We start from the raw sequence: 57,671 nt of genomic DNA, 5'->3' as shown, positions 1-57,671 counted from the left end.
ATGAACAGGAATACGAATTGTTCTTGCTTGGTCAGCAATAGCTCTTGTAATAGCTTGTCTAATCCACCATGTAGCATAAGTTGAAAACTTATAACCTCTACGGTATTCAAACTTATCAACCGCTTTCATAAGACCTATATTACCTTCTTGAACAACATCCAAGAATTGAAGCCCTCTATTTGTATATTTCTTAGCAATTGAGATAACCAATCTTAAGTTAGCCTCAACCATTTCTTCTTTTGCTAGCTTAGCTTCTTTATCACCTTTTTTAATTATAGAAACAATTCTTTTAAGCTCTGCGATTGGCAAGCCAGTTTCATCAACAATCTCATCCATTTGAGTAACGATGTTTTTGAATACAACTTTTTTCTCATTAGAGAATTTCTCCCAACCCTTTTCAGGAAGTTCTCCAACTTCTTTTAACCATTTCTTTGAAATGTATTTTTGTTTTTCGTACTCTTTTATAAAGTTTTGTCTTTTGATACCACTATCAATAGCTGCTCTTAAAAGTTTACCCTCTAGAGAAACTAACTTAGAGTTAATATCATATATTTGCTTAACTAAACTATCAATACAATCAGGATTAAGTTTAATTCTGTTCATTAACTCGACAAGTTCAGCTTTTGTTTCAGAATAACTCTGCCTTGCTTTTTTAGTAAATGCACATTTTCCTCTAATAAACCCTAATCTTTTTGTTTGCAATTCTTTTAAACTTTGATAAAGAGATATAATTGTTTCAAAAGTTTCCAGAACAACAGGATATAAAGCAGTTTCCATTGAAGAAACAGAAACTGTATTATCGCTAGATGATGATGCTAAATCCTCTTCATCCAAACCAGATCTCTCTAACATTTCTTCTTCTTCTGCCGATTTGATTTGTTTTTCGATATCAGCTCCAAATATATTTGCATAAGCTGTTTCCAAATCAATGATATCTCTTAAATATATATTATTTTCTTTTATGTCTTTATGCCAATGTTCAAGAGCCTCTAGAACTAAAAGATTTTCACAAAGACCATCCATAAGAGCTGTTTTAGCAGCTTCTATTCTTTTTGCAATTGCGATTTCTCCATCACGAGAAAGAAGAGGAACTTCTCCCATTTCTCTTAGATAGATTTTTATAGGGTCATCCACTCCTGCGGCATCATCTTTTACATTACCCTTACTTTCTTGAATCTTTTTCTTTTTGAAGAAGCTACTTTCACTTTCTTCTTCGCCTTCATCATCAGCTACAATTGCTATACCCATCTCAGATATTGCATTCATTACAAATTCCATCTTATCTGATGAGAACTCGTCTTCTGGTAAAATTTCATCTATTTTTTTTAGAGATATAGAGCCTTTTTCTTTTGCCTCTTTCAAAAGCAAGTTGATTTGCGCCTTTACTATATCTTTGTTACTATCGTTAGAGCTCATTAACGCACCTTCTTTTTTATAAAAACAACTGAGATCTTAATAGCATAATTTTAAATAAAAAAAAAGTTTTTTTTATTTTTTCTTCAACTTTTCTTTTTTAATTAATAACAGCTTATGCAACTCATCATCAGACAAGCCTTCATCTTTTAGAAGCATTTTCTCTTTTCTTACTATTTGCTGTTTAACAATTTCTTCTATAATAAATTTAACATTCTTTAATAAATCATCTTTATTTAAGTTTGGCCTACACCATTGGAAATACAAATAAACTTCATTGTTTAACACTTTATTTAAAGAGTCGCCAAACCCCTCTTCTCTTAAGTAAGAAATCAAGTCTTCTGAAGACACACTTTCATCTTCAAGTTTTAAATAAGTTTTTTCGTAAAGCTTACTTTTTGATAAATTATCAATATTTAATAAATCGTTAGCAATATCATCGAATATTTCTGGATAATTTAGAATACTTGCCATGATTGCTTTAAGATTTAAATCTCTCTGTAACTTAACCCCCTTTGGTTTAGGAGCTAACCCTGCTTTTTTATATTTTCCAGAATTTTTAAAGTTTCTACTTTGGAAAAGCTTATCTTTTACTGCAGATAAATAATAGCCTCTAACAGCCTCATCTTTTATTTCAAATATTTTTTCTTTTATGCTTTTTTCAAAACCAGCCTTGCCTTCTGGAGTATTCATATTAGCTTTTTCAACTTCAAAATCCCATAAACAATCAAACAAGCTTTTTGACTTACTTAATACATCTCTCATATGAGAAACACCCTTAGTTTTAATCAAAGTATCAGGATCTTCTCCCGTTGGCATAAATACTAAGTTTAAAGAATAATCAGGTTTTAATATTGGTAAAGCTCTATGAATAGCTCTTTCGCCAGCTTTGTAACCAGCTGAATCTCCGTCAAAACACAAAACAGGATTGTTTGATATTTTCCATATTTCTGAAATTTGATTTTCCGTAAGAGCTGTTCCCAATGGAGCAACAGTTCCTTTAAATCCAGCAATATTCATAGATACCACATCAACATTACCTTCTACAACAAATATTTCTTTTTCTTTTCTAATTAAGTTAGCACCGTATAGCAAAGAGCCTTTATTATATATAGGAGTTTCTGATGAGTTAATATACTTAGGACCGTCTCCATCTAAGATTCTAGCAGAGAATGCTACTACTCTTCCCCTCTTATCTATCACAGGAAACATCAATCTATTTCTAAAGAAGCAATATGCTCTACCATTATTTTCTCTAACCAGACCTGCTTCTATCATTTGTTTTTTTGTAAAGTTTTTACTTTCCAAAAAGCCAATTAAGTTATTACCATGAGGAGCATATCCTAGTCTAAAATCTGACACAGCTTGTTTTGTTATACCTCTTTTCATTATATAGCCTTGAGCACTAACACCATCGCTAGACATAAGAGCTCTTTGATAGTACTGACAAGCTTGCTCCATCAATTCAAACAACCCAGTTCTTTGTTTATATCGCTCAGGATTTGTTGGTTGAGTCTTAGGAATAGATATACCCGCTTGCCTAGCCAGATTCTCTATTGCTGAGGGAAAGTCAACACCATCATACTGCATAACGAAAGAGAATATATCTCCATGAGCACCACAGCCAAAACAATGATAATTTCCTCTTTTATTATCTACAACAAAAGATGGTGTTTTTTCATTATGAAAAGGACAACAAGCTTTATAGGTATTACCATGTTTTTTTAACTGAATCCTAGAACTAACTATGTCAGATATATTCAATCTCGACTTTAATTCTTCTAAAAATTCTGGTGGAACAAAACTCACTTCTAACTCCATTAATTAATAATTTGTAATATATACAATATAGCAAAAACCTTTTATTTGCAACTGTTAATTATAGGCAATAAAACCTTTATATTAACCCTAAAATTAGCAAGCCTATTTACAGGATTATAAAAGTTTATATATTACAGGTTACCAGACCAAGTTGGATCTGATGCTCCTTTAGGAGTTTTAATAACTCTTTCATTATAACCTGTTAAATCAATAGAGTGAATAGAGGCTTTTCTTTCTCTACCCTTTACAACTTCTTTAAAGAATATGACAACTCTACCATTTGGAGACCATGAAGGACCTTCAACATGGAAGTCATTAACAATCATTCTTTCTCCAGAACCATCAGGCTTGATAACTCCAATATAGAATTTTTTACCCATCATTCTAGTAAAAGCTATTAAATCCCCTCTTGGAGACCAAACAGGATTACCATAAACTCCTCTACCATATGTTAGTCTCTTAACATTCTTACCATTTTTGTCCATTATATAAAGCTGCTGAGAACCACCTCTATCAGATTCAAAAACTATAGATTTCCCATCAGGAGAAAAACAAGGAGATGTATCAATTGCTAAATCGTAAGTAAGCCTTTTCTTATCACCTGTTTTTAAGTTAACTTTATATATCTCTGAGTTACCTTTATTTTCATAACTCATTACAACTTCTTTCCCATCAGGAGAGAATCTTGGAGAGAAAGTCATGCCTGGAAAATCACCCAGAACTCTTTTTTCTCCTGTATCAATATTTTGAATATAAACTCTAGGAGTTTTTCCAATATAAGCCATATAAACAATCTCAGATGCAGCAGGGTTAAACCTTGGAGTTAAAACAAGATTTCTACCATCTGTTATATATCTGTGATTTTCTCCATCAGCATCCATAATAGCTAATCTTTTTATTCTCTTTTTGAAAGATCCGTCTTCAGATACATAAACAATTCTTGTATCAAAATAACCTTCTTCTCCAGTTAGCTTTTCATATATCTTATCTGCAATGATATGAGCAATTCTTCTCCAATTCTCATTTGAAGTTTTATAACTCATACCTATTAACTGCTCTTCTGATAAAACATCCCAAAGCCTAAAGCTAATCTTTACAGAATCGCCCTCTTTCTCAGACTTAACATTACCTGTAATTAAACCAGAAGCATTAATAAGTTTCCAATCTTCAAACCTTGGCTTTTTTGTTTGCATTTCACTAGGAGACTGCAAAAATGCTCTTTTATTTATTAATTTAAATAAACCACATCTTTCTAAATCATCATAGATAACTTTGAAAACTTTCTTCCCTATTTCTTTTTCAAAAGGAGTGTTAACATCAAATTCTGTCAATGCAATTGGTAAAGGGTCTGTTTTCCCTTTTGTTATATCTATATATAGTTCTGCTTTTGCTATCGCAGAAAAGCTAATCATTAAAGCTATTGTATAAAGAAGTTTTCTCATATTCTCTCCTTAATCTTTTTATTTGGTTTAATATGTAAATACCTACTTATAGTAAGTATAGCAATAGCCCAAAATTGTCAATCTAAAAAAGCTCCCGTTTTACCGAGAGCTTTTTATTATTTACCAAAAAGTTTTGAGAACAATCCTTTTTTAGGCTGAGGTTTTTTAGTATACCTTTTCTTACCTTTATAATTCTTTTTACCTTTATAGTTTTTGTAATTTTTCTTAGAATTATTATTACGGTTGTTCTTTCTATTTGATCCACCTCTTCTTCCACGGTTGTGTCTTTTATTAGAAGTGAAGTTTTTATAGTCTTCTTTTCTTTCTTTATTGTAATCCTGCATTTCTTCAGGAGTTACTTCTAAATTAACATACTTTGAATTATCTTTCTTCATAAAATCTGATCCAGTAATAGCATCACTTGCTACTTTGAATGACTTTTGCTTTTTAGAATAATTGTTTAGTATTTCAATTTCATAGTTTGATAGAATCAAGCTATCGCTAGCACTAATATTAACTTTTACATCATGTATTTTTTCTATATCTGATAGTTTATCTCTATGAGAGTTCAAAATACAGATTAAAATTTCTGAAGATACTTTAACATTCATCTCTTTAATTCTATGTCTTAAAACATCTTCTTTGATATTTCTAAGTATCATAACAGATGCAGATTCTGTTGTCATTTCTCTACCTGTTCCTGAACAATGAGGACAAATTTGATAGTTTAACTCCATCAGAGAGGATGCAAGTCTTTGTCTTGACATTTCTAAAAGACCAAATGGAGATATTCTTCCGATTTGAACTCTTGCTCTATCATCAAGAACAGCATCTTTCATTTTTCTTTCAACAGCAATATTATGCTTTGGATCATCCATATCAATGAAGTCAATAACTAGAAGACCACCTAAATCTCTAAGCTTCATTTGTCTTGCGATTTCATCTGCCGCTTCCAAATTAGTTTTTAGAGCTGTTTCTTCAATATTTGTTTCTTTTACAGATTTACCAGAGTTAACATCAACAGAAATTAAAGCTTCTGTTGGGTGTATAACAATTGACCCCCCTGATGGAAGTTTTACGAAAGGCTCATTCATGTTATCAATTTGTTTTTCAACTTGATAATACATAAATAGAGGAACTTTATCATCTGTGTATTCATATATATTCTTTACTTGAGTTGGAGCAAGCAATTCCATAAATTTCTTAGCAGATTTAAAAGCATGTTCTCCTTCAATCAGAACTTCTGTAACACCTTTATTAAATAAGTCTCTTAAAGATCTTTTAATTAAGTTTGCTTCCTCATAGATAAACTGAGGAGGCTCTGATTTTAGAGTTAGCTCTCTTATACCATTCCATAATCTTATTAGATATTCTTGATCTCTCTTAATTTCTTCATCACTCTTACCAACACCAGCGGTTCTGATAATAATTGACATCTCTTTTGGTAATTTCATTGCAGAAATAAGAGATTTCATTCTATTTCTTTCTGAGTATTCTGTGATTTTTCTACTTACTCCACCATTACCAGGAGAATTTGGCATTAAAACACAAAATCTACCAGCTAAAGATAAATATGTAGTTACCGCAGCACCTTTATTACCTCTTTCTTCTCGAATAACTTGAACCAGAACAACTTGCCCCGCTTTAATTACATCTTGAATTTGGTACTTAGATGTTAGCTCTTTATGTTTATCTTTTAATGATGAAACAATATTTCTAACAGAATCTTCTTCGTCTTGAGCTAAGTTACCCTCAACTACTTTTTCTTCTTCTGTATGATTTTCTTCTTCTTGAGAAACACTTTCTTCAATTACTTTTGTTTTAAGAGATTGAACTTCTTCTTTATCTTCTGCAGGTATTTGATAATAATCTGGATGAATTTCATTGAAAGGTAAGAACCCGTGTCTATTTCCTCCATATTCAATAAAAGCTGCTTGTAAAGACGGCTCTACTCTTGTAATTTTTGCTAAATAGATATTTCCCTTAAGAGGTTTTTTCTCTGCTAGCTCAAATTCAAAGTCGGTTAAAGTTTTCCCCTCGACTACAGCAACTCGAGTTTCTTGCTCGTAAGTTGCATCAATTAACATTTTCTTTGTCATATAAAAATTCCTTATCTTGTCATATAATAAAAAGTTTACTATTTACTCGTGGCGCTTTTGACTCAGCTGCTCATAACATTAAAATAGTTAAACCTTGTTTTTTTGTTTGTAAATTTGTCTTCTATAAAACAGCTAAACTATACAATCTTTTTTTCTTAAATACAAGCTAAATTTATTTTTAGCTAGAAATTTATCTTGAATTAAGTTTAAAAATCTGCTAAAAGCTTGAGTATGGGACAAGATAAAAGTAAACATATTATGAATCGTAGAGAGTTCTTATTTTCAAGCTCTTGTTTTTTATGCTTTTTGGCAATGCCATTCAAAAAAGCAGTCGCTGGCATACCCTCTGTTACAGGTAGCCGAGTTGGCATAAATGGAGACAAAACAAGATTTGTAATTGACCTGTCTAAAGAAATTGATTCAAATATATTTATATTAAAGAATCCTGATAGAATAGTTGTAGATTTTCCTCAAATTGAGTGGAGATTAAAAGAGGCTCAAGGAAAAGGCTTAATAAAAAAATATCGTTTTGCTAGATTTAACAAAGACACTTATAGACTAGTTTTAGATTTAACAAAGCCTGCGATGGTTTATGACAAATTCATTTTACCTGCAAGTGCAACAAAGGGCCCTAGACTTGTTTTAGACTTAAAAGAAACAAAAGGAGCTGCATCAAGTTCTAATTTTTCTAAAAAAACAACAATTAAAAAACCAATAAAAGCAATTAAAGAGACCGCTGATACAAAAGTTTTTAAAAAGAAAGTAATCACTATTGATCCTGGACACGGAGGTGTAGATCCAGGAGCCATTGGAGTTGGTGGTGTTTATGAAAAAACACTAACTCTTGCTGCGGGGAAAGAAGTAAAAAAACAATTAGAAGCAACAGGTAGATATAAAGTTCATCTAACAAGAAGTAGCGATAAATATCTAAAACTTTGGAAAAGAGTTGTAATAGCAAGAAAGCATAAGTCTGATTTATTTATTTCTATTCATGCGGACTCGTTGAAAGACAGAAGAGTTAAAGGAGCATCAATCTATACTCTTGCGGAAAAAGCTTCTGATGCTAGAGCAGCAAAGCTAGCAGCAAAAGAAAATAAAGCAGATTTAATTTTTGATGAAAAACTTGAAGAACAACCTAAAGAAGTTGCAAACATTCTTTTAGATTTAAAAAGAAGAGAGACTCTTAATTCATCAAAGATATTTGCAAATGGCTTAATAAGCAAAATGAAAAAAAACAAAATAAGTCTCCTTGGCAAAAATCATAGATATGCAGCTTTTGCGGTGTTAAAAGCTCCAGATGTACCATCTATTTTAGTGGAGATGGGATTCTTATCTAACAGAGAAGAAGTTAAGCTTTTAAAATCCTCATCATATAGAACAAAGATTGCGAAAACAATAGTTGAAGGAGTAGATAAGCACTTCTCATGAGAACTTCAATGCGCAAAAATCTAAAGAAATTTTTCAAAGCCTGTATCTTTTTAGGAGTACTTGGCTTAATTTGTCTAATTGGAATAATTATATATTTTTCTAAAGACCTACCTGATTATAAGGTGTTAAAAAACTATCAACCTAAAATCGTAACAAGATTATATGCTGGAGATGGTCAACTTGTATCTGAATATGCAAGTGAAAAAAGAGTTTTTATACCTATAGAGATTGTACCTGATAAAGTTAAAAATGCTTTTATATCTGCAGAGGATAAAAGCTTTTATATTCATTATGGAATATCTCCAACTGGAATATTAAGAGCAGTAGTAGATAATATTAGAAGCTATAAAACAGGTCGTCGCCCAGCTGGTGGATCAACAATAACTCAACAAGTAGCAAAGAATTTTCTGCTTAGCAATGAGCTATCAATAACCAGAAAAATAAAAGAAGCAATAATTGCTGTTAAAATGGAGAATGCTTTAACAAAAGATGAAATATTAGAACTATATTTAAATGAAATCTTCTTAGGAATGCGAGCTTATGGTGTGGTTGCAGCTTCTCTAAACTACTTCAATAAATCTCTAGATGATTTAACCATAGCAGAATGTGCATATTTAGCCGCTCTTCCAAAGGCTCCTAACAATTATCACCCTGTAAGAAACAAACAGAGAGCTATAAATCGTAGAGACTGGGTTTTAGACAATATGTATAAGAACGGATACATAAATAAAGAACAACTAATATCATCAAAACAAGAAGACATTATTGTGCAAATAAGAGACTCTGAAAAGTTCGTTGAAAACTCTGCTTATTTCTCTGAAGAAGTTCGTAAAGAGCTACTTAAAATATACGGCGAAGAAGAGCTTTATGATGGAGGATTAAGTGTAAGAACGACTCTAGATCCAGAGCTTCAAGAAATGGCTCACTTAGCATTACAAGAAGGCTTAATTGAATATGATAAAAGACATGGGTGGAGAGGACCAATAGTGAACAAAGCAGATGAGCTAACATCTGAGAATTGGTTAGAGATACTAAAAGCAGATACAACTCCTAAAGTATTTCACTTGTGGAAAAAAGGGATAGTAACAAAAGTTGACAACGAGCAGGCAACTGTTGGACTTGAAGATGGAAGTCATGGAATCATCCCTTTAGATTATTTAACTTGGGCAAGAAAAAATCTTCGCAACCAAAAAACTGGTAAAAACATCTCCTCAGTACATGAGGTTCTTAGTTTCGGAGACATAATCTTTATACAAAAATTTGGAGAAACTAAGGATAACATTGCTAAATATGGGATAAGACAGATTCCTGATATAAATGGAGCTATAATGGTAATGGATCCTCACACTGGTCGAGTTTTAGCAATGGATGGAGGATTTAACTATTTAACAAGCAAATATAACAGAGCAACTCAAGCAGAGAGACAACCAGGCTCCGCATTTAAACCTATAGTATATTCTGCAGCATTAGAAAGTGGCTTTACTCCTGCAACACTAATTTATGATGCTCCCTTTGTATTAAATCAAGGTTATGGTAAAGCAAAATGGAGGCCAACAAATTACTCAAATAAATTCTATGGGCCAACTCCTTTAAGAGTAGGTATTGAAAAATCTCGAAACCTAATGACTATTAGATTAGCAAAATATTTAGGCATGAAGAAAATATCTAAATATGCCACTAAAAAATTCAAAGTTGTTGATAAAATGCCAAGAGAACTTGCTATGGCTTTGGGAGCTGGAGACACAACTCTATTCAAGATGGTTAGAGCATATGCCTCAATAGTAAACGGTGGGAAAGAAGTTAAACCAAGCTTCATTGATAGAGTTCAAGACAAAACAGGAAAGACTTTATATAAACGAGATAAAAGAGCCTGCACATTATGTAATTCAAATAAATTTATTAAAGGATTAAAAGCTCCAATAATTAAAGACACCAAAGAGCAAATACTTGATGAAAAAGTAGCTTATCAAATGGTATCTATAATGGAAGGAGTTGTACAGAGAGGAACTGCCAGAAGAAACAAAGCATTGAACCTACCATTAGCAGGGAAAACAGGAACAACTAATGAGAATAAAGATGCTTGGTTTATAGGTTTCTCTCCTGACTTAGTTATAGGAGTATTCACAGGTTTTGATGACCCTAGAACACTAGGAGAAGGTGAAACAGGTTCAAGTGTTGCATCTCCTATATTTAAAAAGTTTGTAGAGAAAGCCAAGAAGTCAGGAAGAATGAAGGCAATCCCATTCAGAGTACCGGAGGGAATGAAAATGGTTAAGATTAACCTTAAGAACGGACAAAAAACATCTATAAACGATAAAGACGGTATTTGGGAATCATTCATTGCAGGAACAGAACCAAAAAGAGATGGTGAAGTAAAAGTATTAAATAGTAGTGGCTTTGAAACTATAAAAAAACCTACAAAGAAAAAAAATGTAATAAATGGCACAGGTGGTCTTTATTAATTAATTATTAAATCTTAATTTAAATAATTTTGAAAAATATAAGCTAGTATAAAAACTTCATTAAAAAAAATACAGCTTTACATTCCGATTTTTCCCATAGCTAACTTCTTAAATTTCTTTGAAGCTGGATCAAATTTTTTCTTTGTTGGAGGATTCTTATCTTTAAGAGAGAATAAAACAATAGCCTCTCCAAAAGCACTAACAGGCTGAACTAAATCAATTTTAAAGCCCATTTTAGAAAGCTCTTCTAATAACCAATCTAAGCTAACAGGATAATCTTGACCTCTAGACAAAAATGAAGATGCTAAATTTTGTTCATACTTTAATACATTCGAAGCTCTATCCTCAGCCTCCTGTATTTCAACCTCTGTCAAACCCGTTAAAGAGTTCCAAAAAGTATCAGAAAACCCCTGCAAAGCTCTTTTTTCATGCCTTGCTTTAAACTCTGTTACTTTTGAAGCGAAATGTTTTGTATCAGGCTCAAATATATCCGCAATTAAAATCTTAGTTTCACTAAACATTCTATTTCTACATAAAGATAAAAACTCTAATTTATTTTCCACAGGGTCTTTTATCTTACTAAAAGAGTAAAACATAACATTTAAATCCGCTATATTTTCAGAGAATTTTACAAAATCAGACATATCTTCTTTATAGTATTGCAGATTACTAACATCCTTATTATTTTTTACTATCTCTTGTCCTAAATCATTTGCAGAATCTCTACCATCAACACCTAAAACCTGAACATTTGGAAATTCTTTTGCCATTCTATATGTAAGAATACCACTACCAAAATTCATATCTAATATTGATATTGGCTTTAGAAATTTAGCTAATTTAATAATAGCATTTTGCATATTATTAGTATATGTAGTTTTCTCTAAGAATTGTAAGTAACTTTTTGACATGAATTTATTATATGCTAATTTAAAAGTAATAGCAAATATTTTTTATGCTCTTCTAACCGAGAAGTTTTTAAAACTCTTTTTTAGATATTCCATTAAGTCTTCATCCATAAAAAACGAACTGCTTTTTATAAAGTGATGAGCCTCAGATTCTTTATCTCCACAAATTTGCCTATGCTCTTGCAAAACAAAGTTTTCAACACCTAATATCTTTAGATCATCTGCTATTTTATATATATCTTTTATTGATAAATCATCCGGAGAAGCTGTTGTTCTTACCTCATATTCTATCCCCGAGCTTAAAAGATTTTTTAAAGATTTTTTAGCATATTCTCCAGAATGAGTCGCTTTTGTAACCTTTTCGTAATCATCAAAAGGAGCTTTCATATCAAACCCTACCCAATCTAAATGAGCAAGGCATTTTTCAAAATTATCATGTAAATGCCCCCCTGTATGCATACCAGTATCAAAGCCTAAATCTTTAGTCCACTTTAATAATTCTGGCATTTTTTTATAAACTAAAGGATCTCCACCCGAATAAACTATTCCATCAAGCAAACCAATTCTTTTATTTAAAAAAGTTTCTAATTCTTCAAAAGGAACTTCTCCCTGACACATTTTTTGCATTTCAGGATTATGACAATAAGGACATCTCCAAGGGCATCCTTGTATAAACACAACAGCTGATAATCTACTAGGAAAATCAACCGTTGTCATTTTTGTTATTCCTGCTATTGGCAAATCTTGAAACATATGCTTCCTCCCTCAATATATTAGTTGTTTTTAATTATATATATATAGTTAGTTTTTCTCAAGTTTTTATTATTTTTTTTTGCTTATAAATTAATGTCACCAGATTATTGATTCTTCTTTGTGAACACTAGATTACTTTAATTTTTACTATTATAAATCCTAATCCGTCATTCTGAACGGACACAGTTATGTGGAAGTGAAGAATCTTCTTGTGCTACTGGATGTAAATTAATATTCCACAGGCATGAAAAGATTCTTCGTTACACTCAGAATGACAAGAGAAAAATCAGAATTGATTAAAAGATTCTTCTTCGCTCCGCTCATAAGAATGACAACAAAAAATAAAAAATAGATTTTAAATTAATTTTAGATGAATTATTTTTGAGCGAAAAATATTAGCAAAAATTGGAATACAGCAAACAAATAGATTTTAAATTAATTTAGATGAAAGTTAAAACCCCTTGCTATACATTTAAGTATAATAAACAAATAGATTTTAAGTTCCATTTTAGGTGAATTATTTTTGAGTGAAATGTACATAAAAGTACATTAGCGAAAACCCCAGCTAACAGCTGGGGCTCGAATAATCATATAAAATGAATTTAAAATCTATTTGTCACATTCACAAAAGAAAGTTCTTTCGTTATACTCAGACTTCTTACCAGCATTATAGCGGCTAACAGGTCTGTAATAACCCATAACTCTAGTCCAAACTTCACACTCTTGTCTTTCTTCGTCTTTTAAAACTACTTCACTCATAGTACCTCTCCTTTCTTAATACTATTTGTGTTAATACTAACAGCTACTTAGAGCAACTGCAACTCTTTCTCGCAATTAATTCTTCATCACACTTAGGACAGAACTTATGTTCTCCTTTTAGATAACCATGTTTAGGGCAAATTGAGAATCTTGGAGTAACTGTAAAGTATGGCATTTTATATCTAGCTGTAACTTTTTTAAGTAAGCTCTTACAAGCATCTCCATCTGAAATTCTTTCTCCCATATACATATGGAAAACTGTTCCACCTGTGTATTTTCTTTGTAAGTCTTCTTGTAGATCCATTGCTTCGAACATATCATCCGAAAAGCCTACAGGAAGTTGTGATGAGTTTGTATAGTAAGGAGCATCTTCTGTTCCCGCTTGAATAATATCATCACCAAATCTTTTCTTATCTTCTCTAGCTAATTTATATGTAGTTCCCTCTGCAGGAGTTGCCTCTAAGTTATAAAGGTTACCTGTTTCTTCTTGGAAGTGAACCATTTTATCTCTCATATTATCTAAGAATCTAAGAGCAAAATCTTGTCCAAACTTAGTTGTAATATCTTCTTTATCATTTGTGAAGTTTCTAATCATTTCATTGATACCATTCACACCAATTGTAGAGAAATGACTTCTTAACGAACCAAGATATCTTTTTGAGAAAGGATATAATCCTCCGTCCATATATCTTTGAACTGTTTTTCTCTTCATTTCTAGAGATTGTTTTGCTAGTTCCATTAACTCATTAGCTCTTTCGAATAAAGCCTCTTCATTTCCTTTATGAACATAACCAAGTCTTGCACAGTTTATAGTAACAACACCTATTGATCCTGTTTGTTCACCAGATCCAAATAGACCTCCTCCTCTTTTTAGAAGCTCTCTTAAATCTAACTGTAATCTACAACACATAGATCTAACATCAGTTGGGTTCAAATCAGAATTAACAAAGTTTTGGAAATAAGGGATACCATATTTAGCTGTCATATCAAACAACAAGTCAGTATTTGGATCATCCCATGGGAAATCTTTTGTTATATTGTAAGTCGGAATTGGGAAAGTAAATAATCTTCCTTTCGCATCACCCTCTGTCATACATTCAATGAAAGCACGATTTATCATGTTCATTTCTTCTTGTAAATCACCGTATGTAAAATCTGTTACTTCTTTACCTCCAATAATTGGATTCTTTCCTCTTAGATCTTCCGGGCAAACCCAGTCAAAAGTAAAGTTAATAAATGGAGTTTGAGTACCCCACCTTGAAGGAGTCCCTATAAAATGCAGCATTTGTTGCATTTCTTGTTTTACTCTTTCATAGCTTAAGTTATCAAGTCTAATGAAAGGAGCAAGGTAAGTATCTACTGATGAGAATGCTTGAGCACCGGCCCATTCATTTTGCAATGTTCCCAAGAAGTTAACAATTTGCCCCATAGCTGATGACATATGCTTAGGAGGTTTTGCTTCAATATGTCCTGGAACACCATTTAAGCCTTCTTCTAATAGCATTCTTAGCGACCAACCGGCACAATATCCTGACAACATATCCAAATCATGAATATAGAAATCACCGTTTCTATGACATTCTCCAATTTTTTCTGGATAAACATGAGACAACCAATAGTTAGCTGTAATTTTACCAGAAGTATTTAAAATCATACCACCTAAAGAGTAACCAACATTAGCATTAGCTTTAACTCTCCAATCAAGCTGATCTAAGTATTCATTCATTGATTTTTCAACATCAACTAGAGTTTGTTTATCTTTTCTCAAAGTTGCTCTTTTTTGACGATAAATCATAAATGCTTTTGCTGTTGCGAAATGATTAGATGAAATTAATGTTTGTTCGATAATATCTTGAATTTGCTCTAGATTTACAGACTTGCCTTCGAATCTATATCTTAAAACTTTCAATACTTGAGTTGTTAAAGTTAAAGCTTCGTTGTCTCCAAACTCTTCTGTTTCATTTGCTGATGCTAAGATAGCATGATATATTTTTTCAATTTCAAACTCACTAGATGAGCCATCTCTTTTTATTACAAATTTTGGATTTCTATCTTCGGAGATTAGTCCTTTTAGTAAAGGCATTTCAAAGTTATTGTTATCGTTCATTATTTTTTCCTTTTTCGCATAGCATTTTCTTTACTCTTTCAACCTAGTAAAAAACAACTTTTTTTTCAAGCTCTTTTTTTTAACAAAGCCAGAACACTTACCTAACCCCTTAATAAATAAAGAAAAAAAATATTTAGCATAAAAAACAATAATTTTTAGGGATAAAGTCCTACATTTTTTTCTCTTGCAATGTCAGACTTTATTTGCTAGTATGAGTGCTCAAATAATGAGCAAAAAAATTCAGTAAAAAAGAAAGATAAAAAAATGGAAAAAAACAAAATTTACAAGCCAAAATCTATTAGTGGTTTTCCAGAGTTATTACCTGAGGAAAGAATAATAGAAAGAGAATGGATTAATAAAATTGAATCTGTTTTTGAAAGCTATGGTTTTGCTAACATCGACACTCCTGTTGTAGAAGAGCTTGATGTTATCCTAGCTAAAGGAGAAACAGATAAAGAAATTTATACTTTAAACAGATTGCAAGCAGATGAGAATGATAAATCTGATGCAAGACTTGGATTAAGATTCGACTTAACAGTCCCTTTTGCTAGATATACTGCTCAACATTTTAACGAATTAAACTTTCCTTTTAAAAGATACCAAGTTCAAAAAGTATGGAGAGGTGAAAGACCTCAAGAAGGTAGATATAGAGAATTTACTCAATGCGATATAGATGTAATTAATGTGGACTCTATTCCAATTAGTTTTGATGCTGAAATGCCAGCGATTATGTACAAAGTATTTGAATCTTTAAATCTTGCAGATAAAATTGAAATACAAATATCTAACAGGAAAATTTTACAAGGATATTTAGAAGGACTTGGCATAGAAGATATCACAACTGCAACTAGAATAGTTGACAAAGGAGATAAACTTCCAGTTGAAGACATAATTGAAATGCTTGGAGAAATAAATGTAGATAAAGACACCGCTAAAAAAGCGATTAAAATAACAAAAATTAGAACTGAAGACTCTTCTTTTGTGGAAGAAATTAAATCTTTGGGTGTAACTTCAGAATTACTAGAAGAAGGACTTGAAGAATTAAAGTTTGTTATGGATTATCTATCATTCCTACCGAAAGGAACTATTTATGCTGATTTAGCCGTTATAAGAGGATTTGATTATTATACAGGCACAGTATATGAAATGAGATTCAAAGATGGGAAACTTGCTATTGGTGGAGGAGGAAGATATAACAACCTTTCAGGCAATTACATAAATAAGAAGCTACCAGGAGTTGGATTAAGTTTAGGTTTATCTAGAGTTCTATTAGGAATGTTAAAAGATATGGATAAAGGGAGAAAATGTCCAACAGATATTTTAGTAGCATATCCAAAAACAGATTCTGTAAAATATCAAGATGTAGTTGCTGTTGCTAATACTTTAAGAGAAAGAGGCTTTAATGTTGAGGCTTATCATACAGCTCAAAACATGAAAAAACAAATTGCTTATGCAGAGAAAAAAGGAATTGAACATATCTGGTTCCCTCCTTTTGATGCAGACAGTGTGCACGAAGTTAAAAACCTAAAAACAAGAGAACAAGAAAGTAATGTAGATCCTAAAACTTGGGAGATTAAATAATCTAGTTTTCTTAACAAATAAAAAGCTCTGTAAAAACAGAGCTTTTTTTTATTCCTCTAAAGTTTTCTTAATTAAAACTGGATTCAACCCAGCATCAAAATTCCATTTACTTTTATCCCATGTCCCAATAGTATTGCTTCTATTTGGCATGTTTTTAAGAGTTGGTTTTGTACTATCTAAATTCCATATATTACTATCCCAGCCAGCATTTTGAATAACAGACACATTATCATCTGAGCAACTAGTTAGAGGAGTCTCAGCGACATATTCACACAAATCATTTTCATTACTTAATGTTATATAATTATTTATATCATGTATTTCAGCTATGAACCCCCCGTTATCTGTTGGTGAGTAAGGAGCTGTGTCCCAGTTTGAATAACTATTTGATATGGTAATCGGATATGATGACCTTACAGTAGCATAACCTATAAAGCCACCAGCATTATTAATAACAGATTCAACCTCACCACTAGAGTAGGAGTTTTCGATAATTGTTCCTGCCATCCTAGGATTAACCCCACCTAAAAATCCCCCAACAACAGATCTACCATAAGTATAACTATTTGAATAACAGTTCTTTATTATAGCCTTATAAGGAACATAACCAATAAAGCCACCTATATAACCAGAGCTAGGAGCTCTTACATCTCCTTTAGAATAACATTTAGATATAGTTACTGTTTGATTGGAAAAACCAGCATGCCCCGCAAATCCTCCTGTGTATGAAGTCCCTATGGCACTCCCTAAAGAGTAACTATTATTTATACTTCCCGAAGAAGCGGCTCCAACAAACCCTCCAGTATATGCACCACCTTTAACAGTTCCGACGGAAAAACTATCATATACATTTGTTCTATATAAATTACCCAGAAAACCTCCAACTTCTGTTGATGAGGCATAAACATTGGATGTGCTATAACTATCTCTAATATTTGCAACATGAGTTCTTCCAATCAAGCCTCCAACAAGTTTTGTTCCTTTTACATAACCTGTAGAATAAGAGTTATTAATAGTACCATTGTGATAAGTACATCCAATTAGCCCTCCAACTTGAGATCCAGAAGATCTAACATCTCCAGTTGCATATGCATTCTCTATAGTTGTCTTTCTAGAGTTATAACCAATCAAACCACCAGTATTTCCATAACTATTATAATTTCCTCCATAGATATTACCTGTTGCATAAACATCTCTAGCTATAAAAGTATCACTTGAGGCAGATCCAACTCTCCCTATTAATCCTGCTATTTGAGATTGTTCAGCTGATATATCACCCTTTGCATAAACTCTTTCAATTATAGAATTACCATAAGCAATACCTGAAAAGCCTCCAGCACTAAATGTCCCCCCATCAACATCCACATTTGCTCCAGAGTCATAAGCTCTAAAGGCTCCTTTAAATCCACCAATCAAGCCCCCTGTATAATATGAAGAACTAACTGAATTACCATTAGCAAAACAATTTTCAACAATATTTGTCCCTTCATATGCTCCACCAATTAATGTCCCTACAACACCAGCTCCTGAAGAATAAATATCATTCAAACTTAAATTTTTAACTGTAGCTCCTTTAGTTTTTCCAAACAGCCCAATATAATATTGTGAAGACCTATTTGAATACAGATTATTAATACTGAATCCATCACCATCAAACACTCCTTTAAATTCTGAGCTACCATTGCCTAAAGGCTCCCATCCACTATTATCATTATCTGAAACAAATCCATCGCCATCCCAGTCTTCTCCATTATGAGTTATTATAGCAGATATTTCTTTTAAAAACTTATAAGTTCCAGTCTTCGAGTTACCTCCAACATTCCCGTTAATATCTTGATATGTTTTCGTTACATCAAAACTTATATTAAAATTAATATCATTAGTTAACTTATAATTACCATTTAATATATTATCTCCAAGATTCTCATCACCTTGATATTTGGATAAATGTATTAAATCTTTATTACTTGATATTAAATAGTTATCATCTTCATCACACATAATTTTATGATCTTCAGAGTCTATAGACTTAGAGCATACACTTGCAACTGTTACATTTAATGGTTTTTTATCTTCCTGAACTTTTCCAACAACTGCTAACAAAGAGACTTCAACATCACCTCTTTCTCCACCTAGCTGTCTCTGTATTAAAAGATTTCTATTAACCCCAGCCCCTGACACTATAACATCTTTTGATATAATATTTTGCTCAACTGTAGATGCTTTAATTATAACATCTTCAGGAGAAACTCCATTTCTTGTAGTTAAAGAAAAAGAAACTATTTTAGAATTATCATCTGTTGACAGAACGATTCCATCTTCAATATTTATTGAAACATTTCCATCTTCTGAAGCACCGCAAAATAAATCTTGACAATCAGAGCCTATTAGTCCAGGCATCTCAGCAAAATAATAGAAAGTTCTAGCTTGAGCAGCTCCAATATAAGAGAAGATAAATGATACAAAAATCATTAACACTAATATTTCTTTTTTTATAAATTTCATAATAACCTCTCTTATTTATTTTAGTCTAAAGCAACATATTTTATGTCTTCGTCATCTTCATTTTTTTCTTCTGACTTAAGTTTTTCAAGATCTTCTTCAACCTCTTCTTTAATCTTTTCCGAAATTTTAGCATGGTCTTCAGCTTCTTCATCACTAGATAAAGTCTTTTTGTATTCCACTACCTCTCTTAATGTAGGTCTTAAATCTTCAGAGACATCGCTTTCATCACCTTCATCGATTTCTGATTGGAAAACCCTATATATTTCATCTGCTGTTGTTTGCCCTTCTTTAAATTTTAACAATCCATCCTCTAACATAGAAGGCCAGAATACATCTCCATTAAGAGCTCTTTCAACATCGTTTTCAGATCTAAACAAAGCATTCTCAGACACAACTGTTCTATCTCCATAACCAGTAAACATACAAGATTCACAACCTTTACCGCTACAGTTTGGACATAAAGTTCTAAGAAGTCTTTGCACAAGCACACCTCTTAGCAGAGGTTTTAATTCAATATTTGCGACACCAAGAGATTTAAGCCTTGCAATCGCACCTCTAACAGAACCTGTATGAAGTGTAGCGAAAACCATATGCCCTGTTTCAGCAGCTTTCAACACAAGCTCTGCAGTTTCTCCATCACGAACCTCACCAAGAACAATAACATCAGGATCGGCCCTCATAAATGCTTTCAAAGCTGTAGCAAAATCAAGCCCAACAATTTTATTAACATTAACTTGACCAACATAAGGTATTCTATATTCAACAGGATCTTCAACTGTTCTAATTGATTTACCAAATCTATCCATTTCACGAACAGTAGAATTAAGAGTTGTTGTTTTACCAGAACCAGTAGCACCACAAATCAGACATAATCCAAAAGGATAACTTGTAGCAACTTTCCATGATTTAATATTTGTAATACCCAAATCTTTAACAGATTTAAGAGATTTATCTGGATCAAGCAAACGAATAACAATCATTTCGCCATTAACCCCAGGAACTGTAGCCACACGAAAATCAATCATTCTTCCATGGAATTCTGCACCAAAACCACCATCCTGAGGAATTCTAGTTTCCACTTGGTCCATTCTAGCTCTATCTTTAACCTGAGAAGCAACAATAGCATATTGCTCTAGAGACCCTTCATGTACAATTCTTCTAATACCAAGATGTCGATAGAAAACTGTATAACTTTGGAATCTTGGCTCGATATGAATATCAGATGCACCAATTAACATAGCTTTTTTAAGCAGGTAATCAAGTATCATTGAGTCATCATCTGTTTCTTCTTCATCTTCATCATCTGTTTGAGCTCCTAAGTTTTCCATAAATGAGTTTAAATCATTAAGAGACAGAGATACAAATTCTATATCTTTATATGGGAAGTAGCTTTTAACAATTTTTCTAACTATTTCTTCTTTTGTTAAAGATGAAATATATATCTTTTTATCTGTTTGAGCAACAATAACAATAGAGTACTCCTCTAAAATTTCTCTAGGGATTTTTATATCATAAGATTTCTCAAAAGCGATATCTTCTGGATTTATTTCCAAAATAACTTTAACTAAATCATTATATTTAAGAAACCCATTTCTAACAAGAACAGTACCTAGTCTATCTCCAGTTATTTCACATTCGTGAAAAGCCGCTTCTACAATCTCTCTTGAAACCAACCCTCTATCAACTAGAACATCACCAATTCTTTGATGATCAGTCCTGTTTCTTATTAAAATATTTTTATTATCTAAATCCATTCGATCTCCGTATTTCGCTATATTGTTAATAATTCTAAACTTTTTTAAAGTTTTTGCAAGTGTTTTTTAAGGTGAACATCCCCACTCAGACTCATTAACATATTTAATAGCACTATATTCTAAATAATTATTAACTGTTGAATTAGCTGGATTACTATCCCAATCTGGCATAGTAGGCACTTGAGGGACTGAAGTTGAGTTATTACTAAACTCAAACAAACTATTTGCAGATACATTCCAACAACTATCTCCTTTTACAATAGTATTAGAATTACCAGATGCTCCTCTTGCCCAACCATTATCAAAAATAGATGTAGAAGGTTTTTGCAAAGACTTAGCTAATCCTGTATCATCCATATTCAAATAAGATCCGTGACTCATGAAAACACCATATGTAGGAGCATTTGTAAAATCTATATCTGTATAAACAAAATTTGCATTACCTTTAAGATAAATTCCTGATGTAGGACTGCCTGTAAAATGTATATAATTTTTTGATCCATTATTTCTTGCTAAAGAAACTAACATAGAACCATATGAAGCATATATACCTGCATTAATAGAGTTTTCCCCTGTAATATTTAACACTGTATTTTCATCATCTAAATATAACTTACCTCCGTATAAAGATATAGATTCTACTCCAACAGTTCCATCAACAAACATTGATTTGCCAGCTGAGACAAATACATCTGAAGAAATAGATACATCTTTAACATGTAAATTAAATGGTAAACTTAGGCTACCTGTTGATGTTGTTATGTTTATATTTGAACTATTACCTCCATTGTCGCCAATTAATATAACTTTAGATTCCCCTAAAGATTCAGCCTCATCTATAAAAGAGTTTACTGTTATATTATAATTACCAGGAGCGACTCTCACTTCCATAACTCTTGGAGCATGCAAAGCCATAAAAGACATTGCCTCATCAATTGTAGCAGCATTATTTGAATCTCTACCACTAGCATCTCCTGTAGCAACATCATCAACATAGAAAACAGCTTTTGCAGATGCTTGTAAATTTCTATGAGCGAACACTGTACCGAGCTGAACAACTTCAACTATACCATTAGGTACAACAAAGTTTCCATTAGCATTATAATTAACATCTGAACAATTTGGTAGATTGGAGTTTCCTTCTAAAGGAGATATAACAAAAGCAAGCACTCCCTTGTTTCTTACAGAGGCATCCATAAATGTATCATCAAATCCATAAACATAATCTCTGCTTCCTGTTTGTGAATTATTCTTTATAGCAACAGTATAAGTAGAAGAGTCTCCATCTGTTACAGTTCCAGAAGTAGCAGAGGGATTATTAGCAGTAGCAAATGGACAATATAAGTATTTATCGCCCGATGTTGATGTATCATGAGCTCCCATCCATGTTGGAAGTATTGTATAATCTGCTCCAGCACTTCCCATTGGAACAAGAGCTTCTCCATCAACATATCTTACATTTGCCTTAACTAAACTTACAGCCATATTCATTCTCGATAAGTTTTCTGATGCTCTTGACATTGTTCTTGATGCATCAAAAAATGAAATAATTGAATATCCCGCTACAGCTGCTAAAGCAATTGCAATGATACCATATATAACTACTGCTATCATGATTATTTTCTCCCTTTAATAAAAGATCCCATTACTTTGTTCTCAATTTTCTCTGTTGGATTTGTTATAACCATAACTAAAGAAATAACAGCAAAAACAAACCAGAACCAGAACCAGAAATAAAAACCTTTTAAGTTATATAAATAAGCAGCCCATGCAAAAGACACTATTGTTATCAAAACATCCGCAATTCTTAAGCCTTTTTGAGCTTTCTTTTTCATTTCCATTAAATTTCTTACCATTTTATTTAATTTCCTTTCTTTTTATTTATAATTGTTAAACAGTTTTAAGAGCACTGTCAATCTTTTCTAGCAAATTAGGAGATATTTTTTCAATATCTTTAATTCTTCTTAGCTCTGTCACCATCTTATCCTGTCTATTTTTATCATATTTTTTAAATGCACAAAGAGAGTCAATAATTCTTGCAGCAACATGAGGGTTAATAGAATTTAACTCTATTAAACAATCTGCGATAAACTTATAACCACTGCCATCTTTTTTATGGAAATTAGTTGGATTCATAGAAGCAAACACACCTATTAAACTTCTAACCTTGTTTGGATTATTCATATCAAAATTAGGATGTTTTTTCAGCTCTTTTACTTTTTCCAAAGCATTATCTTTAGATGAAGTTGCTTGTGCTAAGAACCACTTATTAACAACAAGAAAATCGTCTTTATATGTTTCAAAGAAGTTATTTAAAACTAAATCAACTTTTTCATCTTTATTTATAATATTAGTCATAGCAGAAAACTGCTCTGTCATATTGTTTGAATGAAAATATTGATTTTCAGCTAACATTAGAGCTCCTTTATTAGAGTTAGCACATAGATAACTCAAACAAACATTATGTAAAGCTCTCCTTCCTATACTCTCATGAGAAATATCATACTCTCCTGAGAAAGTAGTCTTACCATATATATCTATAAACTCATGGTTTAATTTTATAGAAAGCTCTGATATTATTTTTTCTCTTACAGCATGAATAACATCAGGATCTATAACACTACACCACCCTGAGATTTCTTTCTCACTTGGGAGTCTAAGCATTAGAGCTTTAAAATCATCATCCATATTATCATTTAGCATTATTTTTCTAAAAGATTTAATCATATACTCTGGAACTTCAAAGTTATCAAAATCTTTTATTCCGTTCATAATAACATGCTTAGCTAACTTCTGAGAGCTATCCCAACGATTAAAGCCATCCTCATCATTCTCCATCAAGAATCTATAATCAGCAATATCAAAATCTGTTTTTATTTTAACAGGTGCAGAGAAACATCTAAACAAAGAAGCTGTTGGCTGGGAGTGAACATTTTCAAACACAAAAGATTGCTCTTTTTCATTTAAAATAATAACTGTTTCTTTACCAAGATTTTTTCCATTTAATATTAAATCTATTTCTTCTCCCTCATGATTAAGGATTGCCATTTTAACAGGTATATACAAGTTTGTTTTTTCTTTTTGTTTACTTGTTGGCAAAGTTTCTTGAGATAGATCCAATTTATAAGTTCTATCCTCTTTATTCCAATAACTTTTAACTTTAACTTCTGGAGTACCTGACTGAGAATACCACAATTTAAATTGAGTTAAATCTATTCCTGACACTTCTTCCATACAATTAACAAAATCATCACAAGTTACTGCCTGCCCATCAAATTTAGAGAAATATAAATCTGTTCCCTTTCGGAACTTTTCTTCTCCAAGCATTGTATGCATCATACGAATAATTTCTGCACCTTTTTCATATACAGTTGCAGTATAAAAATTATTTATCTCCATATAGCTATCTGGCCTTATAGGGTGAGCCATTGGAGAATCATCTTCTGGAAATTGAGCATTTCTTAAAGTAATAACATCTTTAATTCTTTCTGTAGATCTATCTTGCATATCTGCCGAGAACTCACTATCTCTAAAAACAGTAAAACCCTCTTTTAATGTTAATTCAAACCATGACTGACAAGTAACTCTATCACCTGACCAATTATGAAAATACTCATGACCAATTACCTTTTCAATATATGTAAAGTTATTATCTGTCGCAGTCTTAGGATTTGCCAAAGCAACTGAAGAATTAAAAATATTTAGAGATTTATTTTCCATCGCTCCTGAATTAAAATCATGAACAATAACTATATTAAATATGTTTAAGTCATATTCTCTTCCAAATCTAACCTCATCCCACTTCATAGCTTTCTTAAGAGACTCCATAGCATGATAACATTTTTCTGAATCCCCAGGATTACAATATATGTGCAAATCCACTTCTTTACCTGTCATGGTAGTAAACTTATCAGAAATCGAGTCCAGCTTTCCAGCAACTAAAGCAAATAAATAAGACGGTTTTCTAAACGGGTCTTCATAAACAGCGAAATGCCTATTGTCTTTTAGATTCCCCTGTTCAATCAAATTACCATTAGACAATAAAACTGGATATTTATCTTTATCCGCAACCATTCTAACTGTAAACTTAGCCATTACATCTGATCTATCTGGGTAATAGGTAATTCTCCTAAACCCTTCCGGTTCACATTGAGTACAGAAATTTCCACTAGAGCAATAAAGCCCTTCTAGTTTTTTATTAGCTAATGGATCTATTTTATTTTCAACTTCTAAAATGAATTTATCTGGTGCATTTTTAATAATTAACTCTTTCTCTGAAAGAATATAGTCATCAACTGATAACAATTCACCATTCATTGATACAGATATAAAAATCAAATCATCTGCAAACAAAACACAATCTTTTGCCTCTTTATTATTTTTCTTAAATTCTATTTTAGATTTTACAATTGTATTGTCCTCTTCTAAATCAAAATTTAGATAAACATTATCAATCAAAAAATCTGGAGCTTTATAATCTTTTCTGTAAATAACTTCTTTTGCCATGTAAAAATCCTTTGCTTTTTATTTATATATTTTTTATAATACAAAAAATACAAATTTACAAATAAAAATTTAGGAGTTTAAAATGTACCATCAAAGACTTACTGAGGAGAGAATTAAAGAGATTTTAAGTTTCATGTATGAAGCTCATTTAAGAACATATGCAGCAACAAGAGAAACAAATCAAAAATATCAATTAACTCCCCCTAAAAATGACGGATTTATTGAATATGTGTATGAAAGAGATGGCTGGACATATCATGATTCATATTTAGGCGAAATAAATGCTCCTGGAAGAGAAGTTATATACTACCAAAATGAGCCAGTTTGGACAATGGCATATAGAAGTAAAATTCTAACTAATGATTTCTCAATTGTTAATAAAATTTACGATTTCTTAAGAGAAGCTCTTAGAAACAACACTAAAGAAATGCCTTTTAGAGGACCTAAAGAGTTTGAAGAAGGGGATTTTAACTATTCTTTTGTAATACAAGAAGGCGATTATAAAGATTTCCTTGGCAGAGAAGAAATATATTATAAAGGCCAACTTGTATATGTTAACAGAACTATGGGCGGAATTATTGAGAACTAAACAATATTTGAATTGTTATCCGCTTTAATAACATCTGAATCAGATTTGTAATTAGTATTATCAGCAAACAAGATTGTTTTTGCTGATATAATAACCCTAACTACTCTTTCAACACCCTGTAATAGGTATCCTAATCTTAAAAGCATATTACCTCCTTTTTATAATTAATTTAAACAAATAAAAAAGACACCCCATAAGAGTGCCCTTCAAAGGCTTTATAGGATATTTTTCCTAATAAGTCAAGTGTTTTATATTGCAATAAGCTTAATTATATAGTATAATATATCTAAAAGGAGGCTGTTTTTATGAAAAAAATAACAATACTTATATTACTTTTATTTATTAATTACGGAGAGGCTTTTGCTCAAAGCATATGGACAGACTCTGTAAAAGTAAAGAAACAATCACCAGCTTCATACAACAACCAAAATAGAAGATGGCGAGGAAGAACAACTTGGTCAAGTAGAAACGGTTATTACGATTATATTACACTAGATAATATTGAAAAACGAATATCAATCATGGCTCAAGATATTAAAAACTCTCCTCAATATGGAGAAAGAAAGAAAAAACATCTATTAAAAGATCTAGAATACTCCAGAATTAAGTTTCGTCAAGCTGATATAAATAATGACGGATTCCTATCAGAACACGAACAACAGCTTTATAAGGAAAAAGTTTTTATAGATTAAAATTCTTTACCAACACTTCTTGAGAAAAGAGCTTCTATTTCTGTTTCTATATCTTTGCCTTCATAAACAACATTATATATTGCTTGACATATCGGCATTTCAACACCTAAATCTTTTGCTCTTTTAAGGACAGCAACAACAGTACACAATCCTTCAACCGTTTTTGTTGAAGAAGATATAACACTCTCTGCATTTGCTGTTTTCCCGATTTCATATCCACAAGAGTAATTTCTAGACTGTTTTGAATTTGCGGTTAATATTAAATCTCCCACTCCTGACAATCCAATAATATTTTCTTTTTTCCCTCCTATGGCTGCAGCAAAACGAGACATCTCAGCCAAGCCTCTTGCAATTAGAGCCGATCTACCATTATCTCCTAATTCATAACCATCTGCAATACCTACTGCAATTGCAATAACATTTTTAACCGACCCTCCTATTTGAGGAGTAATCAGGTCATTAGAAATATAAGGGCGGAAATATGAATTTTTTAAAGCATTTGAAACTTCTTCTGCTACATTAATATCATCAGCACCTATAGTAACAGCTGTTAATTTTTCATCTGCTATTTCTGCGGCAAAACCTGGGCCTGAAAGAACTGCTAAAGGAGTATCTTTAGAAATCTCTTTAATAACCTCACTCAATAAAAGTCCAGTTTTAACTTCTATACCTTTCGCACAAATAACAACAGGAGTTTTTGAATTTAATTTTGGTAATATTTCTTTAAAAGTATCTCTAACATATTGAGCAGGAGTAACAAATAAAACAATGTCTGGAGAAGATAAAGCCTCTTGCATATCATTGGTTGCAATAATATTATCTGGCAAAGTTGCTTTAGGTAAAAACCTATTAGTGTGAGATTCATTTATTTCCTGTACAACATCTTGTTCTCTTGCCCACAAGATAACATCATTATTAGCTTTCGCTGCTGTCATAGCTAAAGATGTTCCAAAAGCTCCACCACCGATAACTGTAATTTTTTTCATTTCTCTTCTCTTTCCTTTTATATTTAATATTTAAAAAAACATACACTATTTATAAAAAAAATTAAAGTAAATTTTTTATTAATAATCTATTCTTGTAAAATAAAGCCCACAAGCAGGAGCAGTTATTCCAGCTTTTGTTCTATCTTTTGCTTCTAATATGTCTTTAAACTCTTTCACTGAAGTTCTTCCATTTCCTACATCAACTAAAGTTCCGATAATGTTTCTAACTTGATGATACATAAAAGATTTAGCAGATATATCCATAGAAATCACATCCCCCTCTTTATGAAAAGATATTCTCTCAATACTCTTTATAGGAGAATTTGACTGACAATTTGCTGCTCTAAAGCTTGAAAAGTCATGTTTTCCAATTAAGAAATTTGCCGCTTCTTGCATTGCCTCAATATCTAAATCATATTTAAAATGCCACATTCTATATCTATTTAAAGAAGTTGGAGCTTTTCTATTTAGAATTTTATAAGTATAGTGCCTTAATTTAGCATCAAACCTCGCATGAAAGCTGTTATCTATTTTCTCTGCACTTATTATAGCGACTGGAGATTTCTTTAAAAAAGAGTTTAAAGCTTCAAAAACTTGAAACTCCTCCATATCTCTTTCCATATCAAAATGAGCAACTTGTCCGGTTGAGTGAACACCCGTGTCAGTTCTACCAGAACCATATATCTCTATTTTCTCTTTTGAGAATTTTTCTAAAGCATTTTCTACTATTTCTTGAACACTTAAAAAACCTTTTTGTTTTTGCCAACCGTATAAGCTAGTTCCATCATATTCAATTATTATTTTCCACCTTTGCATTATTAAATCTCCAATTTTTCATTAATAAAATCAATATAAATAGATTTGAGTTTATCGAACTCGTTAACTTTCTCTTCAACAACACTAATCAACTTATCATAATAACCATTTTTTTCAAAATTTCAAAACTATATTTATAATTTATATCAAAAATATAACCTAATGACAAAATAAGTTTATCTGCTTGTGTTCTTATAAGAGTGTAAGGCACTTCCTCCTTATTCAAAACACTTTGAAAAACATCTGAAGGCACTTCTCTTGGGTTGCCCTTCCCCTTACCTTCAACACTATCTAGATTTCCTTTTTCATATATATCCTCAATATAAACTTTATATATATCTAGCTTGTCAATATCTCTAATCATTTTACAAAAGTATAAAGTTCTACCATCTGTTATTTTATTATCTATGGTGAGTTTATTATGATTTTTTATAGCTTTACAAATAATATCAAAGTCTTCTGTTGAAAAATGATTCTTGATAAAATCTAGTTCACTTATTACTCTTTCACTTAAATCTCCGTGATCCATAGTATCTTTATCAGAAAAGGAATTAAATACTTTTATTTGCTCAAATCTCCCCACATCATGTAAAAGAGCAATTACATAAAACATATCAGCATCCTCTTTAGACATATTAAAATAATCTGCAAACTCTTCACTTAATTTCGCCACTCTATATGGGTGAGAATATTTTATATCCACTTTAGTTTTTTGATCATCACTTAAGTTTTTATTTTCTAAAAAAGGCTTTGCTAAAGATTCAAAATAATCTACTGTTCTCTCTTTTATATTCACTATATAACATCTCCAACTTTCAATTCTTGAGTTCCATTAAAAAATGCTATTCCATCCACAGCAGACTTACCAGGTTTTTGTAATTTATTTAACTTTATTGCCCCTTCAGAACAAGCAATAACCATATCTTTATTTAATATTTCTCCAGCTTTACCACTACCTTCTACTAATTCTAAAGACTTAACCTTTATATTTTGACCATTAAGCTCAAAATAAACCCCTGGCCAAATAGCTAGAGCATTATACTGCCTTAGTATTTTTTCTGCAGAGCTATTCCAATCTATTAGCCCCTCATCTTTTGTGATTTTATTTGCATAATTTGCCATACTATCATCTTGTTTTTCAGGTTTAGTTGGATTAGCTATATACTCAACTATAAGTTCTCCTCCTAAATTTGCCATATCATCATGTAAAGAAATAGCTGTAGTGTTTTTATCTATAGATAATTCTCCTTTAAGAAGCATATCTCCTGTATCCAATCCAGCATCCATTTTCATAATAGTTATTCCAGTTTTTTCATCACCTTCTAAGATGGCTCTTTGCAAAGGAGCAGCTCCTCTCCAACGAGGAAGTAAAGATCCGTGAATGTTAATACAACCCTTACTTGGAATATCTAAAAGCTCTTGCGGTAAAATAAGACCATATGCACATACCACTATATAATCTAAATCTAAAGATTTTAAATAATTCCACTCTTCTGTATTCTTCCTCAAAGATTTAGGAGTCCTAACCTCTATATTATTTTCTTCCGCGATTATATGAACTGGAGTTTTTTTAATTTTATGCCCTCTACCAACAGGTTTTGGCTCTTTAGAATAAACAACTTCAATTCCAAATTTCTCTATTAATTTTTTTAAAGCAGGAACTGCAAAATCAGGAGTCCCCATATATGCTATCTTCATCTAAACCTCTCTTTTTATTATTAAGATTTTTCTCAATATACTAGAAAAGAGTTGAATTTGCAAATCATTTGTCTTAACATAATAAAAAACAACACTCCCTTCGTCATATTGAGCGAAGAGAATTAAAATTAAAAGGTATAATTGACTTGAAGGATTTTCTATACTAAGGTCGAAATAACGGCAAAACAAAGGATAAAAAATATGGAATCTAAATTTTTTACAAATGCAAATAAAGCTGTAGATTATGCAAAAAAAATATACAATAGCAACATTGAGATACTACAATCTGCATTTGAGGATTTTACAAACGGTAAAGAAATAGCAGAAAGAGTATCTGCATATTATCCATATATAAAAATAAACATAAAATCCGCAAGAATTGAAAACAAAAACAAAGGTCATTTATCTTATGGACTGATAACAGCTCCAGGAATATACAAAACAACTTTAACAGCATTTAATGTATTTGAAGGATATTATCTTGATCAAATTTCTTTACTATTAAATAATCACAAAGTCCCTGTAGAAATAGGCTTATCTAAAGAAAAGATTCCTTTACACTTTGCTTTATCAGAAGATACAAATGCTAATTCTTTAGATTTAGAGAAGCAGGCTCAAATCCCTGATTTATTTGATGTTCCTAATTTGTCGATAATTGATGATGATTACTCTAATGGCTCGCACTTATTAGAGGAAGACATAAAGGTAATGCCTTTATCTCTTTTCAGAGCATCAAGAGTAGATTTAAGCTTAAAAAGATTAGCTCACTATACAGGAACAAATCCTGAAGATTTTCAAAGATATATTCTTTTCACAAACTATCAGTTCTATATAGATGAGTTTAAAAAATATGCTGAAGAAGAGTCTATAAAAAAAGGTAAATATTTAGATTTTAAATCACCAGACACTAACCAAAAAAATATACAAATGCCTGCATATCATTTAAAAGCAGAAGGCCATAAGGGAATAACCATAATTAACATTGGAGTTGGCCCATCAAATGCAAAAACAATAACAGATCATGTAGCCGTTTTAAGACCTCATACATGGATGATGCTGGGACACTGTGCTGGGCTAAGAAACTCTCAAAAACTAGGAGACTATGTTTTAGCTCATGCTTATTTAAGATTAGATGGGATTTTAGATGATATTGTTCCTCTATCAATTCCTATACCAGCCTTATCTGAAATACAAAATGCCATTCAAGATGCTATTATGGAAATAACTAAAACAGATAAAAACAGCATAAAGAATTTAATGAGAACAGGAACAGTCATAACAACTGGAGATAGAAACTGGGAAATAGATAAGAACTCTTTGTCTATAAAAACTCTTTCAGATTCTAGAGCAATTGCTCTAGACATGGAATCCGCAACAATTGCTACCAATGGTTACAGGTTTAGAATCCCTTATGGAACTCTACTGTCAATATCAGACAAACCATTGCATGGAGAACTAAAGCTCCCAGGGATGGCTAATGAATTTTATAAAAAGCAAATATCTCAACATTTACATATTGGTGTAAAAGCAATGGAGCTCTTAAGAGAAAACGGTCCAAACAAACTTCATAGCAGAAAACTAAGAAGTTTTAAAGAAGTCGGCTTTAGATAAACTATATTCTCTTTAAAAAGAAATATACAGATTTTCTTCCTTGTTTAAGAGCCTTTTCTTCATATCTTGTTGGGAACCAGCCTTCAGGTCTTTTTCTCCAAGCTGATATTTTATCTCTATTTACCCAAATAAAATCTGGATGCCCTTCAAAGGCTCTGATACTATGTATAGCCAAACCTTTGTGATCAGTAGCAAAAACTAACTCTCCGCCACTTTTCAGAACTCTAGCAAGTCTATCGAGATTATATTTATTAGCAAATCTTCTTTTATGATGCCTCTTCTTTGGCCAAGGATCATTAAAAAGTATAAAAACCTTATCTAAACAATTATCTGGCAAATTATCTAAAAGAGGCCTAACATCAGAGGGCAAAACTCTGATGTTTTTTAGGTCTCCCATATCTCTAAGCAATGCGGAGACACCATTCATATATGGCTCTGCTCCTATTATCCCAACATTACTGTTGTGTATTGCTTGAGAAATAACATGTTCTCCATTTCCAAAACCTATCTCTAACCACACTTCATCAACGGGCATATCAAAGATACCTTTTGGATCAGAAAAATCCTCATCGACTTTTATTTCTACCTTAGGTAAATGAGTCTTTATATAAGAAGCTCTTTCGCCTTTCATAGTCTTACCAAAAATTCTACCATGAAATCTTTTATCTTCTTTATCTACTTCCATGCACTTTTCCTTTTATTTTGCCTTTTATTTATAAAGCAATAAATACAATAAAAATCTTGTTTTGTAAAGAGAAATATGCTAAACAAATTCATATAATTTAATAAAAAGGAATAAAGCAATGAACTTAGAAAACAAAATTGTATTAACAGGAATTAAACCAACAGGGACTCTTCATGTGGGTAACTATGTTGGAGCAATGGTTCCTTCCATAGACTTAGGAAATCAAGTAGATCAAAATAAACACTTTATGTTTATTGCAGATTATCATGCTCTTAATCAAGAAAAAGATGGAAGTAATATAAAACAGTGGACTAAAGAAATTGCTTCAGCTTATCTTGCTTGCGGTCTAAACCCAGAGCATTCTGTTTTTTATCGCCAATCAGATGTTCCTGAAATATTTGAGCTACAAGTTTTATTATCTGCATATACTCCAAAAGGATGGATGAACAAAGCTCATGCTTATAAAGCATCTGTAGATAAGAACAATGAAAAAGGTCATCATCCAGATGATGGAGTAAACATGGGATTATATACATATCCAACTCTAATGGCATCTGATATACTTATGTTCCAATCAGATATAGTTCCTGTAGGTAAGGACCAAGTTCAACATGTAGAGATAACCAGAGATATTGCTTCTTCAATTAATCATGTTTATAAAGACAAGGTTTTCAAGACTCCTGATTATTTCTTAAAAGAAGATGCTGCAACTTTACCTGGAACAGATGGCAGAAAAATGAGCAAAAGCTATAATAATGTAATTCCTTTATTCAAAACTGATAAAGAAATTAAAAAAGCGATTATGTCAATTGCGACTGATTCTCGACCTATTGAAGAGCCTAAAGATCCAGAAGGCATTTTAGTATATCAAATTGCTAAAACAATTATGACTCCAGAAAGATTAGAAGAAATGGCTACAGGATTAAAAGAAGGCAAACTTGGTTATGGACACATCAAGAAGATGTTGCTTGAAGACTATTTAGCTTTAATCAGTGATATGAGAGAAAAATACGAATATTATATATCTCACGAAGAAGAGCTTGAGGCTATTTTACAAAAAGGTGCTGAAAAAGCTAGAGAAATTGCAAGGAAAAACTTAGCAGAGATAAAAGAAAAAATATTTGGGTAATAGTATAAATGAAACAGCTTGAGATTTTATTAAAAGAGTTAAACATAGAGCACGACAAGTATGAGCACGAAGCTCTACATACTATTGAAGATGTAAAAAAATGTGAAAAAACATTTGATGGGTTATTTTGTAAAAATATGTTTCTAAAAGACAAAAAAGGAGAGTATTTCTTATTTTGCACTCCTGCTGAAAAAGCTATTAATCAGAACACCCTACAAAAACAAATTGGAAGCAAAAGACTTTCTTTCGCATCAGCAGATAGATTGAAAGAAGTGCTAGATTTAACACCGGGTTCAGTTTGCCCTTTTGGAATCATGAATGACGATAACAATCTTGTTAAAGTTGTTATAGATTGCGAATTAATTGGACAAGAAAAGATTCTATTTCACCCAATGATAAATACTTCAACTATTTCTATATCTTATGATGATTTAGTTAAGTTTATTACTCATTGTGGCAATGAATATATGGTAGTTGAGGTTTAAGAATGGAAAAAGAAAACATTATAAAAATTGCAAAATATAATCCAGAATTATTTCCACAATTTAAAATGCTGCAGAAAAAGTTATCTCAATATGAAAGAGATATAACAAATGAACATTGCCCTTATACTTTAACTAATAAGGTTACTGAAGATATTTTAGAAAAAATGATGCAAGACAGTATAGATTTAGAGACAAAACAAATAAAAACAGACAAAAACATTTACTTAATAAAAGAAAATGAAAACTATATTGGATTCATAAATTTTACACATAACAGAGGCAATTGTTGCATGAAACCTAGAATATTTATAAGCTCGATTTTTATTAAAGAAGAACACCGAGGGCGAGGATATGGGAAAAAGTTAATGCAAAAAGCTGAAGAATATGCTATACAAGAAAATGAAAAAACTATAATGTTATCTTGTTTAAGTGATAATAAAAATAGTATCAATTTTTATAAAAACAATAATTATAAACCTTGGGCAACAACTTTTATAAAAAGGATTAAGTAACAAATAATGGGAAATAGCTTTATACACCTTAGAACACACAGTGCCTACTCTCTTGCAGAGGGGGCAATCACAGCTAAGGATATGATAAAACTAGCAAAGCAAAATAACATGCCCGCTATTGCTATTACAGACACTCACAATATGTTTGGAGCTATGGAGTTTTCATTATCTTCACCTAAAGAAGGAATACAACCTATATTAGGAACATCTATTGCTGTTAAGATAAATATGGGGCCAATAACAGAAAGCATTTTTAAAAATATAGTTCTGTTGGCTCAAAATCATCAAGGATATTTAAATCTTTCCGAACTAATGAGTCGTTCCTACACAATATATGGAAAAGAAGGAAACCCCCATATTGATTTAGCAGACCTTCAAGAATTAAACGAAGGCATAATTTGTTTAACTGGAGCATATAATGGACCTTTAGGTTACTTACTCTTAAACAAAAAAGAAGACCATGCTAAAGAAATGCTTCAAAACCTGCATGAATACTTCGGCGATAGATTGTATATGGAATTATCAAGACACAGCTTATCAGAAGAGGATTTTTGTGAAGAGTTCTTCTTAAAATGGGCATATGAAATGAATATACCTCTTGTTGCAACAAATAATGTATTTTTTAAAACTAAAGATATGTATTCAGCTCATGATGCTCTACTTTGCATTTCTGGTGGTAACTATGTAATTGAAGATGATAGAAGAAAAGAAACTCCGGAGCATTATTTTAAAACATCAGAGGAAATGATAGAACTTTTTAAAGATCTCCCTGAAGCATATTTAAACACTGTACAAATAGCAAAAAGATGTAGTCATTTTCTAGAAGAGAAAGCACCTCTACTTCCTCATGCAGATTGTGGAGACGGAAGAAGTGAAGATGACGAACTAAGGCATCAATCTGAAGAGGGTTTAAAATATAGATTAGAAAACTTTGTATATACAGATGATATGTCTGAAGAAGAAAAAGAGAAAATAAAAGAAAAATATTTTGAAAGATTGAATTATGAGCTTTCAGTTATTATTAAAATGGGATTCTCTGGATACTTCTTAATATGTATGGATTTTATCAAATGGGCAAAAAACAATGATATCCCTGTTGGACCAGGTCGTGGATCTGGAGCAGGTTCTGTTGTTGCTTGGTGTTTGTTAATTACAAACTTAGATCCAATCAGACTAGGGTTATTATTTGAGAGATTCCTAAATCCAGAAAGGGTATCCATGCCCGATTTTGATATTGACTTCTGTCAATCTCGTAGAGGAGAAGTGATACAATATGTACAAAGGAAATACGGTAAAGAATCAGTTGCTCAAATCATCACCTTCGGTAAACTAAAAGCAAAAGCTGTAATTCGTGATGTTGGTAGAGTTCTTCAAATGTCCTATTTTGAAGTTGATAAAGTTGCAAAAATGATACCAATGGATGCAAAAACAATTCAAGATGCTCTTGATACAGAAACAGAGCTTGATGTTTTAAGAAGAACAGATGAAAAAGTTGAAAGATTAATAGAGGTAGCTCAAAAGCTTGAAGGATTATATCGTCATGCATCAACTCATGCGGCAGGACTTCTTATTGGAGATAGGCCTTTACCTCAGCTAGTACCTCTATATGTTGATCCTAAATCAGACTTAGACATGCCTTCTAGTCAATTCAATATGAAAACCATTGAACAAACTGGTCTGATTAAATTCGATTTCTTAGGATTAAAAACTCTTACAGTTATAAAAAGAGCCACAAAGATTATTGAAAAAACATATGGAGAAAAAATAGACATTGATTCAATATCAGTTGATGATGAAAAAACTTTTGAGCTTTTAAGATCTGGTAATACTATTGGTGTATTCCAGTTAGAATCTTCTGGCATGCAAGATGTTATCTCTAAACTAAAGCCTACTAACTTTGATGATATTATCGCTTTAGTTTCCTTATATCGTCCAGGGCCTATGGATAACATACCGACATATATTGCTGTGAAGCACGGAGAAAAAGAAGCTAACTATTATCACCCTATGATTAAATCTATTCTTGAGCCAACTTATGGTATTCCTGTTTATCAAGAACAAGTTCAACAAATTGCTCAAACTATGGCAGGATACTCTCTTGGTGAAGGTGATATGCTTAGAAGAGCAATGGGTAAAAAAATTAAAGAAGAGATGGATAAACACCGTCCTAAATTTGTAAATGGTGCTATGGACAGAGGAGTTGATAAAAAAACAGCAACTCATATTTTTGAAGTTCTAGAAAAATTCGCTAGTTATGGTTTCAACAAATCCCATGCTGCTGCTTATGCTCTAATTGCATATCAAACAGCATATCTAAAAGCACATTATCCCGTAGCATTTATGACTGCATTAATGCATTTAGATGTTGACAATCCTGACAAACTTGCGATCTTCAAGCAAAACTCTAATGAGATGGGGATAGAGGTACTTCCTCCAAATGCGAACAAATCTCTTGCAAACTTTGCAGTAGAGAAACAAGAGAATGGAACGGATGTAATAAGATACCCTCTGGGAGCAATTAAAGGAGTTGGTGTCGGAGCAATGAAATCTCTTGTAAATGAACGAAAAGAAAATGGCAATTTCAAAGACATATTCGACTTAGTTGAAAGAGTTGGAGACAAAGGATGCAATAAAAAACAGCTTGAAGGTTTAACATATGCCGGGGCTTTAGACGATATACATCCCAACAGAGCTCAACTAATAGAGTCTATGGAAATATTAGGTAAATATGCAAGCACATATAGCCATGAAAAAAACTCAAATCAAGTTTCTTTATTTGGAGGGCAAGACATAAAACTAGAAACTCCAAAGTTACCTTTAATTCAACCTTGGAGCAATAGTGAAAAACTAGAGTATGAATTTAAAGCAGTTGGTATGTATCTTTCATCTCATCCCTTAGATTTATATAACAAGACTTTACAATCCATGGAAGTTATAAAATATGCAGATGTTCTAAAAGAAGTAAAAGACACAGGTAAAAATTATGTCAAACTTGCTGGCATCATAACATCTAAATCAATAAAAACATCCAGAAGAGGTAACAAATTTGCCTTCATAGGCTTAAGCGATTCATCAGGATCTTACGAAATAACTCTATTTAGTGATGCTCTAGAAAATTCTAAAGATATATTAGAAGTAGGAAACCTCGTAGTTATACCTGCTGCAGCAGATATTGATGAAGATAATCTAAAACTTAGAGGTGCTGCAGTTAAAGATTTAGCTAAGGAAATGGTAAATGCTACAAAATCAATTAAAGTTTTTGTGGAAGATAAAAAATCTATAACCAACATTCACAATATACTTAAAGATATTCCCAAAGGGAAAATCAAGGTGAATATAATAATGTCTACAAGCGATTTCTCTAAACAAGTAGAAATATCTATAGGTGGTTTCAATTTAATTCCAAATAAAATTGATGAAATTAGAGTTCTTGAGGGTATAAATAAAGTAGAAGATTTTAGTTAAAAATAAAAACAGCGAATCGTATTTTAAAAAAATAAATACTTATTATTCAATGACTTGGAAATAAGGTATAATAATACCATAAGACTAACTAATTGTTTTTATTGAATTTTACATATATGCTATTGACAAAAATTAAAAATCGAGATATATTTACATCTCAAATTAAATAACAAGATTTCGGAATGAGTTCGAGATCAATAAAAAAAGGAAAACAATAATGACAAAAACATTTATGGCTAAGACTCCTAAAGTTGAAGATCAAAAATGGTACATTGTAGATGCTGAAGGACTAGTACTAGGTAGAATGGCTTCTATAATCGCTATGAGACTTCGTGGTAAACACAAACCAACATTTACTCCTCATGCAGATTGTGGTGATAATATCATCGTTATCAATGCAGAGAAAGTAAAACTAACAGGTAACAAATTAAACAGAACAAAGTTCTTCTGGCATACAAATCACCCAGGTGGTATTAAATCAAGAACTATGGGCGAAAGACTAACAGGTAAATATCCTGAAAGAGTTATCATGAAAGCTGTTCAAAGAATGCTTCCAAAAGAAAGCCCTCTAGCTAGAAAACAATTAACAAAACTTAAAGTTTATGTAGGACCAAATCACCCACACGCTGCTCAAAACCCAGAAGTGCTTGATATTGCTGCAATGAACGAAAAGAATGCAAGATAATAGGAGTATATAACAATGACAGATTTAAAAGATTTGAAACAAGAAGTTGAAGCAACTGCAACAGAAGCTCCTGTTGAAAGAAAAGCTCAAATAGATGACCTAGGTAGAGCATATGCTACAGGTAAAAAGAAAAAATGGGCAACTGCTAGAGTTTGGGTAAAAGCAGGTACTGGTAAAGTTGAAATTAATGGTAAAGAGCTTCCTGCATATTTTGCAAGAAAAACTCTACAAATGATTGTTAATCACCCATTCGTAGTAGCTGGTGTTGAAGGACAATTCGATGTTAAAGCAACTGTAAAAGGTGGTGGACTATCTGGTCAAGCACATGCTGTTAAGCACGGTATTGCTGTTGCATTAAACAGATTTGACCCAGCATTAAGAGCTGCTCTTAAGAAAGAAGGTCTATTAACTCGTGATGCTAGAATTAACGAAAGACATAAATATGGTCTTCATAAATCTAGAAGAGCTAAACAATGGGCTAAAAGATAATTTCCAAAACATATGGAATTTACTTTATAAAAGAACCTCTCAAATTGAGAGGTTTCTTTTTTATATACTCATTTATTACGACTAGACATTTAAATCCAATATGCTATAATCTCGAAGACAATACTATTTGGCTTCAACAAGTTGCGACTAGACATTTAAATCCAATATGCTATAATAAAAAACGAAATGCTATCACCTACTGTTAGTTGCGACTAGACATTTAAATCCAATATGCTATAATTATTCCCACTTATGAAAACCTAATTTACATGTTGCGACTAGACATTTAAATCCAATATGCTATAATCTTATTGCAGGAGCAGAAAGGCAAAGATAAGTTGCGACTAGACATTTAAATCCAATATGCTATAATCTACAAAAGAGATGGATGAGTACATAATAGGTTGCGACTAGACATTTAAATCCAATATGCTATAATAAAACAATACTCAAGGAAAAGGAGAGTAAAGTTGCGACTAGACATTTAAATCCAATATGCTATAATTCTATGCAAAAACTTAACTGTTTGATTAGGGTTGCGACTAGACATTTAAATCCAATATGCTATAATAACATCTGTTTAAACTCATCAGTCCAGCTAGTTGCGACTAGACATTTAAATCCAATATGCTATAATATTAAAACAAAAGCAAAAGCCGTTCATATAGTTGCGACTAGACATTTAAATCCAATATGCTATAATTAGGAGGCTATCAAGATGTAGGAGAGTCTCGTTGCGACTAGACATTTAAATCCAATATGCTATAATGTTGAGGACTCGTTCTTATGTGATTGGAAAGTTGCGACTAGACATTTAAATCCAATATGCTATAATCCTCAAGGATTCTTTGTTTAAGTTCTTCTTGTTGCGACTAGACATTTAAATCCAATATGCTATAATATAAAAAAAACAAAAGGAAAAGGAGATAAAGTTGCGACTAGACATTTAAATCCAATATGCTATAATAATCTAACATCCCATATTTCATCCCCAATAGTTGCGACTAGACATTTAAATCCAATATGCTATAATAAAACAAATAATGTTGCCTTATGACGATTTGTTGCGACTAGACATTTAAATCCAATATGCTATAATTGTGCTTGTTGATATATCTACGGCATTTCCGTTGCGACTAGACATTTAAATCCAATATGCTATAATAGATAGTCGAAAAGCCCTCTGGGTGGGGGCTTTTTCTTTATATTAACCTATAAAAAAAATGGCTTTTTATGCATGTTTTTTCATATGTTTTTTTCATTTTTTTTGAAAATATAATTATTTTTTTATCGATTCGTTTTTCATTTTCTTAAAAAAGTTCGAACTGATTAGGCTTTTCTCTTAATTTTTCTTCTTTTAAATTTTCTATATGGATAATATTTTCAAACTGTTTATCTGTAAAAAATAATATATTTATATCTCCATATTTAGGAGTATTTTCTTTGATGTTATTAACATATTTTTGAGAAGACTCCCATGTTCCTGTAAATTGAGTATAGACAGAAAACTGCACCATTTCAAAACCTGTATCTAACAAAAACTTCCTAAATTTACTTGCAGACTTTCTTTGAACAGATGTATCTGTAGGTAAATCAAACATAACCATCATCCACATAAGTTTCCTCCCATTTAAATATCTTTTTTCTTCTTTCATTTAAAATAAATCTTCTTTTATTAAATGAGAATTAAAGTTAAAATTAACATTCTTGCTTTCATATATTTTCACTAAATCTCGAACTATTTGTTGCAATATAACATATAGTGGAGAAAATCCTTCTCCGTTATAAAATTCTTCTGTTAATAAATTTGATAGTTTAGCTTTATATTCTGTAGTTAATTCTGAAACATTATTCTCTTGAAAAATTGCATATACGGTATTATCAACTATTGGGCGAAAAGGTTCAATTAAATCATCAACTAAACAAAATGGATTTAACTTATTATGATGCTCTACTCCAAAAGATGGATTTAACCCTGAAGCAACTACATATCTTGCAAGAGCCGCTCTTATAATAGCATAACCATAATTTAGAAAAGAATTAATCCCCTCCATGTCTTTATTACGAATAAAATCTTCTCCATAAAGAGATTTGAAATATAACCTAGCCCCATAAGCCTCTATATTTGTAGAATCTCCTGAAAGAACTTTTTTATGTAAACATTTTAATTCATTTTTTTTATTCCAACTGTCTAAAACTCTTGATTGATTTTTTATCTTTTCTTGAATTATTAATTGCCATATTCGTTTTTGTAATGGTTTTTTATTTTCAATTTGCTTCAACTGAACTTCAGTTTGTTTATAATTACCAATACAAGATAATAATGTCCCTATAGGATGAAAATTTTTACCTAAAATTACTAAAGGTATTCCTCTTTCGCACAGCTGTTGCAATAAATTATTTGTATAAATGACTCCTCGAGCTGTTATTATAAGGGAGTTAATTGCATCAAAAGTTATATCTTTTAGAACATCCGAATTTCCTTCAATTCTTAAAAAACCCCTATAAACAGAAAGCTTTTTATTATCCGTAGAAATTTCAATGATATTATTTAACATCTTTAATTTTTCCTGTTGAAGAAACAAAAACTTTTTTAGCATTGCAATTTCCCATACCAGAGATAGAAGCTATCCAGCATTTTTTATCAGCTTCCTCTTTTGCAATATTATGAGGTCTTAAAAATAATGTTCCAGCTGAATTAATCTTTTTAACCCTAAACAAAATAGCAATATTTTCTAAATTTTTCTCTTTATTAAATTTCTCTCTAACATAATTTTGAATACCTTTAGGGAATTTATCATCGAAAGCTTGTTCTTTATTAAATGTTGCCATGACCATGTCATTCATTTTTAAAGTCATAATCTTTTTAGCATTAGGATATTTATAATGTAAGTAGCTTATAGGTTCATTATTATGTGCTCTAACTGTTGCATTATAATTAGAAATGATTTCTCCTTCCCATTTTCCAGCATTTTTCATTGCAACTCCTTTATGTTTGTTTTGAGGATTAATTTCATATATCTCCGCACAGAAATTTCCTCCTCCAACAAACCATTTAAAAGATTTTAAAGAAGCTTCTCTTAAAGCGAGAACTGTTTGCAATTCTTTTTCAGATTGTTCTTTTTTAAGAGCTTTTTCTTCTTTTGTTTTTGCATTCATTAATTTTGCTTTACCATCATTAATAAACCATTCTTTATAAGCATTATAATAAGCTTTTTTATCTTCTTGAGTATGAAACATTGGTATATAACTAACAATACTGTTATCTTTTAAAGCATCTACTTTTTTATTTTTATCTTCTTTATGAACATGAAATTTTGCTTTTAACGATTTATCATCTAAGAATCCAATTATCCCATAAGCAGTGTCTTCATGTAATTGTCCGACTGTAGATTTTAAATCATACGGATTTTTAGTTTTAGGTTTATATGATATATTTATATTAGCCACTTTTTCTTTTATATTAAATACATTCAATTTTTTAGGTATAGGTATATATTCTGAAATAATTCCTTGTTCTTTACATTCTCTAAAATCACGAATTCTTTTTTTCAATTCTTTTTTTTCTTCTTTTGAGACTAAAGAATCTCTTAATTTATAAAAATCATCTTTAAAATGGTTCATAATATCATTAGAACACCTTTTCATTTCAGGAACAACTTGTTGCAATTGAGATCTAGATAGAGAAGAAATAACTATAGCATCCATAGCATGGTGATTATGAAAAGCTCTATAATCTTCGTTTTTTTCTTCAATAACTTCTCCAGTTTCAGGATTATAACCAACATCTTTTGTTTTTTCTTTATATTCATTTAAGCCCCAAGACTTCCTAACTAAACTAGTTAACTTACCTGGAACTGATAAAACTGTCTTCTTTCCATCTTCCCTACAAATTGGCAAAAGATATTCTTGTAATAGTCTAGTCATATATCTAGTATCATTTAGAGCTCTCGCTATCGGGCCCTCTTTATCAGAAAACTTCTTCATAGCATTTTCATTAAATCTCCATTGTTGTTCAGAAGATAATTTCATTGCTCTTCTTTTAATATCATCCCAATTATAACCATTAGGGGATTCGTTAAAAGCTTCCCATGGAGTTCTATTGCCTTTAAACTTATTAGCTGTTATTAAAGCTATAACTTTATTATTTAAAGAATCATCTAATGTTATTGAAAATGGTAATATATGCTCTATTTGAAATTTATTCCCGTTAAACAATTCTGTTAGAGATATCTTTTCTCCTGAGAAAGGACACTCTCTATCTAAAACCTTATCTCCTTTACCTATTCCTAAATTTTTCCATATTTTATATTTTTGGATGTCATATCTTTTAGGATCTGTTAAAATACCTTTGTCAATCAACTCTTTTCTTATTTTTTCATTTTCTTTCTCATTTTTATCTCTTACATTTGTCATTTTACTTCGCTCTTTTGAGCCAGCAGATAAATCTCTTCCATATTCAATCGCTATATCAAAAGGTTTTCCATATAAAGATATAATTTCATTTACTAGATGCCTAATTTGATTAAGAGCAACATGAACTGTGGCATTGTTTATTTTACCAAATTCTTCTTCTATGTTTTTAGGTTGAGATTTTTTTCCCAAACAATGTTCTGAAAGAATTTCTCCATAATATGGAAGTTTATCAATATGCTCATATTCTTTTTGAGAATGATGATATTCTGCTTTTTCACAAGCTTCACTGTAGAGCGAACCTTCTCGTAAATAAGGTAGTATATTTCTTATGGCTTTTTTTGATAAATTACCAAAACCATCTTCTAAATTCAACATAGCTAATTCTTTTGCAGATTCTTCTGTTAAAGAAACTTTTGCAATTAATTCTTTTATAACTAAATTTGTATAATCATCTGCGGATAATTTTTGATATTTATCTATATCTGGTCTTGATATTATTTCAATAGCCTTTTCTTGTTGTTCTGAAGATATATTACTCCATTCCTTCTTTAAATTTTCAGTGTTAGATTTTTCATTATATATAGCAAAAACTGTAGAATTTGTATTAATTGATTTTGAATCTTCAGCTGTTTTGCTATATTTAAATCCTTTACCTTCTAAATTGAACTTGCCATATTTATGTAAATTTAAATATTTTTTTATCTTTCCTAAATTAATTCTACCCTTTGCAGTTGTATCATAATCTTGAGGATTGTTTAATATATGTAAAAGCTTATCTCTTTCTTCTTGTGTTAAATTTCTATAATTAGTATCATTTTTTTCTGCATACTTAATAATATTTATTGTTTGTAATAATCTAAATTCTTGAAACAATGGATGAGCTTTTGCAATTCTTGGTTCTCCTTTTTCAAGAGTGCAAGTTCCCTCTTCCTGCTCTTTTAAAGCTCTTTGAAAAAATATAGTTTCTTTTATTTTATTCTTATTTTCTAAATTTAAAACATCGGGATAAAACTCGGCTTGTTTATCCCAAATTATATCAAATTCATTTATATATGTATCTCTAAACGGAAAAGAAGCATTGCCTATAAAGTTACCACTGTCATCATAAGCATCATTTAATCTTGCATTTTCTCCATTTTTAAGTTTTTTATATAAATATTGTCCATAAGTTTTGCAATTATGCTCTAACATTTCCTCTTGTAACTTTTTATAACCATCTTTTAACTTTCCTCCTTGTTCTGCATCGTCTTTTCGACTAGATTTGAAACCTCTTCTTTGAGATAAATGAAATAAAGCTCTCCCCAGTTCATATTTAGTTAATTTTTCATTAACGGAATCGCTCCTCAACTTATATGGATTTAGTTTTTCTAAAGACTTTCTATCTTCAATATTCATAGGAAACAAACCTATTTCTATAAGTTTATTTATTAAGTCTGATCTTCTTTGCTTATATCTATTATGCAGTCTTCTTGCTCCTCTAGCATTTCTCCTTGATACACATAGAGACTCTTTACTTTTATCATCTCTACCATCTGGGAATATTCTAACACCTGTATCAATTATATCAACTGCTATATCATCTTCATTTAGTTCAGCAATACTCCAGCCAATTGAAGTTGAACCCATATCTAAACCTAATCTATATTTCATATACTTTATCCTCCATGTTTTATTTTAATATAATATAAAATATATATTTACAAAAAACAAGTTGACTTTATATTAAAAATATATAATAATTAATTTATCGATTAAATTATTAATGAATTATATAGATAGCATATTGGATTTAAATGTCTAGTCGTTAATAAGAAATTTATTTCGATATTTACAGCTAGCTACTTCGGTAGCTAGTTTTTTATTTCTTTTTCAATATAATTCCTGCGAGGGGTGGGAGGCAGACTTTTATAGAGTAATCAAATCCATGCATCGGTATTTTATCACTATGTATTAAACCTAAATTACCAACATTTGATCCAGAATAATACTCAGAATCAGAGTTAAATACTTCCTTATAATATCCATATTCAGGAACTCCTAAACGATACTCTTCTCTAATTACTGGAGTGAAGTTTAAAGCAACCACCATATGCTCTTCATCTGATTTTCTTATGTAAGAAAGAACAGAGTTTTCTGCATCATTACACTCTATCCACTGAAATCCTTCAGGATCATTATCAAACTCATATAATGACTTCTCATCCTTATATAAATGATTTAAATCTCTTGTAACCAATTGAGCCCCTTTATGAACAGCATATTGATTTAAATGCCAATCAAGACTGCCTTTATATTTCCATTCATCGTACTGCCCGAACTCACACCCCATAAAGAGAGTCTTTTTACCAGGATATGTCATCATCATAGTTAAGTAAACTCTTAAATTAGCAAACCTCTGCCACTCATCTCCTGGCATTCTACCGATAAGAGAGCTCTTGCCATGAACTACTTCATCATGAGAAATTGGCAATACAAAGTTCTCATTATAAAAATATAGCATACCGAATGTTAGGTCTTTGTGATTGTGCTTTCTATAAATAGGGTCCTGCTTAATGTATCTAAGAGTATCATGCATCCAGCCCATATTCCACTTATATGTAAAGCCTAGCCCTCCATCATAAGTTGGTTGAGATACCATACCCCAATCTGTAGATTCCTCAGCAATAGTGATTGCTGTTGGGAATTTTCTATATATAACCTCATTTAATTCCTTTAAGAATAAAACTGCTTCTATATTTTCTCTTCCACCGTATTCATTTTTAACCCATTCACCAGGCTCTCGACAATAATCCAGATAAAGCATAGAAGCAACAGCATCAACTCTTAGCCCATCTATATGAAAAACATCCATCCAATACAGAGCATTAGACAGCAAATAATTTTTAACTTCTTTACGAGAATAATTATATATTAAAGTTCCCCAACCTTTATGTTCTCCTTTTCTAGCATCCTCATGTTCATATATCTTTGTTCCATCAAAGCACCCTAGCCCATGCTCATCTTTAGGAAAATGTCCTGCTACCCAATCTAATATAACTCCTATACCTTCTTGATGAGCCTTATCCACAAAATATTTAAAATCTTCAGGATTGCCAAACCTAGCAGTTGGAGCATATAACCCAATAGTCTGATATCCCCAAGAGCCTTCAAATGGATACTCTGATATTGGTAACAACTCAATATGAGTATATCCCATCCATTTAACATAAGGAATCAAATCATCTGCTAATTCTTTATACGAGAGAAACTCTCCGCCATTTTTTCTTTTCCAAGAGCCTGCATGAACCTCATATATATTTAATGGAGAATTCCTATCCGCATCCCTAGATTTCATCCAGTTTTTATCTTGCCATTTATAATCTTGTACTCCGTGAACAACAGAGCCTGTTTTTGAAGGCTTCTCTGCACAAAAAGCATAAGGGTCCGCCTTTAGAGGCATAACCTTACCATCTTTGCTCTTTATTTCAAACTTATATACATCTCCAACGGAAACATGAGGCACAAACATTTCCCAAACTCCGCAAGAAGGGTGATATCTCATTATGTGTCTTCTACCATCCCAGCCATTAAAATCTCCAACCACAGAAACCCTACAAGCATTAGGAGCCCAAACCGCAAAAGAGGTTCCTCTAACCCCCTCTAGCTCACATGGGTGTGCTCCCATTTTATTATATGATTTAAAATGAGTGCCTTCTGCTAAAAGATGTCTATCAATCTCTCCAAAAATAGAGTGGAAACGATAAGCATCTTCTAAATCCATTACATGATTATGAGAGTTTGTTATTCTTAAAAAATATGGTGTTTTTTTCCCTTTTTTCACAACAAGCTCAAACACTGAACTATTATAAATCTCATTCATAAAACCTAAAGAGTTATTATTGTTTTTATTTATGACCTCTATAGATTTTGCATAGGGGAAAAAGGTTCTAATTACTATATCAGACCCATGTTTATGCATGCCAAAATATGCAAAAGAGTCATGCAAGTCTCCGTTTATAAAATGATGAAATAAGTCTGACATATTAAATCCTTAGTTAACAAAGTAATATAGAAATATGTTATTTCTATTAAAAAGCTATGCTGATAGTTTAAATAAAACTATTTCTTCTTTATTGCAGCTTTTTTCTTTGGCGCCACTTTCTTTTTTATAGATACCTTTTTTGGCGCTACTTTCTTTTTTGCTGGAGCTTTTTTTGCTTTTACAGTTTTAGATTCTGCTTCTAGCAATCTTTGTTGAGCCATATTCCAATGCTCAATCTCTCTACCGTGAGGACAACCTTCTTCTTCCCAAATTTGATAAGCTAGCTCTCTAATTTTATCTTCCATAACTTCCTCCTTAACAAAGCTATTTTACATTTCTGTAGGATATGTTAAATCATATTCCTCTATCGGAGGCATTTCCTCTGATAAAGTATCTTCTATTAGTTCTATATCTTTAATCTCTGAAAGATCTTCAGGATGAGCAGGAGGTGTCAATAAATCAACCTCTTCTTCATCTATAAGAGTTTTATTTACCTTCTCTATTTCTTTAGAGTCTTGTATTGAAGAATTTTCTATAATATCTTCTTTTACCTCTGCTTGAGGAAAATCAGCTTCAAATTCATTTTTTGATAGAGATTCATCTTCAATCTCTATAATTTCCTCTTGTATCTTAATATCTATTTTTGCTTTATCTCCATCTGATAAGATATACTCAGCTTCTATTTCTTTATTAATAGATACTTCCTCTACAGCACTATCTTCTTCTGCCTTTTTAGGCACAAACAATGGAGAAATCTTATTTTCAACATTCCATTTATCAGAAACATAAGATAATTTACCAACATACTTTTCATCAGAATAATTATTCATTAATTCATCCCATTGCTGTATAGGTAAGTTATTAACCTTTGTAACAGGAAGGGTTTTAACAGGAGCAGTTCTAGCTAAAACACCTACAATCAAAGAAATAATTAAGAATGAGAATCCTAAAGCACCAAAAACCATTCCAACCAAAGCAAAAGGTAATGCCTTAAAACTATACGGTGTCATATTTGTATTTGAAGGGCAAATATTCACTATATTTGTTTCGACAGAATCAATACCTTCTGGTAATAATATTGAAGAAAACCCTTCTTTATCACTTTTCTTTATTTCAAGAACTCTTCTTTTGTTTCTTATACAAATACAAGCTGTTGGGTCTTCTTGTAAAGTCTTTATTATTTCTGGCAAATAAGCTTTACCATCTCCACCATCATGAATTTCTACTGCATAACCACCTTCATTTGCTATTGCATACATATAGCAATCAGCAGGAACAGGATAATGGTTATCAATAAAACCTCTAGCATAAGCAATAGCTTCACTTTTCTTACTAGTTCCATCCAAAAAGTCAATAACTACAGTTCTTGCAGATGTTATATTATTCTTACTTCTTCTGTTAACTTTTTCGATATCAACATTTTTTGTCTTTTTACGATTTTTATGACCCTTATTTAAAAGAAAATCATCTTTTTCACCATCTACTAAATCTTTACCTCCAACAATACCTTGTGTTTTTTCTTCTAAAACATCAATATCTTCTATAGAGTTAAAGTCTCCAGATATAAGTTCTTCTCCCATATCCACTTCATCAGAGATATCACTATTATCACTTATTATGAAATCATCTTTTATATCAGCCATAATATCTCCTAGTTCTTAATTCCTCTTAGCATGTTAAGCATTTTAATCTTTTTAAGCTCTTCTTCGCTTAGTGGTATTTTAATTTCTTCTTCAGAGATCTCTTCTGAAACATCTTCTACAACCTCTTCTTTTTTCCACTCTTCTTCAGCTTCTAAAACAGCTCTAACCTTTTTTTGCTCTTCCAATTCAGCTTTTAGCCTAGAGTTTTCTTGAGATGTTTTTTCTAACATAGCTTGATGTTTCTTTTCCATCTCTTTTTTTATTTGCTCAAGCTTTTTTTCCATTTCAGCTTTTTGCTTTTCTTTTTCTCTTCTTTTTTGCTCTAGTTCTAAAGCTTTTCTATTAACCTTTTCTTTAGCTTGCTTTATTTCTTGAGCTTTCTTTTTTTCAGCTTCTTCAAGAGCTTTTTTCTCATCTTCTTTTTTCTTTTCTTGAGCTTTATTGTAATTATACTTTACATTTTTAACTACCTTTTCTTCATCTAAGCTCATTTCATTTCCTTCTGTTTCATAAAGAGTAACTAAAGGTCTTATAATTAAGAACAAAGCTTGCTTATTAGAGCTAATCTTAGCACTATTTAAAGACCAAGCTCCCATTGGAGTTGTTCTATTATCATTACTAATCTCACTCATCAAACCACCTAAAATAACTGTTTCACCAACTGGTATTCTAACAACATCTTGAAGATTGTCTTTTTTAATATTTGGTTTAACTGTTATCTCTTTAAAGTCTCCCCCAGCATTAACAGTTGTATCAGCCAATCTATTACTTAGCTCAAAGTTAGCATCAATAGTTACGATTGCATTATAAGCATCAAAAACCGGCAAGAATGTTAAAGTAAGACCTGTTTCAACAGTATCAAATTTTGGAGAAGGAGGTTCAGGATTATCGCCATAGCTACCACCATCATATCCAGAAACATAAGCCTCTTCTTTAACAGATTCCAGTTTTACTTCTTTACCAGAAATTGTTCTCATTTCAACATTTTGTTCTGTAGTTGTTCTACCTAAAGTAGATAGAATATTAATAGCCATATCAACTGACACATCTGTTTCAGTTCCGAATATTGAGATACCTTTTCTAAAGAACTTACCAGAGATATTTCCTGTCGGATTATCAGAATCTCCATTATATGGTTGAATTGTTACAGCATTACTATTTTTAGAGCTATCAGTAGGGTCTTTCAATTCAAGTTTAAATGCATCCCAATCAAAACCTGTAGATTTATTGCCTTTAACCTCAACCTGCACTAGAGCAACCTGCAATGTAATCTCACTTAAGTTATGTGAAATTCTTTGCAAAAATGGTTTTATCAAGTTTTGTTGAGATCTTGGTTTTGCATAATAAACTATTTGACCAGCTGTCAAAGAAGTTGAAACATCTGTAGCACCTAAAGCTGTAATCTCACTTGAAATTGAATCTATAATATCTTTTTGTTGAGGAACAGAAACAACATACTCTTGTTTTGTAGATAAGAAAATAGTTCCATCTTCATACCAATAAGAAATATTCATTGCACTTCTAAGTCTTTTTAAAAGTCCGCCAATTGTACCTTTATATGTTTTAAAAGGAACAACTCTTTTTTCCAGCTGAGTTATAGCACTTAGAGCATTACCATTTGACGAAGCACTTGATGAAAAATCTTCTTCAAAATCTATATCGCTATCAGAGTCAGAGTCAGAGATATCACTACTACTTCCTCCTAGGCTACTTGCACCTTCATCATATACGGTCCAGTTATAAGAAACAGGAAAGCCTTTTTGTTCAAGCATGAAAACAATATCACCTACTGTACCAATTCTCCCTGAAAACTTAATTGATATAGGTTGTTTTGCTTTGCTTTTAGGTAGATTTGAATCTAACTGTTTAGATATAAAGAAATCTCCCGCAAGTTTAACTTTACGAAGAGGTTTTCTTTCTGCCCATTTAAAGTGCTGCTTCTGTTCGAAGCCATTCATATCGTCTAAATTTGTATCTGGTAATGGAGGGGAACATGCAATCAACAAGAAAGCATTAAAAGCCACAGCCACCCATTTTATTAAATTCTTCATTTTCTTTCGCCTCTTCTACTGGTATAAAAAATTGTTCGTTTGTTTTTTTGTTCTTATAAAGAGCTTTCTTATCTATACAACCGATAAACATAGCATCTTTGAATTTATTTACTTTAGGTTTAGCAGTTTCAAAACTGTCTAAATTAGAATTATTATCTCCATCAAAAGGAAGTCTATTTGATTGATTTCTTCTAACACTGTTCTTTTCAGCATTTTCTCTTCTAATTTGGTCTATCTCAACTCTTATTCTTTCTTCTAGCACAGAAATTCTCATATCTACTTGACCCTGAATTTCTTTTTCTAGTTTTTCTCTATCAGCTTTTGTAAACTCTCCAGCTCCTTTCATGGTGAAAGGATTATGTGATTCAGCTTGAGCCAAGCTTGTCACAAACAATAATGAAAACAACATTATTTTTATACTGATTTTCTTCATATTATGCCCTTGTTAAAATTATAGCTACCTTAAATAAAGCATATATCAACATAGATGTAAAGTGTTTTTTTATTTTTTTCAATATTTTATTTTTGTAATAAGCTTCTTGTATAAATCATTTTTTTATGTATAATAAAATCACAAATAACCAGAAAGAAGCGGAAAATGAAAAAAACTATATTCTACATGTTAATGATATTAGCCTTAAGGCAACACAAATCTTTTGCTTTTACTTGTCCCGAAGCTCCGAAGCCCAAAATAAATTTTTCTATGAGAAAAACACCGACAAAATTCAATTTTTCAAAAACTACCAAACAGTTAACAGCCGCGAACTTAACTAAATCAGCTCAATGGGCAGGGTGGATAAATGAAGGAATTATGTCAAGCAAATTTCCTAATTATAAAATAAGTGCAAAATTAAAAGGGTTAACATATCCAGATGTTGGCAAGGCATGTTATTGGATTGATACTATAAATTTTAATTGGGTTTTCTCTCCTACCATATTTGTAGCGAAAGAGTATAAAAGAGGCAGTTGCAAGTACAACACTGTTATAACTCACGAAAGACAACATGTTAAGATTGATATAGCTATATTAAAGAAATACAGAGATAAAATTAAAAACAACTTAAGAAAACAAGCTCTATATCCAATTACAAGCGGCTTAGTAAACTCTAATGCAAAAGTTAATTTGCTCAAAAAAGTTGAGGACGACCTAGCTCCCTTAATAGAGAGAATGGTTAAAGAAAGAACCATAGAGCAGGGGAAAATAGATACTGTTGAAGAATACACAAAACTTGGAAATATGTGTAAATAAACATAGATATTGACATATAATAGTAAAAATTTTAATATAAAAAAGACTAACAAAAAAGAAAGGTAAGTTCATGAGTATATCTCTACCACAAATTATAATAATCGCATTAATAGTAATTATCGTTTTTGGAACAGGCAAGTTCCCAACAATTATGGAGAACATTGCAAAAGGTATAAAAGCATTCAACAAAGGCTTAGCAAGCGAAGAGCCAATCGTAGAAGAAAAGAAAGCTCCTGCTAAAAAGAAAAATACTGCAAAAAAAGCTCCTGCTAAAAAAACAGCAGCAAAGAAAAAAACTAAATAATGTTTTCTCTAGGAGCAAATGAATTAATAATAATTGTTTTTGTAGCAATATTAATTATTGCTCCTAAAGATGTTCCTATTGTCATGAAGAATTTAGGAAAAGTATTAGCCAAAATCAGAATATTCTCAAGAGGCATAAACCATCACCTAAACGACTTCATTGATAATGCAATAATAAATCAAGAGGTTGAAGATGATGAATAAAAAAGATCACATAACCTCTCACTTTTCTGATTTTAGAAATAAGTTAATAAGCTGTTTTTTATTCTTTTTAATATCATTCGGTATATCTTACTATTTTTCAGATTTAATTTTTGCCTTTCTAGCTTCTCCGCTAGAAAATAATAAAATGATTTACACAAACCTTACAGAAGGTTTTTTTACTTATTTAAAGGTTGCTTATTTTGGAGGCTTATTTTTATCCATACCATTTTGCTTAATACAATTATGGAGATTCATCTCTCCAGGACTTTATATAAATGAAAGAAAAGCAATACTTCCCTTTATAATAATGACTCCTATTCTTTTTTACTTAGGAGGAGCTTTTGTTTACTTTTTAGTAATCCCTAATGCTTGGAGCTTCTTTTTAAGCTTTCAAAGCGATAGTATAGAGCTAACTGCAAAAATAAGTGAATACTTATCTTTGATAATGAGCTTAATAATAGCTTTTGGGCTATGCTTTGAGACTCCAGTTATTCTTTCTTTATTAGTTAAGATTGGCATTGTAAGTTTTGAAACTCTTAAAAAAGCTAGGAAATATTTTATAATCATTGCTTTTATATTAGGAGCATTTTTAACTCCACCAGATGTAATATCTCAACTGATTTTAGCTTCTGTAATTGTTATACTATTTGAGTTATCTTTAATATTTATAAAACTTAGTTCTTCTACTCAGCGCAGATAACCTTAAATCTTGTTTTCTTAAAAACATCTACAGCTTTTTTAACTGCTTCTTTGCTTGGCTCATCAATATCTAGCTTATATTCATAACCTAAAGCTTCCCACTTATGAACTCCCATTTTATGATAAGGCAATAACTCTACTGTAGAAATCTGTTTGAAGTCTTTAATATGTTCAGCTACCTTTTCAAGATAATCAACTTCAGCAGTTGTTCCTGTTAATAAAACAAGCTTAATCCATATTTCTAAATTTGTTTTTGTATCAGCAAACTCTAAGAACTTTAATATCTTATCATTAGGTTTACCGGTTAATTCTTCATGATCTTTTGAATCAATATTTTTAATATCAAACAATAATAAGTCCGTATAGTCTAATATTTCTGATATAGTATCATCTATATCTATATAACCGCATGTATCTAAAGCGGTATGTATTCCGTTTTTCTTAAGCTCTTTGAATAGCTCTAAAACGAATTTCTTTTGCAATAAAGGCTCGCCTCCTGAAAGAGTTACACCTCCATTTGAGAATGTGAAAAATTCTTTATATTTTAATATATCATTAACTAATTCTTCAACTGTTCTCTGTTTATCCGTCTTACCAAACCAAGTGTCTGGATTATGACAAAATTTACAGCGAAGGGGGCACCCTTGCATGAAAATGACATATCTAATGCCAATTCCGTCAAGAGTACCCGCTGTCTCAATAGAATGAATATTCGCTGTTAACATAGCTTTCCTATATTTTTTCGTGGAAAGTTCTGCTGATAACATCAAGTTGTTGTTCTTTTGTCAACTTAATGAAGTTCACAGCATAACCTGAAACACGAATTGTTAACTGAGGATAATTCTCAGGATGCTCCATAGCATCTTGAAGAGTTTCTAAGTTAAGAACATTAACATTTAAGTGTTGTCCGCTTTTAGAAACATATCCGTCTAGAAGAGCTGTTAAGTTTCCGATTTTAGTTGCTTCATCTTTACCTAAAGAGTTAGGAATGATTGAGAAAGTATTTGAAATACCATCTTTAGCATCAGCAAATGGAACTTTAGCAACAGAGCATAATGATGCTAGAGCACCATGTGTATCTCTACCATGTAGAGGGTTAGCACCTGGAGCAAATGGCTCACCAGCTTTTCTTCCGTCAGGTGTGTTACCTGTTTTCTTACCATAAACAACATTAGATGTAATTGTTAAGATTGATTGTGAAGGAACTGCATCTCTGTAAGCAGGGATTTTTCTAATTTTATCCATGAATTGTTTTGTAACACTTACAGCGATATCATCAACTGCATCATCATTGTTACCGAATTTTGGATAATCACCTTCGATTTCGAAATCAACAACAACTCCGTCTTCGTTTCTGATTGTTTTAACTTTAGCATTTTTAATAGCTGATAGAGAGTCAACAACAACTGAGAAACCAGCAATACCACAACCTAGATTTCTTTCAACTTCTCTGTCCATAAGAGCCATTTGAGCTTTTTCATAGTAGTATTTATCATGCATAAAGTGAATGATATTTAAAGCATTAACATAAGTTTTTGTTAACCAGTCCATAACTTTATCAAATTTTTCACAAACTTCATCATAATCTAAGTATTCAGATGTAATTGGTTCGAAACCATCAACAACTTTTTTGAATGATTTTTCATCAACACCACCGTTAATCGCATATAATAAAGCTTTAGCTAAGTTAGCTCTAGCTCCGAAGAATTGCATTTGTTTACCAATAGTCATTGGAGAAACACAACATGCGATACCATAATCGTCTCCGAAATCTTTAATCATTAGATCATCATTTTCGTATTGGATTGAAGATGTTTCAATAGACATTCTTGCACAGAAATCTTTGAAACCTTTTGGTAATTTAGTTGACCAGAAAACTGTTAGGTTTGGCTCTGGAGCAGGACCAATATTTGTTAATGTATGTAGGAAACGGAATGAGTTCTTTGTTACAAGAGTTCTACCATCTAATCCCATACCACCGATTGTTTCTGTAATCCAAACTGGGTCTCCACTAAATAGAGCATTATACTCTGGAGTTCTTAGGAATCTAACCATTCTTAATTTAATGATGAAATCATCCATAATTTCTTGAATGTCTGATTCTGTATAAGTTCCAGCTTTAATATCTCTTTCTGCATAAACATCTAAGAAAGTAGAAACTCTACCTAGAGACATAGCAGCACCGTTTTGATCTTTAATAGCAGCTAAGTAACCGAAGTATGTGAATTGCACAGCTTCTTTTGTATCTTTAGCTGGTTTTGAAATATCAATACCATAAGCATCAGCCATTTCTTTCATTTGACCAAGAGCAATAATTTGTTCTGAGATTTCTTCTCTTTCCAAAATATCAGCAGCATTTAATAGGTTACCATCTGTAACAGCTTTTTGAGCCATTTTATCTTCGATAAGTCTATCGATACCATAAAGAGCGATTCTTCTGTAATCACCGATAATTCTACCTCTACCATAAGCATCTGGCAGACCTGTAATAATACCACTTCTTCTGCATTCTCTTATAGCAGGAGTATAAGATTGGAAAACACCATCATTATGAGTTTTTCTGTATTTTGTAAATACTTCTCTGATGTTTTTATCTTCTTCTAGTCCATAAGCATCACAAGAGGCTTGAACCATTCTATAACCACCGTAAGGCATGATAGCTCTTTTTAGAGGAGCATCTGTTTGCAGACCAACGATAATCTCTTTGTCTTTGTTAATGTAACCAGCTTTAAATGCATTAACAGCTGATGGAGTAGATGTATCACAATCTAAAACACCACCTTTAGCAATTTCAGCTTTCATTAATGTTAAAACTTCTTCCCATATAGAAGTTGTTCTTTCTGTAACAGGAGCTAAGAAAGAATCGTCTCCTTCATAAGGAGTATAGTTTTTTTGGATAAAGTCTCTAACGTTTATAGAGTCGTTCCACTCACCAGGAATGAAGCCTTCCCAGTTTTTTTCAACTTGATTTGTCATAAAAAACCTTTCTTTTTTATTGAATTTTTAAATCGCCCGAATTTTAATACAAATTAGCAAATATGTCAACACTATTAATTAAATAAAAAGGCTTGATTTTTAGAGATTTAAACTCTATATATATTTAAAGAAATAATTTTTGGAATAATATAGTATATATTTCAATTTAGAATAAAAAGTACATATCGTTATAAATCAAATTATTACAATGATTTAACAGAAAGAAAAGAGTAAAACTATGAAGCTTATAAGCAAATTATTTGGTTCTCAAAATGAAAGAAGAATTAAATCTCTACAAAAAATCGTAGAAAAAATAAATGGTCTAGAAGCAGAAATCGAGAAATTATCAGACACAAAATTAAAATCAAAGACAAAAGAATTCCAAAAAAGAATAAAAAATGGCGAATCTTTAGATTCTATTTTACCAGAAGCATTTGCGGTTGTGAGAGAAGCTGGTAAAAGAGTTTTAAACATGAGAGCTTTTGATGTTCAACTAATAGGTGGGCTTACTCTTCACAATGGAGACATTGCTGAAATGAAAACAGGTGAAGGTAAAACATTAGTAGCCACTCTACCTGTATATCTAAATGCTCTATCAGGCAAAGGTGTTCATGTTGTTACTGTAAATGACTATTTGGCTCAAAGAGATGCTAACTGGATGGGTCAAGTATATGAATTCTTAGGATTAACTGTTGGAAAGATTTATCACGGACTTAATGACACAGAAAG

46 protein-coding genes and 1 CRISPR repeat array (2 of these 47 only partly in view) are annotated in these 57,671 nt (G+C 31.5%); of the genes, 17 read left to right on the top strand and 29 right to left on the bottom strand.

Annotated features, from left to right (window positions below; translation table 11 throughout):
* The 4 genes from rpoD to OIF36_02000 all read right to left on the bottom strand — a co-directional run.
* On the bottom strand, window positions 1-1,416 hold the 5' portion of the coding sequence (gene rpoD, locus OIF36_02015; GenBank protein MCV6599244.1) for an RNA polymerase sigma factor RpoD. 573 nt of this gene lie to the left of the window's left edge; only the first 1,416 of its 1,989 coding nucleotides appear in the window; the start codon lies at window positions 1,414-1,416; its stop codon lies off the left edge, out of view.
* Between the two features lie 72 nt (window positions 1,417-1,488).
* Window positions 1,489-3,234, bottom strand: coding sequence for a DNA primase (dnaG, locus tag OIF36_02010; protein ID MCV6599243.1), 1,746 nt, complete (start codon window positions 3,232-3,234; stop codon window positions 1,489-1,491).
* A 131-nt stretch (window positions 3,235-3,365) separates the two neighbouring features.
* Entirely contained in the window at window positions 3,366-4,676 is a 1,311-nt protein-coding gene (tolB, locus tag OIF36_02005; protein MCV6599242.1) for a Tol-Pal system beta propeller repeat protein TolB, read from the bottom strand.
* Between the two features lie 116 nt (window positions 4,677-4,792).
* A complete protein-coding gene (locus tag OIF36_02000; GenBank protein MCV6599241.1) occupies window positions 4,793-6,775 on the bottom strand; it encodes an Rne/Rng family ribonuclease in 1,983 nt (660 codons plus the stop codon).
* 231 nt (window positions 6,776-7,006) lie between these two features.
* Here OIF36_02000 and OIF36_01995 point away from each other — a divergent pair, with 231 nt between their 5' ends.
* Window positions 7,007-8,203, top strand: a complete 1,197-nt coding sequence (locus OIF36_01995) for an N-acetylmuramoyl-L-alanine amidase (protein ID MCV6599240.1) — start codon at window positions 7,007-7,009, stop codon at window positions 8,201-8,203.
* Between the two features lie 8 nt (window positions 8,204-8,211).
* The gene (locus OIF36_01990) at window positions 8,212-10,665 is read left to right on the top strand and encodes a penicillin-binding protein 1A (protein ID MCV6599239.1); all 2,454 of its coding nucleotides are present in this window, start codon (window positions 8,212-8,214) and stop codon (window positions 10,663-10,665) included.
* A gap of 77 nt (window positions 10,666-10,742) precedes the next feature.
* Here OIF36_01990 and OIF36_01985 read toward each other — a convergent pair whose 3' ends face one another.
* The 4 genes from OIF36_01985 to OIF36_01970 form a co-directional block, all read right to left on the bottom strand.
* Window positions 10,743-11,576 carry a class I SAM-dependent methyltransferase gene (locus OIF36_01985; GenBank protein ID MCV6599238.1) on the bottom strand — a complete coding sequence of 278 codons (834 nt, stop codon included), beginning with the start codon at window positions 11,574-11,576 and terminating at the stop codon, window positions 10,743-10,745.
* Window positions 11,577-11,618: 42 nt separating this feature from the next.
* Window positions 11,619-12,326, bottom strand: coding sequence for an anaerobic ribonucleoside-triphosphate reductase activating protein (locus tag OIF36_01980; protein ID MCV6599237.1), 708 nt, complete (start codon window positions 12,324-12,326; stop codon window positions 11,619-11,621).
* Window positions 12,327-12,935: 609 nt separating this feature from the next.
* On the bottom strand, window positions 12,936-13,085 hold the full coding sequence (locus tag OIF36_01975; protein ID MCV6599236.1) for an anaerobic ribonucleoside-triphosphate reductase: 150 nt from the start codon (window positions 13,083-13,085) through the stop codon (window positions 12,936-12,938).
* A gap of 43 nt (window positions 13,086-13,128) precedes the next feature.
* Window positions 13,129-15,168, bottom strand: coding sequence for a ribonucleoside triphosphate reductase (locus OIF36_01970; GenBank protein ID MCV6599235.1), 2,040 nt, complete (start codon window positions 15,166-15,168; stop codon window positions 13,129-13,131).
* A 288-nt stretch (window positions 15,169-15,456) separates the two neighbouring features.
* On the opposite strand from OIF36_01970, the gene hisS reads away from it, so the two are divergent.
* Window positions 15,457-16,773: a histidine--tRNA ligase gene (hisS, locus tag OIF36_01965; GenBank protein MCV6599234.1), complete on the top strand. Its 1,317-nt coding sequence runs from the start codon at window positions 15,457-15,459 to the stop codon at window positions 16,771-16,773.
* A 48-nt stretch (window positions 16,774-16,821) separates the two neighbouring features.
* On the opposite strand, the gene OIF36_01960 is transcribed toward hisS, so the two are convergent.
* From OIF36_01960 to pepN, 5 genes are all read right to left on the bottom strand, one after another.
* Entirely contained in the window at window positions 16,822-19,278 is a 2,457-nt protein-coding gene (locus OIF36_01960; protein ID MCV6599233.1) for a hypothetical protein, read from the bottom strand.
* A gap of 20 nt (window positions 19,279-19,298) precedes the next feature.
* Entirely contained in the window at window positions 19,299-21,032 is a 1,734-nt protein-coding gene (locus OIF36_01955) for an ATPase, T2SS/T4P/T4SS family (GenBank protein MCV6599232.1), read from the bottom strand.
* A gap of 66 nt (window positions 21,033-21,098) precedes the next feature.
* Entirely contained in the window at window positions 21,099-22,646 is a 1,548-nt protein-coding gene (locus OIF36_01950; protein ID MCV6599231.1) for a hypothetical protein, read from the bottom strand.
* A gap of 2 nt (window positions 22,647-22,648) precedes the next feature.
* Entirely contained in the window at window positions 22,649-22,888 is a 240-nt protein-coding gene (locus OIF36_01945) for a hypothetical protein (protein MCV6599230.1), read from the bottom strand.
* Between the two features lie 34 nt (window positions 22,889-22,922).
* Window positions 22,923-25,538 carry an aminopeptidase N gene (gene pepN / locus OIF36_01940; GenBank protein MCV6599229.1) on the bottom strand — a complete coding sequence of 872 codons (2,616 nt, stop codon included), beginning with the start codon at window positions 25,536-25,538 and terminating at the stop codon, window positions 22,923-22,925.
* 82 nt (window positions 25,539-25,620) lie between these two features.
* On the opposite strand from pepN, the gene OIF36_01935 reads away from it, so the two are divergent.
* Window positions 25,621-26,127 carry a DUF5680 domain-containing protein gene (locus OIF36_01935; GenBank protein ID MCV6599228.1) on the top strand — a complete coding sequence of 169 codons (507 nt, stop codon included), beginning with the start codon at window positions 25,621-25,623 and terminating at the stop codon, window positions 26,125-26,127.
* On the opposite strand, the gene OIF36_01930 is transcribed toward OIF36_01935, so the two are convergent.
* Window positions 26,124-26,273 (bottom strand): hypothetical protein, encoded by a 150-nt coding sequence (locus tag OIF36_01930; GenBank protein ID MCV6599227.1) that lies wholly within the window; start codon window positions 26,271-26,273, stop codon window positions 26,124-26,126. The genes OIF36_01935 and OIF36_01930 overlap by 4 nt on opposite strands.
* A 159-nt stretch (window positions 26,274-26,432) precedes the next feature.
* Between OIF36_01930 and OIF36_01925 the strand changes: the two genes are divergently transcribed.
* A complete protein-coding gene (locus tag OIF36_01925; protein ID MCV6599226.1) occupies window positions 26,433-26,819 on the top strand; it encodes a hypothetical protein in 387 nt (128 codons plus the stop codon).
* On the opposite strand, the gene OIF36_01920 is transcribed toward OIF36_01925, so the two are convergent.
* From OIF36_01920 to fmt, 4 genes are all read right to left on the bottom strand, one after another.
* Window positions 26,816-27,805: an NAD(P)-dependent glycerol-3-phosphate dehydrogenase gene (locus OIF36_01920; GenBank protein MCV6599225.1), complete on the bottom strand. Its 990-nt coding sequence runs from the start codon at window positions 27,803-27,805 to the stop codon at window positions 26,816-26,818. The two genes, OIF36_01925 and OIF36_01920, sit on opposite strands and share 4 nt — an antisense overlap.
* 78 nt (window positions 27,806-27,883) lie before the next feature.
* Complete coding sequence (gene truA, locus OIF36_01915; protein MCV6599224.1) at window positions 27,884-28,621, bottom strand: tRNA pseudouridine(38-40) synthase TruA; 738 nt, start codon at window positions 28,619-28,621, stop codon at window positions 27,884-27,886.
* 88 nt (window positions 28,622-28,709) lie between these two features.
* The gene (locus OIF36_01910; GenBank protein ID MCV6599223.1) at window positions 28,710-29,417 is read right to left on the bottom strand and encodes an HD domain-containing protein; all 708 of its coding nucleotides are present in this window, start codon (window positions 29,415-29,417) and stop codon (window positions 28,710-28,712) included.
* Entirely contained in the window at window positions 29,417-30,319 is a 903-nt protein-coding gene (gene fmt / locus OIF36_01905) for a methionyl-tRNA formyltransferase (protein MCV6599222.1), read from the bottom strand. Before fmt ends, OIF36_01910 begins: the two co-directional genes overlap by 1 nt.
* A 201-nt stretch (window positions 30,320-30,520) precedes the next feature.
* Here fmt and OIF36_01900 point away from each other — a divergent pair, with 201 nt between their 5' ends.
* The gene (locus OIF36_01900) at window positions 30,521-31,930 is read left to right on the top strand and encodes an AMP nucleosidase (protein MCV6599221.1); all 1,410 of its coding nucleotides are present in this window, start codon (window positions 30,521-30,523) and stop codon (window positions 31,928-31,930) included.
* A gap of 1 nt (window position 31,931) precedes the next feature.
* Here the strand turns inward: OIF36_01900 and OIF36_01895 are convergent, their stop codons facing one another.
* The gene (locus OIF36_01895) at window positions 31,932-32,615 is read right to left on the bottom strand and encodes a tRNA (guanine(46)-N(7))-methyltransferase TrmB (GenBank protein ID MCV6599220.1); all 684 of its coding nucleotides are present in this window, start codon (window positions 32,613-32,615) and stop codon (window positions 31,932-31,934) included.
* A gap of 118 nt (window positions 32,616-32,733) precedes the next feature.
* On the opposite strand from OIF36_01895, the gene trpS reads away from it, so the two are divergent.
* The 6 genes from trpS to rpsI all read left to right on the top strand — a co-directional run bounded on the left by trpS (window position 32,734) and on the right by rpsI (window position 39,380).
* Complete coding sequence (trpS, locus tag OIF36_01890; protein ID MCV6599219.1) at window positions 32,734-33,744, top strand: tryptophan--tRNA ligase; 1,011 nt, start codon at window positions 32,734-32,736, stop codon at window positions 33,742-33,744.
* 8 nt (window positions 33,745-33,752) lie between these two features.
* Window positions 33,753-34,229, top strand: coding sequence for a prolyl-tRNA synthetase associated domain-containing protein (locus OIF36_01885; GenBank protein ID MCV6599218.1), 477 nt, complete (start codon window positions 33,753-33,755; stop codon window positions 34,227-34,229).
* A 2-nt stretch (window positions 34,230-34,231) separates the two neighbouring features.
* Window positions 34,232-34,741 carry a GNAT family N-acetyltransferase gene (locus tag OIF36_01880; GenBank protein ID MCV6599217.1) on the top strand — a complete coding sequence of 170 codons (510 nt, stop codon included), beginning with the start codon at window positions 34,232-34,234 and terminating at the stop codon, window positions 34,739-34,741.
* Window positions 34,742-34,747: 6 nt separating this feature from the next.
* On the top strand, window positions 34,748-38,206 hold the full coding sequence (dnaE, locus tag OIF36_01875) for a DNA polymerase III subunit alpha (GenBank protein MCV6599216.1): 3,459 nt from the start codon (window positions 34,748-34,750) through the stop codon (window positions 38,204-38,206).
* Between the two features lie 217 nt (window positions 38,207-38,423).
* Window positions 38,424-38,891: a 50S ribosomal protein L13 gene (gene rplM, locus OIF36_01870; protein MCV6599215.1), complete on the top strand. Its 468-nt coding sequence runs from the start codon at window positions 38,424-38,426 to the stop codon at window positions 38,889-38,891.
* Window positions 38,892-38,906: 15 nt separating this feature from the next.
* Window positions 38,907-39,380, top strand: coding sequence for a 30S ribosomal protein S9 (gene rpsI / locus OIF36_01865; protein ID MCV6599214.1), 474 nt, complete (start codon window positions 38,907-38,909; stop codon window positions 39,378-39,380).
* 74 nt (window positions 39,381-39,454) lie between these two features.
* A CRISPR array of direct repeats spans window positions 39,455-40,545; the repeat unit is 36 nt; unit sequence GTTGCGACTAGACATTTAAATCCAATATGCTATAAT.
* A 145-nt stretch (window positions 40,546-40,690) separates the two neighbouring features.
* On the opposite strand, the gene cas2 is transcribed toward rpsI, so the two are convergent.
* From cas2 to OIF36_01825, 8 genes are all read right to left on the bottom strand, one after another.
* Complete coding sequence (gene cas2, locus OIF36_01860) at window positions 40,691-41,035, bottom strand: CRISPR-associated endonuclease Cas2 (GenBank protein MCV6599213.1); 345 nt, start codon at window positions 41,033-41,035, stop codon at window positions 40,691-40,693.
* Entirely contained in the window at window positions 41,036-41,938 is a 903-nt protein-coding gene (gene cas1 / locus OIF36_01855; protein ID MCV6599212.1) for a type II CRISPR-associated endonuclease Cas1, read from the bottom strand.
* Window positions 41,928-45,446, bottom strand: coding sequence for a type II CRISPR RNA-guided endonuclease Cas9 (gene cas9, locus OIF36_01850; protein ID MCV6599211.1), 3,519 nt, complete (start codon window positions 45,444-45,446; stop codon window positions 41,928-41,930). Before cas9 ends, cas1 begins: the two co-directional genes overlap by 11 nt.
* Window positions 45,447-45,654: 208 nt before the next feature.
* Window positions 45,655-47,817 carry a 1,4-alpha-glucan branching protein GlgB gene (gene glgB / locus OIF36_01845; GenBank protein MCV6599210.1) on the bottom strand — a complete coding sequence of 721 codons (2,163 nt, stop codon included), beginning with the start codon at window positions 47,815-47,817 and terminating at the stop codon, window positions 45,655-45,657.
* Window positions 47,818-47,894: 77 nt separating this feature from the next.
* Window positions 47,895-48,122, bottom strand: a complete 228-nt coding sequence (locus OIF36_01840; protein MCV6599209.1) for a DUF2934 domain-containing protein — start codon at window positions 48,120-48,122, stop codon at window positions 47,895-47,897.
* Between the two features lie 24 nt (window positions 48,123-48,146).
* The gene (locus tag OIF36_01835) at window positions 48,147-49,460 is read right to left on the bottom strand and encodes a hypothetical protein (protein MCV6599208.1); all 1,314 of its coding nucleotides are present in this window, start codon (window positions 49,458-49,460) and stop codon (window positions 48,147-48,149) included.
* An 8-nt stretch (window positions 49,461-49,468) separates the two neighbouring features.
* Entirely contained in the window at window positions 49,469-51,511 is a 2,043-nt protein-coding gene (locus OIF36_01830; GenBank protein ID MCV6599207.1) for a hypothetical protein, read from the bottom strand.
* On the bottom strand, window positions 51,474-51,944 hold the full coding sequence (locus OIF36_01825; protein ID MCV6599206.1) for a hypothetical protein: 471 nt from the start codon (window positions 51,942-51,944) through the stop codon (window positions 51,474-51,476). The genes OIF36_01830 and OIF36_01825 overlap by 38 nt, the downstream gene beginning before the upstream one ends.
* A gap of 270 nt (window positions 51,945-52,214) precedes the next feature.
* Between OIF36_01825 and OIF36_01820 the strand changes: the two genes are divergently transcribed.
* The 4 genes from OIF36_01820 to tatC all read left to right on the top strand — a co-directional run bounded on the left by OIF36_01820 (window position 52,215) and on the right by tatC (window position 53,967).
* Window positions 52,215-52,760 carry a hypothetical protein gene (locus OIF36_01820; GenBank protein ID MCV6599205.1) on the top strand — a complete coding sequence of 182 codons (546 nt, stop codon included), beginning with the start codon at window positions 52,215-52,217 and terminating at the stop codon, window positions 52,758-52,760.
* Between the two features lie 70 nt (window positions 52,761-52,830).
* A complete protein-coding gene (locus tag OIF36_01815) occupies window positions 52,831-53,064 on the top strand; it encodes a twin-arginine translocase TatA/TatE family subunit (GenBank protein ID MCV6599204.1) in 234 nt (77 codons plus the stop codon).
* On the top strand, window positions 53,064-53,267 hold the full coding sequence (locus OIF36_01810) for a twin-arginine translocase TatA/TatE family subunit (protein ID MCV6599203.1): 204 nt from the start codon (window positions 53,064-53,066) through the stop codon (window positions 53,265-53,267). The genes OIF36_01815 and OIF36_01810 overlap by 1 nt, the downstream gene beginning before the upstream one ends.
* On the top strand, window positions 53,257-53,967 hold the full coding sequence (tatC, locus tag OIF36_01805) for a twin-arginine translocase subunit TatC (GenBank protein ID MCV6599202.1): 711 nt from the start codon (window positions 53,257-53,259) through the stop codon (window positions 53,965-53,967). Before OIF36_01810 ends, tatC begins: the two co-directional genes overlap by 11 nt.
* On the opposite strand, the gene pflA is transcribed toward tatC, so the two are convergent.
* Both pflA and pflB read right to left on the bottom strand, forming a co-directional pair.
* Window positions 53,951-54,691 (bottom strand): pyruvate formate-lyase-activating protein, encoded by a 741-nt coding sequence (pflA, locus tag OIF36_01800; GenBank protein MCV6599201.1) that lies wholly within the window; start codon window positions 54,689-54,691, stop codon window positions 53,951-53,953. The genes tatC and pflA overlap by 17 nt on opposite strands.
* Before the next feature lie 7 nt (window positions 54,692-54,698).
* Window positions 54,699-56,942, bottom strand: coding sequence for a formate C-acetyltransferase (gene pflB, locus OIF36_01795; protein MCV6599200.1), 2,244 nt, complete (start codon window positions 56,940-56,942; stop codon window positions 54,699-54,701).
* 238 nt (window positions 56,943-57,180) lie between these two features.
* Between pflB and secA the strand changes: the two genes are divergently transcribed.
* Window positions 57,181-57,671: the beginning of a preprotein translocase subunit SecA gene (secA, locus tag OIF36_01790; protein MCV6599199.1), read on the top strand. Its footprint extends 2,197 nt past the window's final position; 491 of the gene's 2,688 nt are visible here — the first part of the coding sequence; it begins with the start codon at window positions 57,181-57,183; the stop codon falls past the right edge of the window.

The sequence above is a fragment of the Alphaproteobacteria bacterium genome (genome assembly GCA_025800285.1).
Lineage (GTDB): Bacteria > Pseudomonadota > Alphaproteobacteria > JAOXRX01 > JAOXRX01 > JAOXRX01.
The sequence above is the reverse complement of the archived record's forward strand: the minus strand, read 5'-3'. Positions and strand labels throughout refer to the sequence as shown.

Excerpts from the sequence above, each read along its gene's own strand:
- fmt (MCV6599222.1), bottom strand. The coding sequence starts at position 30,319 with ATGAAGATAGCATATATGGGGACTCCTGATTTTGCAGTTCCTGCTTTA.
- OIF36_01990 (MCV6599239.1), top strand. The coding sequence starts at position 8,212 with ATGCGCAAAAATCTAAAGAAATTTTTCAAAGCCTGTATCTTTTTAGGA.
- OIF36_01810 (MCV6599203.1), top strand. The coding sequence starts at position 53,064 with ATGTTTTCTCTAGGAGCAAATGAATTAATAATAATTGTTTTTGTAGCA.
- OIF36_01995 (MCV6599240.1), top strand. The coding sequence starts at position 7,007 with ATGGGACAAGATAAAAGTAAACATATTATGAATCGTAGAGAGTTCTTA.
- cas2 (MCV6599213.1), bottom strand. The coding sequence starts at position 41,035 with ATGAAAGAAGAAAAAAGATATTTAAATGGGAGGAAACTTATGTGGATG.
- dnaE (MCV6599216.1), top strand. The coding sequence starts at position 34,748 with ATGGGAAATAGCTTTATACACCTTAGAACACACAGTGCCTACTCTCTT.
- OIF36_02000 (MCV6599241.1), bottom strand. The coding sequence starts at position 6,775 with ATGACAAAGAAAATGTTAATTGATGCAACTTACGAGCAAGAAACTCGA.
- OIF36_01930 (MCV6599227.1), bottom strand. The coding sequence starts at position 26,273 with ATGCTTTTAAGATTAGGATACCTATTACAGGGTGTTGAAAGAGTAGTT.
- OIF36_01830 (MCV6599207.1), bottom strand. The coding sequence starts at position 51,511 with ATGAAGAATTTAATAAAATGGGTGGCTGTGGCTTTTAATGCTTTCTTG.
- OIF36_01985 (MCV6599238.1), bottom strand. The coding sequence starts at position 11,576 with ATGTCAAAAAGTTACTTACAATTCTTAGAGAAAACTACATATACTAAT.
- glgB (MCV6599210.1), bottom strand. The coding sequence starts at position 47,817 with ATGTCAGACTTATTTCATCATTTTATAAACGGAGACTTGCATGACTCT.
- OIF36_01815 (MCV6599204.1), top strand. The coding sequence starts at position 52,831 with ATGAGTATATCTCTACCACAAATTATAATAATCGCATTAATAGTAATT.
- OIF36_01945 (MCV6599230.1), bottom strand. The coding sequence starts at position 22,888 with ATGGTAAGAAATTTAATGGAAATGAAAAAGAAAGCTCAAAAAGGCTTA.
- OIF36_01825 (MCV6599206.1), bottom strand. The coding sequence starts at position 51,944 with ATGAAGAAAATCAGTATAAAAATAATGTTGTTTTCATTATTGTTTGTG.
- OIF36_01975 (MCV6599236.1), bottom strand. The coding sequence starts at position 13,085 with ATGAGTGAAGTAGTTTTAAAAGACGAAGAAAGACAAGAGTGTGAAGTT.
- OIF36_01970 (MCV6599235.1), bottom strand. The coding sequence starts at position 15,168 with ATGCCTTTACTAAAAGGACTAATCTCCGAAGATAGAAATCCAAAATTT.
- cas9 (MCV6599211.1), bottom strand. The coding sequence starts at position 45,446 with ATGAAATATAGATTAGGTTTAGATATGGGTTCAACTTCAATTGGCTGG.
- OIF36_01840 (MCV6599209.1), bottom strand. The coding sequence starts at position 48,122 with ATGGAAGATAAAATTAGAGAGCTAGCTTATCAAATTTGGGAAGAAGAA.
- OIF36_01950 (MCV6599231.1), bottom strand. The coding sequence starts at position 22,646 with ATGATAGCAGTAGTTATATATGGTATCATTGCAATTGCTTTAGCAGCT.
- OIF36_01980 (MCV6599237.1), bottom strand. The coding sequence starts at position 12,326 with ATGTTTCAAGATTTGCCAATAGCAGGAATAACAAAAATGACAACGGTT.
- truA (MCV6599224.1), bottom strand. The coding sequence starts at position 28,621 with ATGCAAAGGTGGAAAATAATAATTGAATATGATGGAACTAGCTTATAC.
- tolB (MCV6599242.1), bottom strand. The coding sequence starts at position 4,676 with ATGAGAAAACTTCTTTATACAATAGCTTTAATGATTAGCTTTTCTGCG.
- pflB (MCV6599200.1), bottom strand. The coding sequence starts at position 56,942 with ATGACAAATCAAGTTGAAAAAAACTGGGAAGGCTTCATTCCTGGTGAG.
- rpsI (MCV6599214.1), top strand. The coding sequence starts at position 38,907 with ATGACAGATTTAAAAGATTTGAAACAAGAAGTTGAAGCAACTGCAACA.
- hisS (MCV6599234.1), top strand. The coding sequence starts at position 15,457 with ATGGAAAAAAACAAAATTTACAAGCCAAAATCTATTAGTGGTTTTCCA.
- OIF36_01935 (MCV6599228.1), top strand. The coding sequence starts at position 25,621 with ATGTACCATCAAAGACTTACTGAGGAGAGAATTAAAGAGATTTTAAGT.
- pepN (MCV6599229.1), bottom strand. The coding sequence starts at position 25,538 with ATGGCAAAAGAAGTTATTTACAGAAAAGATTATAAAGCTCCAGATTTT.
- pflA (MCV6599201.1), bottom strand. The coding sequence starts at position 54,691 with ATGTTAACAGCGAATATTCATTCTATTGAGACAGCGGGTACTCTTGAC.
- OIF36_01895 (MCV6599220.1), bottom strand. The coding sequence starts at position 32,615 with ATGGAAGTAGATAAAGAAGATAAAAGATTTCATGGTAGAATTTTTGGT.
- OIF36_01880 (MCV6599217.1), top strand. The coding sequence starts at position 34,232 with ATGGAAAAAGAAAACATTATAAAAATTGCAAAATATAATCCAGAATTA.
- OIF36_01835 (MCV6599208.1), bottom strand. The coding sequence starts at position 49,460 with ATGGCTGATATAAAAGATGATTTCATAATAAGTGATAATAGTGATATC.
- cas1 (MCV6599212.1), bottom strand. The coding sequence starts at position 41,938 with ATGTTAAATAATATCATTGAAATTTCTACGGATAATAAAAAGCTTTCT.
- trpS (MCV6599219.1), top strand. The coding sequence starts at position 32,734 with ATGAACTTAGAAAACAAAATTGTATTAACAGGAATTAAACCAACAGGG.
- tatC (MCV6599202.1), top strand. The coding sequence starts at position 53,257 with ATGATGAATAAAAAAGATCACATAACCTCTCACTTTTCTGATTTTAGA.
- OIF36_01960 (MCV6599233.1), bottom strand. The coding sequence starts at position 19,278 with ATGAAATTTATAAAAAAAGAAATATTAGTGTTAATGATTTTTGTATCA.
- OIF36_01820 (MCV6599205.1), top strand. The coding sequence starts at position 52,215 with ATGAGAAAAACACCGACAAAATTCAATTTTTCAAAAACTACCAAACAG.
- OIF36_01955 (MCV6599232.1), bottom strand. The coding sequence starts at position 21,032 with ATGGATTTAGATAATAAAAATATTTTAATAAGAAACAGGACTGATCAT.
- OIF36_01885 (MCV6599218.1), top strand. The coding sequence starts at position 33,753 with ATGAAACAGCTTGAGATTTTATTAAAAGAGTTAAACATAGAGCACGAC.
- dnaG (MCV6599243.1), bottom strand. The coding sequence starts at position 3,234 with ATGGAGTTAGAAGTGAGTTTTGTTCCACCAGAATTTTTAGAAGAATTA.
- OIF36_01920 (MCV6599225.1), bottom strand. The coding sequence starts at position 27,805 with ATGAAAAAAATTACAGTTATCGGTGGTGGAGCTTTTGGAACATCTTTA.
- OIF36_01925 (MCV6599226.1), top strand. The coding sequence starts at position 26,433 with ATGAAAAAAATAACAATACTTATATTACTTTTATTTATTAATTACGGA.
- rplM (MCV6599215.1), top strand. The coding sequence starts at position 38,424 with ATGACAAAAACATTTATGGCTAAGACTCCTAAAGTTGAAGATCAAAAA.
- OIF36_01900 (MCV6599221.1), top strand. The coding sequence starts at position 30,521 with ATGGAATCTAAATTTTTTACAAATGCAAATAAAGCTGTAGATTATGCA.